Here is a 57671-nt window from a genome sequence, read left to right on the forward strand (position 1 = left end):
TCAACGATTGTTGCGTAAATTGGCTGGTCATTGAAGAAAGGAACCCCCTGTGAATATACATCTGACTCTGCAGCTGCTGCACATGTTCCGATTACACCACCATTTACAAGAGCTTCATCGTATGTGATTGACTGTCCGTCTGCTGCTGACTCACCACCAAATGTGTATGAAAGGAACTGAAGTGCAAGATCCTTCTTCTGGCAATTTGCTGTGATATAAAGTGATGAACCACCATTTGATGCATAGCCTGGCTTACCTGTAAGTGTAGGAGCTGTTGTAATCTCCCACTTTCCTGAGTTGTCAGCTACCTGCTCGATTGTAGGAATAATCCAGTTACCATTGTAAACACCTGCTACTAAGTCACCCTGGATAGCCTGATCTGTGTAGTCTGACCAGTCATTTGCAAGGTAGAGAACATTGTCCTGAGCAAGCTTTACAACTACATTAAATACTTCTACAAGTGTCTCATTATCCTTGAAGTATGGCTCGCCATCTTTGAACTGAGAAACACCCTCTGCCTGAAGCATCATGTAGAATAAGTCGTTTCCATCACCATCCATGCAAAGTAGATATTTACCTGTCTTTTCGTATACCTTTTTACCGATTTCATCGAACTCATCCCATGTGATGCCTGTTACATCATCAATTGTGTAACCTGCTTCAGCAAGGAGATCTGTTCTATATGCAAAAATAGCTGTTCCCGCATCTACTGGGAATCCATAGTGAACTCCATTGATTGTTGAGTATGAAAGCTTCTCAGCTCCAAGTCCTGACCAATCACAAGTTGCATCCTCTGCTGACTGCCATGCATCAGGATAGTTTGTTACATACTGCTGAATATAATGATCCTGGAAAAGCACGATATCTGGTAATGTGCTATAGTCTCCAGCTTCTGCTGCATTTGTGATTTTTGTCTCTACATCTGATGATTGAGACTGTGTAATAATCTCAAGATGGAAATCTGGATTAACCTCCTGGAAATCCTTCTCTGCTGCCTTAAGTGCTGGAATATTAAAGTTTTCATCCCAAGCATACACTGTTAAAGTGTTTTCATCTTCTGACTGTACATTTTCCTCTGCACCGTCAGCACCTGCTGCTCCCCCTTCTGCGCCAGTTCCGTCAGAACCTCCACATGCTACTAGCGAAGAAACCATTGCTCCTGCGAGCATTACTGATAGTAATTTTTTCTTCATCTCTCTCCATTCTCCTTCTCTCTTAGATATTTGGCGCTTTCTTGTACACAATGCACAATTCCTTTCCCAATATGCGCCCCTCATATGGTCATAATACTAATTAATTATTGTTATTTGTTAAATATAATTGCTCTAAAAAATTGCATATTCGCTCATTTAAATCTATGAGAATAATTATTTTTCACTGTTATTGTGTCTAAAATATGTAAAAAAAGAATGACCTGTGGCCATTCTTTTTCCTTTACCAGCCCTTTTTTGCGCTGATTTTATAATTCTTTTTTGTAAGTCCTGTAGTGTTCTTGTCCTTTTTCCATTGATATGGTGTTTTGCTAGTTAGCTTTTTGAAATTGCGATTGAATGTAGATGGAGTCTGATAGCCTACTCTAAATCCTATCTCCTCCATGGCGTAATCTGTGGTCTGCATAAGCTCACAAGCCTTATCAATGCGAATCATATTCAGATAATCAAGAGGCTTCATACTCATGCTCTCTTCAAATATACGTCTGAAATGACTCTCAGATAATCCGCATTCGTCCGCCACATCCGACATTTTAATCTCCTCAGCAAAATGCTCCGCAATGTAATTAACACTTCGCTCGATATAGCTATTAAGTCGCTTCTCTTCAAGTGTAAGAGATGAGCTCATGTCTTCATTGAGCCTCAATAGCTCTGCAACAAATGCTCTAAGATAACCCTTAACAGCCTGTCTATAATAAGGCTTTTTCTCGCGATACTCCTCCATTACAGAACGAACTAAAGCTGTAAGATTTTTATTTTGGTTCCATTGAATGACGTACCCTTGGTTGTTAATACGCTTTATAACCTCCTCAGGTATCAATCTATGAAACTGCATTTCTTTTCGAATAAAATTATCAATATCGATAAACAGGTATTCCCATTTGCATATGCCATCATTAAGACTTTTGGTCTCATGAGGTATATTTTCCGGGATTATAGTGATTATTCCACCTTTATAATTAACGGTGGATTCCTCAATAGTAAGTTTGCCATTTCCCCAATAGCAATACCCTATTTCCATATAATTATGAAAATGTAAAAGGTTCTCTGTCTCCGCTCCGTAGCTTTGAACCCAGCTTTCCCCCAAAAGAGCAAGCACATATTCATCCGATGGAATCTCGTAATACCTGTATTCTATCTGACGTTTTTGCTTTGCCATTACCTATTTCCTAAACTAATACTTTGGTTCGGTCTCCTTTTTATATTCTGTCTCAGCTGTAGCTAGTGCCTCATCAATGTCAGTGCCATTTTCTATAATATCAAGCACTGCCTGTGACATGTATTTTCTACATACATAATGATAATCCGATTGTTCTACCGATGGAACAAGCTGAGAGTACTCTACTATTGTTGCGTAAATTGGCTGATTGTTAAAATACTCAACACCCTGAGTATATACATCAGAGCCTGCTGCTGCAACACAAGAACCTACAACTCCTGCATTAAGTAAAGCATCATCATAAGTGATTGAGCTGCCATCTATTGCTGAACCACCGCCAAATGTATATGCCAAAAAGTCCTTGGCTAACATAGAGTTCTTGCAATTAGAAGTCACACAAAGAGATGATCCACCATTTGATGCGTAGCCTGGAATGCCTGTAAATGTAGGTGCGTAGGTGATTTCCCATTTGCCTGAATTAGCCTTAACCTGCTGAATAGAACTTATAATCCAGTTGCCATCATAGACACCGGCAACCATGTCATTTCCAATAGCATTATCAACGTAATCGTCCCAATCCTCTGCAAGATAAAGGACGTTATCGTTAGCTAATTGTACAATTGTCTCTACTACCTCTTTTAGCTTCTCATTGCCTACAATAAAAGGACTACCGCTTCTGAACTGGGACTCACCCTCAGCCTGAAGCATCATGTAGATTAAATCATTATCCTTGCCAATGGCGCTAATTAGGTACTTTCCTGTCTTCTGATATACATCCTTGCCGATTTCATCGAACTCTTTCCATGTGATATCGGTAACATCCTCTAATGTATATCCACATTCTTTTAAAATATCTACTCTATATGCAAAAATTGTAGTACCTGAATCCACTGGAAAACCATAGTGAACTCCATTTACCACTGAATATGATACCTTGTCAGAGCCTAGATTATCCCAGTCTACAATGGCATCTTCAACCGACATAAAAGAACCGGAATATGCCTTAACATACTTCTGGATACTGTGATCCTGAAATAAAACTATATCTGGTAGTGAAGAAAAATCCTTTGCCTTATAGGCATCCTCAACAGCATCCTCTATGGCATCTGAATTTCCCATATTCACAATATTCAATTCAAAATTAGGATTAACCTGTTTGTAATCCTTTTCAGCTGCCTTAAGTGCTGGAATATTAAAATTGTCATCCCAAGCATACACTGTAAGAGTGTCATCAGAGCCAGCCATATCTGAAATGACTTCCTGACTTTTCTTAGCACAGCTTGAAAGTGATAACATCATTCCAGCTATTAATGCTGCAGATAATAATTTCTTTCTCAAATAAATCGCCTCCTGTATAAACTAGAGTCCGCACTCCTTAGCCAAAGCTTCAAATGCTGGTATTGAGCGCTTAATCATCTCATAGTCTACGCAATATGCCATTCTAATATATCCTGGGCAACCAAAGGACTTAGTGGAAACTAAAATTATGTGATGCTTCTTAGCAAGAGAAACAAACTCTTCCTCGTCCTCCATAGGTGCCTTTACAAGCAAATAAAATGCGCCCTGTGGCTTAACTACCTTGAAACCAAGGGCTGTAAGCTTGTCATATAATAGCTTTCTGTTTCTATCGTAGAAATCAAGATCTACTCCCTCATCCAAACATCTAGAAACAACCAACTGGAATAATGATGGTGCATTAACATAGCCTAAGCATCTATTTGCTACAGCCATTGCATTTATCATTTCGTCATAGCAATCCATTTTCTTAGAAAGAGCCATGTAACCAATTCTCTCACCTGGAAGAGAAAGTGTCTTAGAGAATGAATAGATATAAATACTGTTCTTGATAATTGAAGGAATATAAGGTACCACCTCATTATCATAAACAAGCTCTCTATATGGCTCATCCGCAAGTACGTAAATTGGATGACCTATTCTTTTTTCTGCTTTTTCAATTATAGCGCCAAGCTGCTTAATTGTCTCCTCTGGGAAAATTCTACCAGATGGATTGTTAGGATTATTGATAATAATGCACTTAGTCTTTGGATTGATAAGGGCATCTAATTCATTAATATTTAAATCAAAGTTCTCCATATCAGGTGGGACAACAACTAATTTGCCGCCATAGTTAGCTGCATAGTTGCGATACTCTCCAAAATATGGTGCAAATGCAATAACTTCATCATCTGTCTCGATAAGTGCTCTGAAGATGCAGTTCATGGCGCCTGCTGCACCAACTGTCATGACGATATCTCCTGCATCATAGCCCATGTCAAATCTCTTATTAAGATTTGCTGCTACATTAGCTCTAACCTCGTCAAATCCTGCATTTTTCATATATCCATGGACGTAAGAGTCTGGATTTTCAGCTAATATATCTTTGATTGACTCAGTAACTTTTGCCGGCACCGGTGACGCTGGATTTCCCAAACTGAAATCATAAACATTTTCTGCACCAACTTCTGCCGCTAATTGTAAGCCCTCTTCAAATAGCTTTCTGATAGTAGAACTTCCAGCAACTAGAGCTTCCATACTTTTTGAAATAACCATTTCTTCCGTCCTCTCTTTCACTTTAGTACGCTAAATTATTTTATTATATATCACTCCTTTCGTCTATCGTTTTTGCTATAAAACTCTGTTTTGTCAGCATACATATTTTTATCTGCTATATTAACTAGCTCCTCAACATCTAAGCATTTTTCGCTCCATACAGAACCTATCGCCATTGAAATCTTTTTACTCTTCTTTCGAAGTCTTTCTACATGCTGGGCAAAAGTCCCCTCACTAACCTGAGGCATCACTACTACAAATTCATCTCCACCAATTCGATAGCAATATTTCTTTTTAAAGATGGATGCTATTGCCTCAGAGGCCTCTTTTATTACATTATCACCTGCTTCATGTCCCATCTCATCATTTACCGACTTCAATCCATTTATATCCACAAAGCATATTCCAACGGAAATATCCATTCCCTCTAGCATTCCAATTTTTGAATTAAAAGCTTTTCTGTTTCCAACGTCTGTGAGAATATCGTGCTCACTCATATATAGCATTTCCGACTGAAGGATATAGTTCCTAACTTCTTCAGAGATAAAAATTGCTACAGATTCTACTACTTCTTTTATATTTACATCTGTTTCTCGACTGATATTATCAACCAGCAAATATCCAATAATCGTATTTTTATCTGTCAATTTAGCTAGCACGTAGTTTGAAACTTTTCCTGATAACATACCTGCATAGGCTTGTTGGTTTTTTACATTTACAAGCAATGTATCTTCAATAATTATTATATTCTCGCCATACATCTGCTTGTTCCACATTGTAAAAATGTCGTATTGCTCGAATTCTTTTCTAGATGGCAGTCCTGTTCCATTTACTCTGTCCGACCATTCGACGATTTCTCCTATTTCACCCTTGTTATTTTCTATAATCATAGCCCTGTCAGCTTTAAGGGTTGTTCCAAGAACTTTCAAAGCAGCCTTAATTCCTTTTTTGAAATCACCTGCAGACAATGCTTTAGCGCATTCAATAATTACGTTGTTGGATTTTGTAGTTATTTCCTTGGTATCTTCCTTGCGTTTTTCAGCTGTTACGTCATGGATAATAAAGGCACAAAATCCCTTTTTAAATACAGGCACAGCCCAGAATTCAAACCATTTATTAAATTGTGTATTATAGGTGCGATTAATTACAGACTGACGCATGATTGCGGCTTGATAACTAAGCCTAATCCAATCCTCGTCCCTATTAGATACCGTCGAGTAATAGGTTGCGCCTATTAACTCAGCGGAAGGTTTGCCAACTAATGAAGCGTATTTTTCATTGGCAAATAGAAACAGCATGTCTCGGACTGTACCAAATGGATCTGTAACCACCTGGAAAACACAGCATGCATCTGGCAAGTCCTTAAGCATCCTTAATATATCCCCATCAGAGTAGTCAATTGTAGACATTACTACTTCGTTTTTCTCACTCAAACTTCCCCTCCTAACGTCACGTAAAAACCAATATTTTCAATATCTATCCCCAAAATATTACACACTTTCCGTTTATTATACCATCTATTCTATTCTCCCTCAATCATTGCAAGGGCTAGAATTCCGGCAATTACTAAAAACAAGAAGAAATACTGAAGCTTAGTAAGCTTCTCTTTTAAAACAATTCTAGACAGAATAAGTGATACTACACATACCGATGAAATGATAGGTGCTGCAATTGCTCCATCTCCACTCATAGCATACACATATGTAAACTGACCTGCTGTCTCACAAACACCTGCTAAAATCTTATCCCTCTGTGTAGGAAGTTCAAATTTAACTCCCTTGATTTTCATAAATATCAAAAGAACTACTGCGCAAATAAAAAATGTAAGCTCATAGGATGTATTGGCAACATCCTCAATTGTAGCTTCTGTTATATTTGAAAGTGGGCTTGTTTCAATATCAAGGAAATATATATCAAGAAGACTTCCTATGGCGTCTATGATTGCGTAACAAAATGGCATTGCAAATGCTATAATTGCCATCTTCTTCCCAAGCTTTTTCTTTCTATCAGTGTCCCCCGTATTATCTAGAAATCCAATACCTAATATACCAATTACAATTACTACAATGGCTATCGCAGAACCTGCTGCAATAGTCTCACCTAGAACTACAACCGCTAAAAGGGAGCAAATAGCACCAGATGTGTTTTCGATTGGATCTGAGATGGACTCTTCTATAAATCTCATTCCGAAGAATGAAAATGCCATTGAAATAATATAACAAAGGGATACTGGAAGATAATTAATGAGATTCTTAGGGTCGTATCCAATATCTCCTGTTATAAGTGTAAATACGGCATGAATGCCCATAATGAAACCTACGCAGACGCATATTTTAAGATGAGCAAACTTCTCATCAGGCCTTGCACCTTTCTTATAAAATAGTTCTGCTAGACCCCATATAAAGGTAGTCACAAGAGCGAAAAATAACCACATAATATTACTCTCTTTCTTTTTTAAATTTGCCTCTAATAAAACATAAAGAAAAGACTGTTATAACAGCCTTTTCTATTTATTTGAGTCGGGTAAATCTATGTTTATACTAACATCGATATTTGCCTTATTAATTTTGTCCTTATTTATCCGCATTTGAGCATCATGCAAAATATCGCGAATCTTTTCCAAATCTTCATACGCATCATCAGATGAGTATGGCTTGTTTTCATCCTGAAAGTTAAAATCCATAAGCCAAGTCCCCATTTTTAATTACTTAGGAACTTCAGTTTATCAGATTATTTTGAAGAAATGATGTCCTCTATCTGGCCCTCGATAATTTTCATTAGACGCTGTCTTGCCTCTACAGCCGCCCATGCAATATGAGGTGTGATAATGAGCTTTGTGCTGTCCTTGATTCTAACAAGTGGATTGTCGCTAGACATAGGCTCCACATCAAGTACATCAAGACCTGCTGCTGCAATTTGTCCACACTCTAGTGCGTCAGCTAAGTCTTTTTCCACAATAATAGGACCTCTTCCCACATTTACCAGGATAGCTGTGTTTTTCATCTTCTCAAGAGCAGTCTTATCAATCAAATGAAGTGTATTTTCATCCAGTGGTGCGTGGATAGTGATGATATCCGATGTGGATAAAAGTGTATCAAAATCCACTTCCTTGTAGATATCTGAGTGATTGCGTCCTGTAGTAGAAAAATAAACTACATTGGCTCCAAGGCATGTTGCAATCTCTGCCACTCTGCTTCCAATTGCGCCCAAGCCGATTATGCCCCATGTTTTACCGCTAATCTCATTGAAATGCTTTTCAAAATGAGTGAACATCCTATCATTAACATAGCGCTCACTTTTTACATACTCATCATAGTAGCTTAGGTGCTCATAAAGGTGAAGTGCAAGTGCAAGTGTATGCTGGGCAACTGCCTCTGTAGAATAGCCAGCTACATTTCTCCATTCTATGCCTCTGCTGGCAAGATAATCCTTGTCCAGGTTGTTGGTACCTGTAGCTGTGACACACACAAGCTTCAAGGATTTTGCCTGACCAATTGTTGACTCGTTAACTAGCACCTTATTGAGTACGATAATATCTGCATCTTTTACTCTCTCAGGGACTTCCTCAGAAGTAGAATAGTCGTAGATAACCACCTCTCCAAATCTCTCAAACCCAGAGAGATCAATATCTTCTCCAATTGTTTTTCTGTCTAGAAATACTATCTTCATTTTGCTTCTCTTTTCGTATTACTTATTATCTATACCTCAAAATCAAGGCACACTCTTGATGCTGTGTATGGACGTACCTTGCCGTCTGCTACAGCAACATGCTCTGGATGAACTGCGTATCCCTTAAGGGATGCCTCATCCTCAAATGAAGAATCAAGCATCAAATCTGCATTAGAGCTTGGCAATCCTTCTGTGTAAACCTTTATATCAATTAATCCAGGAATCTTGCCCTGAAGTGCCTCAAGACCCTCTTTGATACCAGCCTTGATTTTAGCCTTTTCCTCTGGGGAAAACTCTTCCTTTAAAGTCCATAAAATAACGTGCTTTACCATAAACTATCCTCCTAAAAAAATTCTTATAAAATCAGGGCCATGCTGAGCTCGTCAACATTGACCCTGAAAACAAATCCATAGTGTTAAGAATTAATAATTCTCTTCTCTAACCTCGAAGTATGCCTTTGGATGCTTGCAAACTGGGCAAACCTCTGGAGCCTCTGTTCCAACTACAATGTGACCACAGTTGCGGCACTCCCACATAGTTACGCCACTCTTTTTGAATACTTCCATAGCCTCTACGTTGTTAAGAAGCTTGCGATAACGCTCCTCGTGAGCCTTCTCGATAGCTGCTACACCTCTGAACTGTGCTGCAAGCTCTGGGAATCCCTCTTCATCTGCTTCCTTAGCCATGCGATCATACATGTCTGTCCACTCAGCATTCTCACCCTCTGCTGCATGGAGAAGATTCTCTGGAGTAGTTCCAACTCCGCCTAAAGCCTTGAACCAAAGCTTAGCGTGCTCCTTTTCATTGTCAGCTGTCTTTAAAAATAAAGCTGCAATCTGCTCGTATCCAGCTTTCTTAGCAACTGAAGCGAAATATGTATATTTGTTGCGAGCCATTGATTCGCCAGCAAATGCCTCCCAAAGGTTCTTCTCTGTCTTAGTGCCTGCGTATTTGTTCTCTGCCATTTTTTATCCTCCTTTTACACCAAAAAACTCTCCTCCCCTTTAAGATTGATTATCGCTAATCTATGCACTTTTTGCAAGTGTGTTTTGCGCAATTAATTGAGACACAATCCCTTTTATAGTGGTGCACATGGCATTAGGATTCATACGGCTAGATATCATAAATCCATTCCACATGCCCTTTGTCGCATTAATCCCATTTAGATATTTGATTCCATAGCAATTCTTAGCTAAAATCCACTCCTCCAAATTCTTAGAGTAGTCGTCAATTAAAATGGATGTAAATTCCTGATCTATATACTTTTGCTTGGGCTGGCCATAAGGAACAAATATCCTCTGTAAATGTCCTAAACCGTTGTTATTAAGCCACGTTATTTTGTCATCCATGGAATGATTATCCTGATAAACAGCTGATAAAATACTGACATCATATTCCTCTGAAAGCATCTTAACCGCATCTATCAATCTCTCATCCGGCTCCAACGCTGCAAAATATCCTGGCTAAAATGTGTCTTCTATTGATGCATCCATGTTCCACTTGGCAATGCAACCATCCATGTCTATGTATATTTTAATCTTCTCCATACCAGCACCTCCTACGTTTGTTAATTAATCTCGCCATTCCTGGGCAGGTTATCTGCTGATATTATTGTAAAAAAAAGAAGTGCCCCTTTATAAGGACACTCCGAAATGCTTTTCAAAATTTATTTAGTCGACATATCCGCTCTTTAAATACTCAACGAATGTCATTAATGTGCCGTTTTCGCTGTCAAATAACTCTCTAAATAAGCCCATCGTCTAACCTCCTATTAAGCTGATTCCTAATTACACCATTAGAATACCATCTTTTTTAGAAAGTTCCATTGGGCAAATATACAAATTAAACAAATTCCAATACCTAAAACTGTGCACTATGTATAAATCAATAGGGTTTTACCCCCTTTTTGGCAGTAAAACCAAAAAATGCTGATAGTACAAAACGCATACAGCAATGAGCCAAATATAGCCGAATATCATTATTACAGTGTTAAGCGCTGACTTGGACTTGCATATTTTAAGGCTTACTCCCTTTTCTCTAGGATAAAACAACTGGACAGGACGATATGTTATAACGTCCAGCAATAAATGGGATGCAAATCCTATAATGAAGCCTAAAAGCACTGGCTTTGAAAATAAAAATATACCTATTCCATATAGTCCAAATGCCATCAGCGAATGAGAAAAGCCTCTGTGTTCCGATTCTCTAGCAAAATACCCGGTAATCAATATTATCAAAAGCCCAAGCACCAAAGAAATAATGTGGGTCTGCATAAAGTATTCAAACATGCTGCCATGAGCAACAATATCTATATATAAGGCTGCCACTGATAGTATGGTGGCTATAGTCCTGCCTAATACTGCATCCTTTGATACACCGATCTTACAGTCTATGTCACATAAAATACTTCCTACTGATGCCCCTATAACAATAGGACACAGTTCTTGTATAGTCTCTGGCGCCAGAATTGTTAGAGAGCTGGCCACTCCTATTGCAATGTGTGTCTTACTAAGCATAACATTTCTCCCATTTTCCTAATCCCTCCTTATATGATAAATCTTTTTTTATTTTAGACAAATAGTTTGCATCTTTTATTTTAGATTTTTTATAATAGACTCATACTATTTGCTAGGGAGATTTTTTATGAAAGATATTATTATTTCTTATTTAGTGATGATGAATGCACTAGGACTTGCCGTCATGGGACTTGATAAAAAGAAGGCTATTTCAAATCAATGGCGCATCCCAGAAAAAACTCTATTTTTAGTCAGCGCCATCGGTGGAAGTATCGGCACTCTTTTAGGCATGTATCTATTCCGCCACAAGACAAAGCACTGGTATTTCGTCATTGGAATGCCTTTAATTCTTGCAATTCATTTAGTTTTAGGGTGGCTAATATATACAAAAAGCTTCTAAATCATCATGATTTAGAAGCTTTTATTGTAAGCTCATCCTTTTTCACATTACACTCTAAGTTAAGCACCTCTACCCCTGCATTCTTAGCCTCAGTTAGAGCTACCCCAAACTCTGGGTGGGTCTCTATGTTTGGTCTTACCTCACTGACGCCCTCCACTTGAATTACAAAAGCTGCCATGGCTTTGTATCCTTTGTCTATGGCTGCAGTAAGTTCTCTAAGGTGCTTCACTCCTCGCTCGGTAGGTGCATCTGGGAAGTAGCCTATCCCATCTTTTATCAGGGTGCAGCCCTTTACCTCAAGAAGATATTTATCCTCTCCTTTTGCCATGTAAAAATCAATTCTAGAATTCCCGTATTTGTACTCAGGCACAACCAGATCATAGTCCTGCTTCATAAGCCACTCTTTTACTACAGCGTTTGGTGCCTGAGAATCTATATTTACAATCCCAATAGGTGTCTCTACTGCCACCAAATCAAAAGGTGTTTTTCTATCAGGGTTACTTGCTTTTTCCAAGTACACAGTCCTTCCTGGAATTAACAATTCCTTACAACGTCCCGTGTTTTTTACATGGACTTTTATTTCTTCTCCATGGACCTCTACATGAGCTATAAATCTGTTGGGTCTAGATATAAATTTTGCTTCTACGATGCATTCATATTTCATGGAAAAGATAATAGCATAATTCTATCTCTCATAACATATTATTCTTTCATTTTTCATGTCATTGCATAAGTAAATATCCTTTTCGGAAACATCATACACTTTTACTATTTCTTCTATCTCCCTATAATTGCTATCCATCTCTACCAAAATATTCTTATATCCCTTCAACAATCCCATATTAAAGACCTTCGTCTTTTCATTTTCAAAAATGGCATTATATAGTATTCCTGATTCCACTAGATCTTGGAAGAAATGGCTTCCATAAGAAAGCTCTGGATTGTATCCCGCCTCAGAATTTGCAATCTCGCAAATTGCTTCAAACTCACTTATATCCGCAAATGCTGTAGGTACTCCAAGCTCAGGAGATGTTGTTCCAATGCGCCCTGGTACCATGAGAAGCATCTTTTTTCCCTGATTACGCATCTTCCAATTTATCCTTCCGATGGCATTAGCAATAATGTACTTATCCTTGTAACCCATGTTGTAATATTTAACAGCATCAACGTAGACTATTAAATCCATCTTTTCCACTCTGGATAATCCCATTGAAGACTTTTCGCATTCAAATAAAACCTTATTTTCATCTATATTTTCCGGCATTTCAAAATCCATTGAATCCTCAAAAATCTGAAGAGGTCGGCACTGTAGAATGTTAATTACATAATCTCCATTCTCAGCAAAATTGATAGTAAACTCTGTGTCCACAGGATATTCATATGTTTCTTGAATAGTTCTCAAAATGTCTTTCATCTGAGCCATTAATTCATCCTTTGCAACTATTCCATAGCAAGAAATAAACTGTATATCTCTAGGATGTCCCTGTTCACGATAGATGCTTTCTGCCTCATAATCATGTTCTAAAAGCAGGCCCTGCAAATAAAATGGCATAAATGGTTTTATTGTATCCAGCTCTACCTGCTGCAACTTCCCTTCAGCTCGATTAATAAGTTCCAGTTTCTTCTGCGAATATCTATGTTTTTCGATGCTATTTTTCGCTGTTGAGGCCTTTGGCTTATCAAGGCTTACAAGTCTTGGATATGAGCCCTCCGTTCTATCCACTGCTGACGTTCCAAGTCCCATTACAAGACGAAGCATTCCTGCCGTTGGCTGCAGACTTTCCATAAATCGATATGGGCTGTATGAATAACCAACGCCTGCTGCACAAGGCATATAATAATCCCCATAATATGAACCCGAAACTCTCTGAATCAAAAGAGCCATCTGCTCATCTCTTGCCTGCAGTCCACGACGATTTCTATAATCTAAGGCTGACTTACTCATCGTGCTAGCATAAACTGTACGAATCGCATCCTCAAGTTCCAAAAGTCTTTGTTCCATATCCCCTGCATTCGGGCAAAATACTGATTCATACTTTCCTGCAAACGCATTGCCAAATCCGTCTTCTAAAATAGAGCTAGACCTTACAATAATTGGATCTTGACCGTAATACTCAAGAAGCTTAACCAACTCTTCTTCCATATCTCGCGAAAACTTTCCCGTTTTTAGACGATTTGCAAACTCCTCCGCCAAACTAAAATATTCTTTTGGCTTTCGCTGTCTTACCCTAATATCCCAAAAGTGGTTCTCCACAATAAATGTATAAAATACATCAGAGCCCACATAAAAGGAATCATGGGGCTCAAACTTATCAAATATATCAGGCCTACTGTTCTCAATAATCTTTCTGGCAAGGAGCATTCCGCAGGATTTTCCACCTATCATGCCCGTTCCAATCATCCTATTTTTCACATTAAGATAATCCTCGGCCCTAAAGTTTTCTTTTATCATGATGCGCATCCTTTCATCTCTGCTCATCATGATATTGCACATTCTATTACACTGCTCAGTGACGTCAATGCCATTTTCGTGCATGGTCTTTGTCATATCAAAAAATCTATCCCAGCTATCCTTGTTTCCACGGTCTGCATTTGATGTTTCAGTTTCAAGTAACTGATAAAAATGGCTAGCCATTACACCATCAAGCATCGGCTTAAATGTACCATTTTCAGGCTCATAAATATGAGGCAAAAACATTGTCTCAGAATACCTATTCCAAACCTTATCTGGCCTTACATATACATGCTTTGAATCTGAATAAACATCTAGAAATAGCTGTGTTGTATCACGAATTTTAGCTATTGCTTTAAATGAATGCTTACCTCTAATCAATGGGAAGAAGGCCACAGTATCAAGTGAAAAAAGATATGGGCAGGTTACTTGAAAAAAATTACCCATCATAAGGTCTGTAGCCCAGGCAGTCTGAAGTTCTGACAGACAATCAAATACAAAGAAGGCATCAACACCTTCCCTTTCAATTATTTCATGAATAGCAACTGTAAAAGTCTCAAATCTGTGGGACAGTTCCACATTAACAATCTTCAAACCTTCCTGTGGTTCAAAGAGTGGCTCGTGAGATGCAAATCTAACATAAATTAGATTTCTCCCATCCACTATTGCCTGCTTCACGTATGGACCTGCAAAAAGCATAAAATCCTCTAGCTTATCCACCCTCCAGACAACATTATCCCCAAATCTAATGTTGTCAAACTGCTCATCCATTTGCGGAATACCAGAACATACTCTATCAAATGCTGCCATTGTAAATTCCCCCAAGTTATTAATCTACTTTTTTAATCCACCAATCCATTTTGAAATCTTGATAAATGTTCAAACGGCAAAATCTGTCTACCCCTAAATAGTCCACATCCATCATTAATCAGGCTGTTATTTTCCGCTGTAAACATATTTACATCTATCTTTGATAAATCTATATCTTCAAGAGCTACCACTCGCTCATACGCCTCATCGAAGTATAAACATTCTCCTACAGGTATTTCATTTCTTCTACTATGCTGCTGTTCTTGAGCCTTCACATATCTTAAATGGTTTGAATTTCCTATTTCTGCGCTGTCATCCATGGCCTTTGTTCTAAGCTGAACTTCTACATAACATCTTGCCATCTCATCAAACAGTGTTAGATGCAACGATCTATAGCCAGCACTGGTTGGCTCATGAACATAATCTCTATAAATATCTCTCAAGTTCTCATCCAACAAGTCAGAGCATTCCCTACCCTCAAGATTTGATTTCACAACAGCAAATCCCTGTTCTGATAAAAAAGAGGGAAGTGCATTTGCTATTTCGTATAATAGCTTTATCTCTTCTTCCTCTCTGTCCTGGCCCTCTTTAAGGTGACACTTAGGCAAGGATATTACTATCCTATAAGCAATCAAATCCCTGAAGCAGCTTAACTTTTCTTTTACTTCCTGTATAGCAGGAAAATGATGATACTGCTGATAATACTCATATATATAATCCACTATATATCTATTAAATTTTTCCTCTGATCTGATAATGGATTTAATTCTCCCTTTAAAAGTAAATGCAAGATAATAATACTTCTCCACCATGTATTTATAAAACTCTCTTATTCGCTGGGACTGAGACGTCAAGAACTCATTATGCTCCAATAACTCGTATATTGTTTCAAGAAATGAACAATGAACTATATCTATTTGATTATGGGAATCCATCGCGCTTGCCTCTAAATCATCCATATACTTTTGCAGTATTCTAAAAATCGTCTCACCATCATACAAATAATCGTTAAGTTTTATCATATTACCTTCCTTCCCATTTTTTAATTCACTATTCCACCGTAGTTCCAAGAATTGTTCTTGATTTACCATCTCCGTTTTGCTTTTTTAGCATAAAAAAAGGCGACGCAAATAAATGCGACGCCTTTGTCGAAAACAAAATATTTTTTTTAATTATAATTAGTTATCTTTTCCCATGTCAATACGCAATAGTCTATCCACTAAAACTTTGCCGCATTACAAATGATATTTACACAATTATCTATTCCAAGTGTTGAACTCTTTACTGATAAATCATAGAATTCTGCATTACCAAATTCTGTGTGTGTATAATATTTACAATATTTCTTACGAGCCTTATCAACAGAATGTAATCTCTCAAGGACCTTAGCTTCCGGCACATCTGGCATTTTACCCATCATTCTCTTTAATCTGAAGCGCTCGCTTGCAGAAATGAAAACATGAAGACTCTTATCATATTCCTTAAGAATAATGTTTGCGTTTCGTCCTACGATTACACAATTACCCTTTTCAGCAACCTTTCTAATAGCTTCTCTTTGGGCATTAAAAAGACGCTCATCTAATGGCTTGTTGTAAAAATCAAATAGGCTTTGTCCAAATCCAAATTCCTTTGGAACTTTTTCATCATAGTAGCGAATCTCCTCAGGTGAAAGATTTCCGCTTTCTATGGCAGTCCTTACAATCATATCTTTGTCGCAATAATAGTATCCAAGCCTCTCTGCCACTGCCTGGCCAATTGTGCTACCACCTGCTCCAAATTGTCTGCTAATTGTAATTATATTTTTCATATAGCCCCCACTATAATACTTTGTTTAAGAAATCTATTGTTCTTTCTTCCTTAGGATTGAGCAATACTTCCTGTGGAGTTCCCTCTTCCACAATGTATCCTCCATCCATGAAAATAACCCTATCTGCCACTTCTCTTGCGAATCCCATTTCGTGTGTGACTATCACCATTGTCATACCATCTGCTGCAAGTGACTTCATAACCTGAAGAACTTCTCCTACCATTTCTGGATCAAGTGCACTTGTTGGCTCATCGAAAAGCATAATGTCTGGCTCCATGCAAAGAGCTCTTGCAATGGCTACACGCTGCTTTTGTCCACCTGAAAGCTGGCTAGGAAAACTATTTGCCTTATCCTCAAGGCCTACTCGCTCAAGCATCTTTTTTGCTCGTTCTGTAGCCTCTTCCTTTGAGCATTTTCCTAATTCTACAGGAGCCAATGTAAGATTATCGATGATGTTAAGGTTGTTAAAAAGATTAAAATGCTGGAAAACCATTCCAATCTTTTCTCTCACATGATTAATATTTACCTGCTTGCTTAAAATCTCTTCGCCGTCTACTACTATTAATCCTGCACTTGCCTTCTCAAGTCTGTTAAGACATCTTAAGAATGTGGACTTTCCTGAGCCTGATGGTCCGATTACGCACACTACCTCGCCACCATACACTTCTGTAGAAATGTCCTTTAATACTTCAAGGCTTCCAAATTTTTTATTTAAATGTTCTACTTTGATTTTAACTGTACTCTTATCTACCAATGCTTAACCTCCTCTCAACCATCTTTGCACTACGTGAAAGGATAGTGATAACAATCAAATACATAATTCCTACAACAGCCCATGTTTGGAATGACATAAATGTATTAGCCTGAACATTTTTCGCTGTATTTACTAGTTCAGGGAATCCAATTACTGAAAGGATAGATGTATCCTTTAATGTAATAATAAACTGATTGATAAATGTAGGAATCATAGTACGTATTGCCTGAGGAAGCACTACCTTTCTCATGGCCATACCGTATGTAAGACCAAGTGAGCGAGCTGCCTCCATCTGTCCTGGATCAACGGACTGAATACCTGCTCTGACAATCTCTGCCATGTAGGCACCGCAGTTGAGAGCCAAACAGATAGTACCTGCCTGAAGAGCTGACAAGCTTATATTGAATCCACCTACCATTGTGTTAAATAAATAAGGGATTCCAAAATAGACAAAAAATGCCAATACAATCATTGGCACACCACGAATTACATCTACGAATATCTGTGAAATAACATTGCATGCTCTATTTTTAAGCACACCTAATATACCGAAAAATAAGCCTATAATACAGGCAAAAAATAATCCCAACAATGCCAAAAGAAGCGTTCTTCCTAGAGCGCCACATAGCATAGGTCCATATACTGTTATAATTTTAATCATATATTATCCTCAATAATCAGTGGGCAGTTTTAACTGCCCACATTAGTTTCTTATTCTCCAAGGTACTTGCTAATAATCTCATCGTATGTTCCGTTAGCCTTGATATTCTTAAGACCTGCATTGAACATATCTACAAGCTCCTGATTGTCAGCATTGAAAATTGCAAATCCGTACTGTGCTGGATCATTACCGGTTCCGTCTACAATCTTCATAGCAATGCCTGTCTCCTTGATGTTAGAAGCCATGATTGGTGTATCATCAAATACTGCTGCAACCTGTCCACCAACTACTGCCTGGTACATTGTTGGAGAATCCTCAAAATATGTAACAGTAAAACCGTATTCTGATGCTAATTCTTCAGCATATGTTGCACTCATACTAGCTGTCTTAACTGCAACTGACTTTCCTGCTAAATCATCAAAACCATCGATATCTGATGATGCCTCTACTGCCATACTCTGGTTAGCATCATAATATCCATCAGAGAAAATCCAACCAGATGCCTTACGCTCCTCTGTGATAGATGCACCAGCGATCATTCCATCTGCCTGACCAGCCTGACATGCTGCAATAGCTGCATCCCATCCAAGTACATCAACCTTGTACTCAAATCCCTGGTCCTTAGCAACTGCGTCTAAGATTTCCATATCAATACCAACAAAATCGCCATTATCATCTGTGTACTCAAATGGCTTAAAAGCTGTATCTGTAGCGATTACCCATACTTTTTCACCTGAACCCTCTGATGCCTCTGGCTTCTGCTCTGATGCTGTGTCGCCACATCCTACCATTGTTGCCATAGTAGCAACAGCCATTAAAACTGCTAGAACTCTTTTCTTCATAATTAATCTCCTTCCTTTATATACATTCTTTAATAAATGCCTTAATTAAATTCATGCTTTCCTCATTATTCTCATAGGAAAACTCTGGGTGCCACTGCACTCCTATTGCAAATCTGTGATTCTTCACGGCTATTGCCTCAACTAATCCATCCTCAGATTCAGCCATCTTCTCCACTTTCGGTGACAATGTTTTTATAGCCTGATGGTGATAACTGTTAACCTCGTGAATGCCACTTCCTATTATTTTTGCCAACCTAGTGCCTTCTAGCACCTGAACTTTATGGGCTGGCCTATTATAAGGAGGACTCATATGGTGTTCTACCCTGCAATTATATTCTGTAGGTAAATCCTGGTAAAGACTACCGCCAAGATATGCGTTTATAAATTGAAGCCCTCTGCATATACCCAAAAAAGGCTTATCGTCCACCAAACATCGGTCCAATATAAAGCTTTCCATAAAATCTCTTGATTTGCAAGGCTTTCCGCAGGTAGATTTTGCTTTTTCGCCATATACATCTGGCGATACGTCATGGCCTCCTGTAAAGAGAATGCCTGTACACAAGCTATATGCTTCTGATAATTCTTCTTCATCTTCTGTCAGAGGTAGCATTATTGGCAGTCCTCCTGCTTTTTCTATTGCCTTCATATACCCTGGCAACATCCAATAGCTTTCTCTTTCATCGTCATATAAAGGTATCAGTCCTATTATCGGTCTCAACTTTGCCTCCTATAAAGCAAAAAGGCGCCTGCTCATAGTGCAGACGCCCTTGTCTTTTTCATACTTTACAACTTTTATAATTATTGTGCAAGGCTTATTTCTAAGGAATTAATCCTCGCCTACTAGCTTAACTACCTCATAATCATGGGATACTGCTGGTAAAAATTTCTCCAATATGAAATTTGTCTTTATCTTAAGGCTGCTTGTGCATACACATGGGTGACAACCAATATAGTCACCTTTTATGACATCCTCATCAATTAAAAGCTTTACTGAACCGTCCTTGTCATTCATTAAACCCATGACACTGACCGCACCAGGCTCTATATCCAAGTATTTTAACATATCATCCGCATCTGCAAATGATAACCTGGCTGAATTTATCTGCTGAGACAATTCTTTTGTTTTAAACTTCTTATCACCTGGCATTAAAAGCAGGTAAAAATTTGTCTTTTGTCTGTTGCATAAAAACAGGTTTTTACACATTAGGGTGCCAAGCTTTTTATCTACTTCCTCACATGCCTCCATTGTTGTGGCTGGCTCATGATCCACTCTTTCATATTCAATCTGAAGCTCATCTAAAAAATCGTAAACTCGCACCTCTCGCTCTAGTCTTCCGGTCAAATCTGCAGGTCTTCCGGGCTGTAATTCTGTCATAATATTCTCCTCTTGATTCGATTTAAAGTTGTATTTATATGTTAAATCTGTTGTTTTAACTTTTCTATAAGGGTTATATCCGCTGGCAGCCAATCCACATCATCTATGGTTTCTTTTGTAAGCCATCTAGCTGCCTCATGTTCCTTTAAAACCAAATCACCCTCTACAATTTCGCTCCAAAAACAGTCCATGGATAAATGAAATGTTGGATAATCATACTCGATTGTATCTATTAAATCTCCTACTTGAACTATAGTATCAAGCTCTTCTTTTATCTCTCTTTTAAGCGCTTCTTTTGGAGTCTCTCCTGCTTCTATTTTCCCACCTGGAAATTCCCAACCATCTTTGTAATCTCCATAACCTCTTTGGGTGGCAAATATCATGGGCTGGCCTTTTTCATTTTTTGCTTTTATTACTGCTGCAACTACCCTAACTGTCTTCATTATTTCCCCTTATTCTGATACCTCAACTTTTCCATCATTACTTATCTCTACATTTACAGATATATCTTCAAGCCTGTCATATAATGCTCTTTGGTCCTTGCTATCTGCCACATAGGTGGTAGTACAATTTGCCTGCAATGCTGGTGTAATAAGCACTTCCATATGATCCTCATCATTGTCTCCGTAGCAATGAAGTGTCACAAGCATTGTATCTAGTGTCTTCTCGTTAAACCAGTAATTACCTAAACTATATACAATAGGCACTCCATCATAATACTCAAATCCCTGCAAACAGTGAGTATGGGCACCTATAATTACATCTGCTCCTGCATCAATATATTCATGGGCAGTCTGCACCTGTACTGGCTCTAATTCTGTAGAATACTCTGTACCCCAATGTGGTAAAGCCACAACTATATCCGCTTTTGCGTCTGCTTCTTCGATCTCCTTATCAAAAAGCTCAGTGTCATAGCATCTTAAGATACCTGGCTCGGTTTCTGTTGCCTGGGGTGTCATTCTATTTTTTTCCGCCCTAGAGGCTGCTACAAAAGCAATTGTTTTCCCTTCAACCTCCATATATACCGGTTGGCTAGCCTCAGCCAAATCATGGCCTGCTCCTACATAGGGGATTCCCTCCTGCTCTAATGTGGTAAATGTATCTAGCAACGCATCCTTTCCATAGTCATAAACATGATTATTAGCAAGGCCAACTATATCTACTCCCAGCTCCTTAAGATTCTCCACCCTATCTGGATTAGCTCTAAATGTGTAAGCCTTACCCTCTAGCGGATTTCCACGGTCACTGTAGGTAAACTCATTATTTATCCACATTATATCTGCCTGCTGCATAGTACTTATCAACTCAGGCGCTATACAGTCTTCTATACCATTTTCACAGGTATTCAAATACTGGGTTGTGACCCAATTTTCGTCAAAATTAATATCTCCAGCAAAACATAGGGTGAAGTCATATTCCCCGTTGTCCTGTATTTCTCCAACACTGGTCGCATCAGCTACTTGGGCTTTTGCCTCTATTTTTTCTTCTTTAGCTATGTTGGGTTTGCTGCCACAGCCTACAAAACAAACTGCTACACAAAGACCAACTGCTACCTGTTTTCTACTATTCATAATTATCCTTAAAATATGATTTTGAATATCATAAAAATTTTAACCGTTATGCTCCTTTATTTAAAGCACTAGGTATATTTTACCATTTTAAAAAAGTCTAGTAACTCCCCATTTTTCGCGCTTTTTCTAATCTAAACAGTTTAAATGTTGCAAATATGTTACGTTTTGGTCTATAATGTTACAAGTTTTTAAAGAAAGGAGTTATAAGTTATGAAAACTTCAAAGCCTACAAAAACAGAACTTGAGATAAATGATTATATTATGGCCAACAAGGGCATCTCTTATTATGATGTTCTTATTTTCGCCTATGACAACGACTTGGATAAATGGATTGACCTACTTAAACATACTAAATATAAAAAAGCCCTATCTGATACCCTGCGAGATATTCAGATAGAGCTAGGTATGTTTACTGTCAGATTAGATGAACAGCTAAAGCTGTGTCATGAGGCGGAGATTCGTTACTACCACCGACATAGCGCGAAGTTTGCTGAGCTTTATTCTTAGCAGGAAATAGCCTTATATTTTTCCTCTTGCATAAGCTTTTGTAGTTCCTGCTGGCCTACTTCCATTATTCTTTGATCTAGGACTGCAAAGGTAATGTCTATTTCTTCTTCTAAAAGAAAATCTAGACATGCCTGCAGTGCCACCTGCCTTTTTTACTACAATAATTTATACATTGAAATCTCACCTATGCTTGTGCCATCATCAAGCTTAAATCCACAAGGCAATTTTCCTGATTCTACAAATCCCATTTTCTTATATAAGCCAAGAGCTTTCGTGTTATCCTCTAGCACTTCTAATTCCATGCATGTATACCCTGCATTTTTTGCAAAATCAATTGCATGCTCCATTAAAATAGTTCCTAGACCAGCTCCGTGATATTCTTTTCTAACACCAAGTCCTATCTCACACCGATGCTTTGTTTTTCGACCTTTACCGATGCATCTAACAGCAATGTTTCCAACGATTTTTTCATTATCAAATATAGAAGTCATAGTCTGCCTCGAATCGTCATAAAGGCTCTGTAGTCTCTTTTCTTCTTCCTTTATATCTTTTTCACTTTGTCCCACTTCACCTCCATACCGAGACATAAAATGGGTATCATCAGATACTTGATACATGAAATCTAGGAATTGTTCTGCATTATCTGCGTTTATTGATTTCATAGTATATTTCTGCCCGTATTTACCTGTAATTTCTCTAGCCTGCTCCTTCAAAGCCTTCCCTCCTCATGTATCATAAACTGTATATTAAGGGATATTTTACTGTTTTTCTCAAAATAAATAAAGCCCACAAATGTGAGCTTTAGCTGTTAAAATATTATGTTTTCTCCATTTGGAGCTACTGTCCCTATCACTTTAAGGCCAGTAAGCTCTTCAATCATGTAGTAATTGTCTTTTTGCATCAAGTCTCCTGTGTAATTGTTAAGAAGTACTCCCTCTATTTCAATACCTAGGGTTTTAATATAAGCTGCTGTGGTTACCACATTGTGAATGGTTCCAAGACCTGCATCAGCCACTATAATTACCGATAATCCCAGTGCATTTACAATGTCAGGAAGCAGTATCTTTTTTGATTCATCATATCGGATAGGACACACGATTCCTCCGCTTCCCTCTACAACTGTAAACTGATGACTATCTCTTACAACTTGATAATCTCCAACTATTTTATCTAATTCTATAGGACGATTATTTATTTTTGCAGCTAAATGGGGAGATACAGCCTCACTAAACAGATATGAAACCATCGACTCATCAGACTGCTCTAGGCCTGCTATCTTTTTTACATATCCCGCATCACTTTCAGGAATTGTATCTGCACCTGAAATCGCAGCTTTATAATATGCTACATCTATGCCCTGTTCCCTATAATACTTAGCTAAAAGGGCCGTCACATATGTCTTTCCTATATCCGTGCCTGTTCCAGTGATAAATACACCCTTTTTACATTTTGCAAGTTCTAGTAATTTCGTCATTTGCATTCACCTACGCCCATTCTATTTTTCCCAAAGCTCTTCCTTATATCCCAGCTCGTGAATCATATTCATATCTGACTCAATTGTATAGCCTGCCGTTGTAAGCATATCACCAGAGATTACTGCATTGGCGCCTGACTTAAAGCATTCTCTACCATGTCCTGGCAACAGTCCTCTTCCTCCAGCTAATCTAATGGATGCATCTGGTAAAATAAATCGATATACCGCAACTATACGGCACATATCATCTATAGTAAGCTTTTCATTTTTTTCAAATGGAGTTCCAGGAATAGGATTAAGCATATTAACTGGCACGCTCTTTACATTAAGACTTCTAAGCTCTAGGGCCATGTCGATTCTGTCCTCTACGCTTTCTCCAAGTCCCATAATTCCGCCACTGCAAATGCTCATTCCGGCTTCCCTTGCATTTCTAACAGCCTGTAGCTTGTCCTCATGGGTATGTGTGGTGCACACTTTTGAAAAATAGCTTGCAGAAGTTTCAAGATTATTATGAATTCTAGTAACTCCAGCCTCTCTTAATCTCTTATATTGTTCAGTGTTTAATAGTCCAAATGAACCACATATTTCTATATCAATTGTTCTTTTAATCTCTCTTACTGCCTCGCAGACTTTGTCTACTTCAACATCTGTAAGAGCTCTTCCAGATGTCACAATAGAATACCTTAAAACACCACGATCCGCGTTGTATTTTGCCTGCTTTACTATTTCCTCCTTCTCTAGAAGTGGATACTGCTCAGAGCAGGTTTTATAATGCGCTGACTGTGAGCAGAACTTACAGTTTTCTGAACAACGCCCACTTTTTCCATTAATAATAGTGCACATATCAAATGCATTATTACAAAAATGCTCCCTCAACTCATCCGCAGCTTGGCAAAGCTCTTTTAAATCCTCCTCTGGCAGATTGTAAAGTGTCAAAGCCTCATCTTTTGTGACCTCATTTCCTGCCAGTACCTTCTCTTTTAACTCTTGAATTAAATTGCCCATCTTATTCTCCTTTTACATTATTTATGCCTACTCCATGATGCGAATAGCTGTTAATCTTGTTCCCACAAATGATGCTAAGCCGCAAAGCACAAGATCTCCAGGCATATCAAGTGGAAAGCAAGATAAAAGAATAACTCCAAGTGTCTCAGGAGTATTCAAGTAATATTTCAACATCAAATATTTATATACGATTCCAATTCCATAAGTTACAGCAAAGCCTCCCAGACAAGCCAAAAAATAGTGAAGGAAGCTTACACTCATTTTCCTGCTAAGAGTTCCTGTGACAAATGCTGCCACTATAAACCCTACCAAGTATCCAAAGCTAGGACGGAACACATAGCCTATTCCACCGCCTGCTGCAAATATTGGAAGTCCCACTATTCCAAGGAGCACATAGCATCCCACAGAAATTGCCCCCAGTTTTCCTCCAAGCAAAATGCCCGCCATCAATACAAAGAAAAACTGCAATGTGAAATAATCCATATAAGGTACCGGGATTTGAATGAACGCACCTATAGCAACTAGCGCTGCAAACAAGGCGCAAAGAACCTGATTTTTTACAGATAAAATAGATTTTGTCATGATTAGTTACACTCCAGTAAGTATTTGGCTCTAAAAGCCAGTCCCTTCTGAGTGTAAGAAAATAGATGTCGAGTGTCAACTATTATTTGTCCATAGGGTGACAATAGTAAAACATTATTTTAGTGCATAGAAAAAGGCTCTGGGAGCTCAAGCCGACCTGCTTAGAATGGTACAAAAATCTGTGTTATAATTTTATACATATTTATTTGAGGAGAATAACGACATGAATTCAAGATCAGACATATTAAAACAACAATATAACTTACAGCAGCACCCGGAAGGTGGTTGGTTTGCAGAAGTTTATACCGCACCATTTGAAATAGAGGGTCGTCCACTTGCTGGCAGTATTTACTTCTTGTTAGATAAAGACGAAATCTCACATTTTCATCAGATAGACTGCGATGAGATTTGGTACTATCACGAGGGCTGTGGTATGAAAGTTACTATTCTTGGCCCAAATGGAAAAGAAGAAATCTTCCTCGGAAATGAGGTAGAAAAAGATCAACGCGCAATGGTTGTTATCCCTAAAGGTGTTATCTTTGGTGCGGAAAATCTTTCTAATGAAGGCTTCACTTTCGTATCCTGTGCCACTACACCAAACTTCGCCTATGAAGGTTTTAGACTTGTATATAAAGATGAAATCAAAAACAACTGGGCCAGTTATTACGATGATGTGGAGTACTTAGCATATTAATATCTATCTGAGTAACACCATCTCACATATCTTATATTGGCTCATATGGTTGTCCTTTAAATATTTTATAAAACATTAAATACCATTAGAACGATAATAATGAACCATTATATAACAAAAGACACTATTTAGATTACTCTAAATAGTGTCTTTTAAATTCAAGAATTAATCCTGTACGTATGGCATAAGTGCAACGTGACGAGCACGCTTGATAGCTACTGTAAGAGCTCTCTGGTGCTTAGCACATGTACCTGTGATACGACGTGGAAGAATCTTTCCACGCTCAGAAATGTACTTCTTAAGCTTTGCTGTATCCTTGTAGTCGATTACGTTATCCTTACCACAGAAAACACAGACTTTCTTTCTTCTATGCATTGGTCTTCTTCTCTGCTGACCATCACCTGTCTTATTAAAAGCCATGATTTAACCTCCTATTGAAATCCGGTCGGAGCTTGGCTCCTTCCTAATTGAACGGTAATTCCTCGTCAATTCCATCAGGGATATTCATGAAGCCGTCGCCTGCATCTGAGCTAGGTGCGAAACCTGCGCCACCGTCAAAGCTGCTTCCGCCGCTCTGAGAATTCTTGCTCTCTGCGAACTCAACATTCTCACAGACTACATCGGTAGTGTAAACCTTCTGGCCGTCCTTGTTTGTGTAAGAGCCTGTCTGAATACGACCCTCTACAACGAACTTTGTGCCCTTGCGAGCATATTTCTCAAGGAACTCTGCTGTCTTACCGAAAGCAACGCAGTTAATAAAATCTGCTGTCTGCTCATCGCCATCTCTCTTAAATCTACGATCAACTGCAAGAGAGAATCTTGCAACAGCGCTGTTGTTTGCTCCACCATAACGAACTTCTGGGTCTCTTGTGAGACGTCCCATAAGAATTACTTTATTCATAATAATTAATCTCCTTGTCTTATACTATTAAGCCTCGTCAGCTCTAACGCATAAGAATCGAAGTACGTTGTCCATGATGCGAATATTCTCTTCGATCTGTGCAGGTACGCCTGCCTCAGCATCAAAGTGGATGAAGTAGTAGTAACCCTCATTCATCTTCTGAATCTCGTAAGCAAGTCTCTTCTTGCCCCAATCATCGACGTCAGAAATCTGTCCACCAAAGCGAGTGATGTACTCCTTTGCCTTTTCAACTGTGGCAGTTCTTGCATCGTCTTCGATCTTCGCATTAACAACGAGTGCTAATTCATACTTGTTCATGCTTTCTACCTCCTTTTGGTCTATTGGCCAAGCTACGTCATATAGCCTAGCAAGGATATAAATGTTTTATACCACGAATTAAGATAATAGCATGAACTTATGCGTTTTTCAAGGCTTTTTCCTATTTTCTCTTATTTTTATAGTTCTATTCCTTGTAACTTTGCTAGATTCGTAAATACCTGGCCGATTTTTTCCTTAATTACCAGCACATTTTCTCCAACTCGAATATTCAAAGGGTCACGATTTATGATTACTAAATTTTTCCCTTTAAAATAATTTACAAATGATGCTGCTGGATAAACGGTCAGCGAAGTTCCACCTATTATCATGGTATCTGCAGAGCTTATTGCTCTAATGGCGCCCTCTACCTGGTCCTCTGGAAGCCCCTCTTCATACAGGGTGATGTCTGCTCTGACAACTCCTCCGCAGTAGTCACATCTAGGTATCTCATCCTCTGAATCGAAAATGTAATCCACAGGATAAGTGGTGCCGCACTTCATGCAGTAGTTTCTAAGTGCACTTCCGTGAATCTCAAAAACTTTCTTGCTGCCGGCCTTCTGATGAAGACCATCAATATTTTGTGTAACCACGCCTATTAGCTTGCCCTGTTCCTCTAGCTTAGCTAGATATTTATGGGCATTGTTAGGCTCGATTTTTCTGGTATCCATCTTCTGTCTATGAAACTCAAAGTAAACCTTTGGCTCATTTATAAGACAACTGTGACTCAGTAAATACTCAGGCTGATACATGTCAAATCGAACATCATGCTGATTGTATAAGCCATCTTTACTTCGAAAATCTGGAATACCGCTCTCTGTACTAACCCCTGCGCCGCCAAAGAATACTATGCTATTTGAAGCATCAATTATCTCTTTTAGCTTTTCGATGTTATCCACCAAATTTCCCCCTCTCTTTAATTGTAATTATATTGGCAAATGGTAAACCACTATTGCACTAACTATTCCAATCAAACATCCCACAATAATCTCTATCATGTTATGTCCAAGCTTTTCCTTAAAACGGATTATATCAAGAGGCTGCTTGCCTTCTTCAAGTCTCTCATCATTGAGATTGTTAAGGGCCTTACCCTGACGCTGAGTCTCAAATCTAACTCCTGTAGCATCGAAAAGCACTATTGACCCAAAGAATAAAACTACAGCAAATTCAAAAGAGCCTGTACCCTTTAATAATCCTGTGATAATAATAAGCGCAGCAACTATCGCTCCATGGGAACTAGGCATTCCTGTATTGCTTTTGAAGCGCTCCTTGCTAAACCCACTTCTGAATGTATCAATAATCATCTTCAGAAGCTGCGCAACCGCCCATCCAATTGTTGGGGCTAAAAAATATTTACTTGTAAATAAAGCAACCAAATGACTCATCTTCTCCTCCTATAAAAGGGCGTTGTAAATATCTCGTTTGCTAACCCCTCGATCCTTTGCCACCGCCTTCATTGCCTCTTTTTTATCCATACCCTGAGCTAAATACAGATCCATATGCTCTTCTATGGTCATATCTTCAAATTGGGCTCGCGCCTCCTGAATAGCTTCTTCTTTGGACTTGCCTGCAATGACGAGAACATATTCTCCTCTAGGCTCCTTTGTCTCATATGATAAAAGCGCTCCGCCAATTGTTGTCTTCTCTTTTTCTTCGTGCTTTTTTGTAAGCTCTCTACAGAGAGTAATTCCTCTGTCTTCTCCAAGAACTTCTGCCAGTTCCTTTAAGGTGCCAATCAAATGATGTGGTGCCTCGTATATAATAATCGTTCTAGTTTCATTTTTTGTCTCTTCTAACACTCTACGACGCTCTTTTTTGTCTTTTGGTAAAAATGCCTCAAATGCAAAGCGTCTACAGGCCTGTCCGGACATTGTCACTGCTGTAATACAGGCAGCTGGACCAGGTACCGAAGTTACCTCTATGCCTGCCTCATAGCACATAGCTACCAGCTCCTCACCAGGATCTGAAATACCAGGAGTACCTGCATCTGTGACAACTGCAATGTTCTTACCCTCTTTTAACTTTTCAATAAGAGTAATTGCCTTATCCACCTTATTAAACTCATGATAGCTAGTCATAGGTGTATCTATTTCAAAATGATTAAGCAACTTTATTGAATTTCTCGTATCTTCTGCTGCAATCAGATCTACTTCCTTTAGAATTCGAACAGCTCTAAAGGTCATATCCTCTAGGTTTCCTATAGGGGTTGCAACTAAATATAATGTTCCTGACATATTATCTCCTGTATTTTGGACCAAAGTCTAGTTCATGCCGTAAATCTCATATATTTCTTTTGTGTATTCACCAGGATTCTCATACACAATAAGTGGTGCTTCAACAGTAAGCTGTGCTCCGCCACCTCTGACACCCTCAACTAATACCATATTTGGTTCCTTATCTACGTAAGGATACACAAGACGCATGCGCTTTGGCTCAATCCTATATTTTCTCATAGCCTCAAAAATTTCTACCAAACGCTTTGGTCTATGAACAAAATAGCATCTTCCTCTTGGTTTAAGCACTGCAGCGGTCTCTCTTACCACATCATCAAGTGAACATAAAAGCTCGTGTCTTGCAATTGCTTTTGCGTCATTTGGATTCTTAAGTCCGTGATGATTAGTCATATATGGTGGGTTGCTGGTAACCACATCTATTTTTCCTTTTCCAAAAATAGCTGAGGCTTCCTTGATATCACCCTCTATTATTTCTATCTTATCCTGCAGTCCATTAAGAAGAACTGATCTATTTGCCATTTCAGCACTCTCATGCTGAATCTCTAATCCGATAAAATGCTTACCCTCAGTCTTTGCCTCAAGAAGGATTGGCAAAATCCCTGTGCCAGTGCCTAAGTCTAGCGCCTTTTCCCCTTCTCTTGCTTTGGCAAAAGATGATAGCAAGACAGCATCCATGCCAAAACAAAATTTGTCAGGATGCTGAATTATTTTATATCCATTTATTTGTAGATCATCTATTCGCTCATCTGAACGCACAAGATTTTCCATTAATCCTTATCCTCCAAGTCGGCAAGCTCCTTTGCCTCCTCCTTAGATACCTGTACCTTTTTCTTGCGAGGCTTAAACTTAAGGTCTGTTGTAGGATAATCCTTAACTTCCTTAAGGTCGCCCTCTTCGAAAAGAACTCTAACTGTCTGTCGAAGTACATTTACAGACTGAACTGTTCCCTTGTATCCCTCTGGTGTAGTAACAGTGTCGTTAATTCCTGGAAGTCTGCTATTTAAATACTCGTATGTCTCCTGCTCATTCTTGAGGCAGCACATCAAGCGTCCACAAAGTCCAGAAATCTTGGTAGGGTTAAGTGAAAGGTTCTGCTCCTTAGCCATCTTAATAGATACTGGAACAAAATCTCCAAGCCAACTCTTGCAGCAAAGCTCTCTACCGCAAATACCGATGCCGCCCATAAGCTTTGTCTCATCTCTTACACCAATCTGTCTAAGCTCGATTCTAGTATGGAATACTGCTGCCAAATCCTTAACAAGCTCTCTAAAGTCGATACGACCGTCTGCTGTGAAATAGAAAATAAGCTTATTATTGTCAAATGTATATTCTGCGCCAACTAGCTTCATATCAAGCTCGCGCTTAGCGATTTTCTCCTCGCAAATCTTCATAGCCTCTTTTTCTTTTTCAAGATTCTTGGCTGCCTTTTTAACGTCGTCCTCTGTAGCCTTTCTCATAATCTTTTTGATTGGGCCTGGGACTTCATCATCTGAAATCTCCTTGTCTACTAACAAAACTGTTCCGATTTCAACACCACGAACTGTTTCAACGATTACCTGATCCTCTCGCTTGAGCTCCACCCCAGCTGGATCGAAATAATATACTTTTCCGCCGCCTCTAAAGCGTACGCCGATTACTTTTATCATCTAGTATTCTCCTTCATTGCATTTATGAGAAGCGTAATTGTCAATTCGAAATTGACATTAGCATTAAGTCTGGCTCTAGTCTCTGATATAGCATCAATTATGTTGTTAAGTCCCTCGTAGGAACAACTCTGAGCCTGATCGTGAATATCAAATAAATCCTCTTTGAAAAGAAGGATGTTATCATTCAATGTCGCTTTATATAATAGCACATCTCTATACCAAAGGGTTATTAAATCTAGCATTTGCTCTACAAAACCCTGAAATTTTTCATTTTCTGCTTCGTTGCTTTTTTTCTCCTGGTCGTTGGCTTCTTTGATTGATTTTACTTCGTTGGATACCTGAAGTGCATCCATTTTACCTGCTTTTTTACATAATGAAACCACCATATCCTTGGCTTCATTGAAGCTTGCATCCGTTGTCAAAGCTATTGCCTTGCCTATATTTCCCTGAGCAAAAGATGCTACCATCTCTGACTGATAGTCCACAGCATCGTACTTTGTCTGCAAGAGATTTTTGATACTGTCAGTATGCACAGGTTTCATTTGAATCAAAACGCATCTGGAAAGAATTGTCTGCAAGAACGCATTATGATTTGCTGTAAGCAGAATAATTACCGCATATTCAGGTGGCTCTTCAATGGTCTTAAGCATTGCATTTTGAGCCTGTGGGTTCATCTTTTCTGCTTCATCGATAATATAGATTTTGTATTTGCTACTATATGGCTTAATATCAACATCGTTGACCAGCTTTTCTCTAATCTGGTCAACGCTAATATTCTTTTTGAATTTCTTAGTCTTACTATCGTAGTCCCTAGAAATGTAAATGACATCTGGATTATTGTGGCTGGCTGTCTGTTTGCATGCATGGCACTCTCCACAGGCATCATCTGCTGGATTCTCACACTGAAGCATCATGGCAAAAGCTTCAGCCAACATCATTTTTCCAGAGCCCTTTTCTCCGCTGAAAATATAGGCATGACTATGCTTTCCTGTTTTTATCGCATTTTTAAGAAGGTCTTTTGCATCCTCCTGACCTATAATCTCTGCAAAGCTCATTAATTATCTCCCAAATTTAGGTGATGATATCTAAAAGCAATCCTCTAATCTCATCAACCTTATTTAATATATCAATATGGTCTCGCTCGTCCTGAACTAAAGCTGTTGCAAGCTCATCCATTCTCTCATCCACAAGCTTAATCATTCCATAAACTCTGTGTCGTCCACGTCTATCCAAAAAGTTCTCGCGGGAAAACTTGTGTGAACGGTTAACCACTTCATTGAGGAAATCCTTTACCAATCCACGATATCTCTTCATATCTCTGATATCCATATGTTCAGACAAAAGCTTTCCTTGTGTGGTTATATCATTAAGTAAATTTGTCAGCTTTTCCTGCAACTCTGCATCATCAACTGCTGCTGCAAGTGTAAATTTAAAAGTATCATCTACTGGAACCTTTGCTTGCGTAGCCTCCGGCTGCTGCACCTGACTTACTTCATTTACTCGAATATCCATAAGCTCACCTGCCATTAATAAATGCTGCTATCTTATCACATGTTTCTTTGCTGTCTTTGTTGTTATTGAAGACATTAGTGATTCTGGCATTTTTAATATTTTCCTCTGAGAAATCCTGCTGGTCTGCAAGAAATCTGCGGCACATTTCCTCGTACTTAGGATTCTCCTGCATCTTCTCTCTCTCAAGAGCTCTAGTTAGGCGAATGCCATCATCTACTTCTATATATATCGGCAAAACCTTGTCTTCTCCGTAGTAATCACGGATTTTCACAAAGCTCTCAACTGTCCCGATTATAAGGTAATCATGGTGCTCAAGATCTAGACTTCCGTCATCGACTGTAAAATAAAACCATGGGCCATGAACTGTATTGTATTCCCTAAGCTCAATGACCTTACCCTCTGCTACAAGTCTATCCTTTTCCTCTATGCTAACGAAATTGTATTCCTCACCTGGCTTCTCATGACTTCTGATTGGTCTAGTGGTGTATGAAACAATTGTCTTTAAATCAATATCTGTCCTATCTAGCAAAAGCTTGAAAATAGTGTCTTTTCCTGATGAGCTCTTGCCCATGATGCAATAAATGTTACCCATATAATCCTCTATACATATATTTTCTTACTTAGAAGTATAATTAAAAAATCCCTATTTTACAACGGAGATAGTGCCACTTATTAGCCCCGTAACTTGTATACTTTTTTCCAAAGCATCTTTTATTAATTTAATGTTTTGTTCTTTAATCTCTTCTCCTGGAACAATCACAGGAACTCCCGGTGGATATAAACACACCATAACATTTGAAATCCTGCCATTTGCTTCATCAAAAGCTATACTTTCAACAGATTTATTCTTTGCCTCAAATGGTTCCATTACCTTGTTTGATTCAAATGTTATTTCAGGCATCTCGATTTGCTCTTCTTTTAAAGTCCTGTCGATTTCTAGTAGCGCCTTTTTTAATCTATCAAATCCTTCTTTTGTATCCACTATGCTTGTCATTGCAAGCACATATGAAAAGCTAGAAAGCTCTGTTTCTATTTCATATTTTTCTCTAAGTAAATTGGCAAGCTCTACTCCTGTAATACCTGCATTTCTCGTAGATATGACAATCTTGCCCTTATCTTTTATTTCATTACTTTCATCAATTATATGAAGATGTCTTAGCTGTCCACCTACTTCATAAAAATCAGCTAACTTATCCACATATTCTCCAAAGATATCCTTCTTTTCTTCAAGAAAGTCCATACATCTACTTATTGAATCCATAAGCACATAGGATGGAGAACTTGTTTCAAATATCTCTAGAGCCTCTTTTATTTTTCTTGAATCCACAAGCTTCCCGCATATATGCATAAGTGCTGTCTGGGTCAAACAAGGAAGGGTCTTGTGAAGGCTCTGAATTGTTATATCTGCAAAACCTACTGCTGAATGTTTAAAATCAGTATGGAATCCAAGATGTGCTCCATGGGCCTGGTCAACTATAAGGATTACTCCCTTTTCATGGCAAATGTTTGAAATATCCTCGATGTTGCAATGGTAACCCTCGTAGCTTGGGGTAGTTAGTACTACTGCCTTTGGAGAATAATTTTCTATGGCAGCTTCTACCATTTCACTAGTCACTCCATGGAAAATTCCATCTGCATCCCAGCTAGGATTAATGTACTCTACTTTTAAATGCCTAATAATGGCTCCATTATATACGCTTTTGTGGGAATTTCTCTGGATTACTATTGTTTCTCCTTCATTGCAAGCTGCATATATAGCTGCTAAATTTCCTACAGTAGAGCCTCCCACTAGCATCAGACTTTCTTTAGAATTGTATATTTTAGCTATCCTTTGCTGTTCTAATGCTATGACACCAGTTGGATGATGGAGATTGTCAACTCCCTCCACCTCTGTCATGTCTATTTTATATGGTCCCTCAAACATCCTCTTATGACCTGGCATATGAAATGGGTACATATTTGATTTTGAGTATTCTTCCAACTTCTCTTTTAAACTCATAATTTACTTTGTGACTTTTATTTTTCCCTATTTATTTATATAATGAATTTGATTTCAGGAGGTGCTTATGGACAGAACTCTAGTTATTCTATGCGGTGGCGATAGCTCTCGCATGGGTACAACAAAAGCTCTTTTACCATTTGAAGATAAGACTATGGTTGAATATATCTACGATAAGTTCAGCCCTTATTTTAATAAAATCTATCTTTCAGTTAATGAACGTGGTGACTTTTCTCACCTTGATATTGACGCCCAAGAAATCCCTGACATTTCTAAAAATGGCGGACCTTATGCCGGCATTATGTCTTCTCTTACAATGATTTCTGGAGAAAAAGCATTTTTCATGTCAGTTGATACTCCATTTATGGATCCTCGCACAGCTGTATTTTTATATGACAACTCTGCAGACTATGACATTACTAGCTTTAAATTTTCTGGAAAATATCTTGATACTATCTGTGGTGTTTTCTCTAAAAAGTGTATTGGAACTCTTTTCAAAGGCCTCTTTTTCAATCGCACCACTTTTAGCTATATTTTGGATAAAGTCTACACCAACCTTTACGACACATCTGAAATCGAAGAGTTTTCTAAAATATCCGTAGATCAGCAGTTCTACAAGGTTAATGATAGACAGTCTTATTACTATGCAGTCTTTTCTATTCTTAAGAAAAACTTTACTTGCTAGTACTAGTCTAGGAATCTCTTAAGCTGAGGCATCCAGTCTCCCAAAAAGACTACATTGTCCTCGATTGCCTTCCATATTGGCTTTAAAAAATTAATAAGACATATATTTACGTCTTCCCATGCTGGTTCAGACTTCTTTACCTGCCTAAGCTCTACCTTCCATTTCTTTTTCATATAGGTATAGCTTCTATATCCTTCTAGCATATTTATTCTTTCATCATTTATCTCTATAGAACGCTCTGCTAGAAGCTCTGCTAGTCTCTCTTTTACTTTTCTTCCATTTACTGGACATTCCGTAAGAATCTTATATGCCAAATAGTAATGATCCATATCATTTATTAGCTCAAGCTTTTCTATGATTTCTATAAGATGCTTACTTAATTCTTCTTCCTTTGGATTTGTAAATACAACAACACTTCGATTTTCATAGGCAGTGAGCTTCAGTTCCATCTTTTCCGGCTCATGGGATGCTCTATGTTTATCAAAATAAATCTTAAGTGGGATGTACATTTCATCCACTATTATTTTTAGATGGATTGCTCCCTCTTCCACAGTTCCATTTACAATAAAAGCTTCTGAGGAACCCTTTGCCATAATATCCTTTAAAATATCCCTCATATAAAGGACGGCCATTTTCTCATCTATTTCTTTGATGTATTCAAAGTAAATGTTGCTGATACAGATGTCTTTATAAACTGCCTGGTTGAAATCTCCAATATTGCAAAGGTAAAGCTCATTACAATACTTTCCATCTGCAATAATTCCAATTATTATTTCAGCAACAGATGCAGATAATAAATTCTTAAAAGGAATATTTAATTGTTCTGACTTTTCCTTTATCGTAAATCTATTAATCATTACAGCCACACACCTACCATATTCTGGACTTTCTTAAGGACTTTTCGTTCTTTTGCATATTCCATAAGTTTTACTACATCTTTTTTCTCATCCATGATGTAGCCCCATACTCCTTTTTTGAAATCCTCTCTATCCATCTTTTCCTGGTACTTCAGTACATCGCAAATCAATCTTTCTTTTGTATAGATTTTCATCTTTGCACCAGCAAAATCCGTTTCAGTCACTCCGATTTCAAGGACTTCTGGTTCCGTATAAAATGGTTCTACTATTGGATAGTCTATATTAAAACGAGATTTGCTTGTGTTTTTATTGATAGCAATGCTCCATTTATACGGTCTATCTTTTAGATAGCCGTACATAAACAGTGCTGATTCCATTGTAAGAATTCCATCTTCTCCAAAGAGCTTTTGAATCCACTGATCCTCTGTGCACTCAAAATATTTTGTAGTATAGTATCCGCTTTTTACACGAATTAAATATCCTTCCTCTACAAAATGAAGAACTCGTCTGTAGTCCACTCCAAGTGCTTCTATTTCACTAGTACGAACTAATCCACCATTCTTCTCTACCAAATCATTAATCTGTTCTAATTGATATTGCTTCTTTTCATCTCTAGAAAATAAACTTTCCATTTTTTCCACTCCTACTCTTCCCAAGAGGTAATTATATTCTAATTATCACATTCTCTATATTTACTGTCAATAAATCACTAATACTTCCATAGGTTTTACCTGTTATTTTTCTTGATATTCTAGCCTGTTTTGCCTTCTATTTGTCGTTTTAAACAATTATTAGTCTTATTTTTAGTCTTTTTATCCCTTATTATTGTCGTTTATTTGTCTTATACTTTATTTATACCAAATAGATGTAATTATTGGAGGAATATATATGTCTGAACAAACCATCAATCTCAGAAAGAATCCTTCCCGTAAGGAATGTGAGAATGTTATTAAAAAAATTCTTATGACTGAAGTTTTGGAAAGAGGAACCAATGAACATTTTAAAAGTGCCTCTGATTTCATGAGCTATTTCCAGTCCCTTTATCCAGCTAGCGATAGCTTAACCAAGCAAGTTCAGCGCGCAGTTAAAAATCTTGGTATGCCAAAGGATGACAAAGGTTACTTTATTATCAATAAGACTGAGGCACAGTTGGAGCAGGATAAGGAAATCGCCTTTCTAATGAATAAAACCAATGCCAGCCTTGTTCCTTTTGAAGAATATGAAACTTTATTCTTAAAAGCAGATGGCAAACACAAAGATTATCTCTATCAACTTTTATCTGAATCAGATACTTTTTCTGACAAGGTTATAACTATGATTAACTCTTCAAACGGCATAATATTGTTTACAAACAATAAACATCAGCTGGAAATTATGATTAATAGTCTGATAAATAGATAATTTGTTTTTCTAGAAGTGAAAATTATTTTCAGGTCTCTAATAAAACAAAAGGACAGTTTATGAATTATAAACTGTCCTTAATTATTATATTTTGTCTTTTTCTTTTAATATTACGACATACACTGTCGTTTATCTGCGTCTTCTTCGCTTTTTTCCATTATTTCTAATGATTGTCATATTAGTTTTAGGCTGTCTATAGTGCTTTGCCTTGAATCTATGTCTAAATAACAGAATAGAGCTAGACTTACTTTTTATAAACATTACTACAGCCGCAACTGCAATTATTATAAGAATTATCAAGCCAATCTTAACGTAGTTTACCTGGATATAATCCTTTCCACTGCCTCCTTGCTCTACTGGCAAGTTGTCAAATGGATAGCTGCCTGTCTCTGCATTTGTAAATAGAAGATTTGCATATCCTACATTTCTTCCAGCATAGCTATACTGAAGCTGTCCAACTACAGCTTTGTTAGTATCATCCTTATATGGAACTACCGATGAAGTCACATCTAATATGCTAGCTGCCTTAGGAATTACAATTAATCCCTTTTTATCTATCTTTATTAACTCACTCTTTTCACTAAGCTTTCCAGTTATATCTGTATTATCCTCTGATATAGAAGCAAAATCAGATACATGGTATTTAGTGAAGTTGTCATAGCAATATTCAAATAAGTTGGTTGTGTCTACATATTGCTCGCCAGTCTGATCTTTAAGTACTACACATACTAAAGTCATACCGTCTTTTTTAGCGTATGTTACAAGTGTCGACCTTGCTACATCTGTATATCCTGTTTTACCACCAAGGCAATATTCATACAAATACTGATTAGTCTTGAAATAATGAAGCATACAATGATGATTGTTAAGCATTGTAGGCTCTGAATGCTTATTTGTAGGAGGAATGGTGTAATTCTTTGTTCCTACAATCTCTGCAAACTTTGGAATTTTATATGCTGCCCTTGCTATCAAGGCCATATCATAGGCACTTGTGTAGTGTTCATCATCTGGAAGTCCATTTGAATTATTAAAATGGGTATTCTTGCAGCCCAACTCCTTTGCCTTTGCATTCATCATATCAACAAAAGAGTTAATATCTCCAGCTACATGTTCTCCAAGAGCATAAGCACATTCATTTGCAGATTCAAGCATCATACCATAGAGAGTCTGTTCTACAGTCATCTCTTCATTAACATCTCTGGCAATACTTGATGAACCAAGCTCTGTTCCATAGACAGCTTCTGCTGAAAATGTAACTGTTTCATCCAAATCACAGTTTTCAAGAACTACAAGAGCTGTCATTATCTTTGTGATACTGGCTGGATAATGAACATCATCCATATTCTTTGAATATAGGATGGCTCCCGTCTCCTCTTCCATCACTATGGCCGCCTCTGCTGTAACATCTACACTGCTAGGCCAATAATCCTGTGCCTGAACTTCTATTTTCGTGACTGTTAATATTAGATTAAAAATAAAAATAAGGCTTAATGCCTTCAATAGTTTCTTTTTCATTTTGTACCTCATCTCACTAGTATAACTTTTTAATTCTCTCAAGCCAACCTCTTCTTTTGTTTTTTTGCTAAAGATGGTATGATAGCTATGTTTTAATTTTTCAAACGGAGGTAATAATGAGATTAAGAAATATTCCAGGCGCGGATGAGGTTGTTGCAAACAGTCCTTATTGTATTTCCCAGCCTGCTAAATTCAAGGGCTCATTTAAATCAGAGCTTTTTAACAATGACAATCCCCTACATATTGAGATTGGTATGGGAAAAGGTCAATTTATCACAACACTTGCGAAACAAAACCCTGACATAAATTATATTGGCATTGAAAGATATACTAGCGTACTTCTTAGAGCTATTCAAAAGGTACAGGAGGAGGAGATTCCTAATCTTAGATTTATCTGTTTTGATGCCGCTGATATACTTGATATATTTGCTTGTAGAGAAGTAGATAGAATTTATCTCAATTTTAGCGATCCATGGCCAAAGGATAGACACAGCAAGCGTAGACTTACTTCTTCTACTTTCCTTAATAGATATAATTCTATTCTTGCAACTGAAGGACATATTGAGTTTAAGACAGATAATAGTGATTTATTTGATTTTTCAGTTGAAGAAATCAATAACCACCCTCTTTGGAAGTTGGATGCAGTTACTTATGATTTACATAACGATTCAACTATGAATGAAGGTAATATTATGACTGAGTATGAAGAGAAGTTTTCTAGCCTCGGTAATCCAATATTTAAGTTAATAGCTAGTCGATAGAAAAAAGCATGCTAGGCATGCTTTTTTTTATTTACAGATTCTTATTTTATAAATAAAAAATCGTCGAGAATCATCTCGACAATCTGTAGTGCGCGATCAGGGGTTCGAACCCTGGACACCCTGATTAAGAGTCAGGTGCTCTGCCAGCTGAGCTAATCGCGCTCATTTATTTACTTTATTGCCTCAGCAACGAAAATAAGTATATAGCCTTTTTGCATATTTTGCAAGCCTTTTTTTAAATTTTTTTCTGTTTTTCAAAACTTTTTTTACTGGAGTTTTCTGAAAAGTCCTCACAATTTTTCTAGTGATTATTTAATTGCGTGTTTATAAAACAACACCTGCCTCAAATATGAGACAGGTGTTAAAAATCTAAATACTTGCGAATAATTTTTCTATTTCCTCCGCGCTCATTACACGGTTAGGATCAGTTAAATCAACTCCTACATCTGGAATAACTATTTCTTCACTTGCAGGTTTTTCTTCAGGTACATCTGGTACCTCTGGCTCTGGAGCAGCAGGAGCTTCTGCCTCAGCTTCAGCTGCTGGCGCGTCTAGCGTGTCTTCCTCAAGAGGCTCTCCTATTTCTTGTAGGAGTGCATCTAAACTAGCTCCTAAGTCTTCTTCCTCTGGTTCGCTTGCCACTATCTCTTCTACAGGAGCCTCTGCTTCAGCTACTGGCTCCTCTGCCGGTGCTTCTATATCTAAATCAAGTGGGGCTTCCTCAGCCGCTGGCTCTTCTACTACTGCATCTAAATCTAAACCTAAGTCCTCTACTGATGCCTCTTCTGCCACCGGCTCCTCTGCCGGTATTTCTACATCTAAATCAAGTGGAGCTTCCTCAGCCGCTGGCTCTTCTACTACCGCATCTAAATCTAATCCAAGGTCCTCTACCGGTGCCTCTTCTGCCACTGGCTCCTCTGCTGGTATCTCTATATCTAAATCAAGTGGTACTTCCTCAGCCGCTGGCTCTTCTACTACTGCATCTAAATCTAATCCAAGGTCCTCTACTGGTACCTCTTCTGCTACAGGTTCCTCTGCTGGTACCTCTATATCTAAATCAAGTGGTACTTCCTCAGCTACTGGCTCTTCCACTACTACATCTAAATCTAATCCAAAGTCCTCTACTGGTGCCTCTTCTGCTACAGGTTCCTCTGCCGATACTTCTATATCCATATCAAGAGGAATATCCTCTGCTATAGCTTCTTCCATTACAGGCATATCTGCTGTCTGCACAGGTTCTTGCACCTCTGGCATAACAGGTGCTGCCATTTGTACTGGTTGAGCTACCATTGCTGACATTCCACCCTGGATTCTTCCCTCTAAACTTGAAAGCTGATTTGTAATAGCTGCTATTTTCTGCTGAATATCAAAATTATTTTCCTTAAGTAAGCTCTGCTGCTTTTCAAGAATCTGTGTGTTATTAGATTCTAGCTTTTCCTGAATACTAACAAGCTGATTAATAAGCTCATCATTTGAGTTCATTAAAGCATCTGTATTTTCTTTACTTCTTGAAATTGTTACCTTAGCAACAGCTTTTTGAGCATTAATAATATCTTCTGCTGGAAGTGAGCTATTCTCTTCTATAGCACGAAGTCTCTGCTCCATTTCATCGAAGCTCTTTTTAATGACGAGGTATGATGCTTTCTGCGCATTATATATATCCTCATACTTCTGTGTTTCCATATCTTTTTGCTTAAGAGATATGTCCATAACACCGCTAATAAGGAAAAACAATACAACAATCATCAAAAGCACGCCAATTGCCATAGCCATAAAATTGCTCTTGAAATTTATCATGATATAAAACTCCATGATAATTAAAATAGCAAGCGCAATACTAGCTAGAATGATTTGAATTTTGTCTTTGGCTATTTCTCTTTGAATTTTCTTAGCGTTCTCGTCCATGTGGCCCCCTAGTTTTCGTCTTTTTTATCAAATAGATGTACCATGTCTAGTGCAAACGAAATAGGATACAGCTGTACCATCACTGAATCAACTACTGTACCTATCTTGAGATTAAATGTTATCTTCACAAAATCAATTTCTGGAGATTCAAATAGTCTCTCAAATATCTTTACACTTTCCACATCTATGTTATCGGTCTTTGGTGGCGAAATATCAACTACCCTATTAAGTAATTGTGACATAGAACTTGCTGCAGAACCCATCATTTGATTCATTGCCTCAGATACTGCTGACAACTGAAGCTCTCCAATAGGCTCTGGGCTAGCAACACCCTGTCCACCCATCATTAGATCTGCGATTATCTTAACATCATTTTCTTTTAAAATTAAAACATTGCTTCCAGTAAGTCCCTTAACATAATTTATATGTACAAGTACACAGACATTATGATAATCGTCCAGTGACTCACTTTTTCTAATCAATTCAATCTTTGGTGTTGTAATATCAACCTTTAGATTATTTAAAAGGGCACTCAGAGATGTAGCTGATGAACCCATACTAATATTTGCAATTTCCCCAAGTGTATCCTGCTGCTCTTTAGTCAAATTCAAATCTGCCATACATTTTTGTCCTCCTCTTATTCCTTCCCCCTTTGAAATGAATTAGAGTCTTTTAAACTTAGTTTGATTATACATTATTTAATTTTATTCGACTACTTACCAGATAAAAGTATTTTACCCCAATATTGCGAAAAAAATGTGGATTTATTGTTATTAAACGAAATAAAAATAAGGCCTAGCATTCACTAGGCCCATGATTATATAAACATTGTAACTATTGGAATTGTGATTATTGAAAGCAAAGTAGTTATGATAACTGTCTTGCTACATAGTGTTTCATCGCCGCCGTATTCTTTTATAAGCATTGAAACTATGCTTCCTACAGGCATTGCAAACAACAAAATAAAAATGCCAAATACCATCTCGTCGTTTTTCATTCCTTTAAAGATAAAGGATGCAGCTATTGGAATAAGTAAAAGGGTAATAAAAGCAAATACGTATAAACGAATTCCTTTGAATACTTCCCTAAAAGGAATCTTTGCAACTGATGCTCCAATTACAATCATTGAAAGAGGAATTGTTGCATTTCCTACATAGTTAAAGAAAGACATTACTGAGTCATTAAATTTAATTCCACTAAAATATAGAATAATAGCAAGTACTGAACATATCATTCCTATATTTAGAAGTCCTGATAGACTGCTTTTTCTCTCTTCTTTTGGGATATTCCTTTGAGCAATAAAAACTCCAAGAGTATAAAGAATTACATTGTAGGCTAAAATATAAAATGTAATGAAAATTACAGCATGGCTTCCATATATACTTGATAATACAGGTATGCCCATGAAACCTACATTTGAAAATATTGTCATTAGCATAAACATGCTTTTTTGACTATCTTTTGCACTGACAATTTTTGCCACTGGATAGCTAATAACAATGCAAATTCCATAATATATTAACACAAATATAAGGTTTTCTTTTATAAGAGACAGATTAGAGCCTCCAGCTGCTGTTGCTGTTATTGCTCCATTAATTACTAGTGCTGGATTGAAAATATTTACTACCATTTCGGACAACTTTTTATGTCCACCTTCATCAAGCCAGTTTCTTTTGTAGCTTATATAGCCTAGTGCCATCATAGCAAGCAACATAAGCATTCTTTGAAAAATAACAAACACTTCCATTATTCGTCCCTCTTATTTTTCTAATAATAAAAGGAGCCCTCAGGCTCCCCAATAACGTTCCTAGCGCGATTCGAACGCGCGGCCTTCCGCTTAGGAGGCGGACGCTCTATCCAGCTGAGCTATAGGAACATAGCAACTACTAGATTTTAATCTAATAATTACGAAAAATCAACAGTTCCCTGTAGCCATATTGTGCCTTTAAAACGTCTGCCAACAGCAGGCTCTCCAAATAAATTTTTCTTATTAATGCATACTTCGAAAACTACATCATTACTCTCAATAATCATGACGTAGAGTTCTTCCATTGTAAGGTGATTTACAAGTGACTTAACATCCAAAATATCACCAAGAATATCATACTTGTCATTTTCAATACCAAAAGGCATAAAATAACTTGTGACCACACTTAAAATATCTTCTCTGGTCACACGTCTAGATATTCTCTGATAAAGATCAATCTCATCCATTGTAAGACTTTCGAGAGCTTCTTCATTTCCCTCTCTAGCCTGTTCAAATAAATCAATTCGCTTTTTATTATTCATCTTCTCCTTTATACGACTCTTTTCATTGTCATATAAAGGAAGAATGATTTTGGCATCTAGTGATAGAGCTGCAAGTCTAATAGTCCTGTCTCCACTCTTTCCTGCCATTATATTGTTTCTAAGGAATTCACCCATGTTCTGAAGCTGAAAAATCAAATTAACACCTAATCTGATTTCATCACACATTACAAGGTAATTATCCTTATCCGATTGCTTTATTACTTCAACATCATTTTTCGAAGAAATTGACTCACCAAAATAAGTAGGATAATAGTAATCTAAGATAAACTCATCATCCTCATTGTAAATACCTCTAAGAACAAGTCCTACATTATCAGCAACCATATATCTAAGCTCAACAAACTGATTGCCTTCGAAATCAATGGCAGATTCCTGATAATCCGGTCTAAGAGTAATCTCTTGTAAAAGATTCTCCAGTTCTCTTTTTTTAATTTTGCTAAATCCAATTGCTGGCAAATATTGATGCACGTTAGATACCACCTATAGCTTGTTGTAATGCCTGCTCTTCTTCATCAGCAAGCTGGATTATAGAATTTCCATCTATAATCTCCTTAACATAAGTATAACATCCTTCGCGAGAATGCATAGCATTAATTATAAATCCATTGTTCTTTTCATTTAAAAGGCAAAGAGAAAAGCTAAGCTTACCACCCATCTCATTGAATGCATCGTACTTAACAAGACCAATCTTCTGGAAGCAATCCTTCATGTTCTTGAAAATCATATCGATGTTTCTCTCGTTACTTGCATTTGCCTCAATAAGCTCATCAACCTGCTCTAATCTATATACAAGAGTGTCTTCTAATGATTTAGCATCATTTCCCTGCATAAATATCTTGTATCTCTTTTTTAATTTTGCCATCTGTACAATAAAAACGATTAAAAGAATCATTGTTAAAAGTACAAGACCAGCAAGACCTATAATCACATAATCAGAGCTTATTCCTAAGTATTTTTCAATCATTAATCTCTCTCCTAAGAACATTTGTTCTATTTAATATTTTCTAGTAATTCAACGATTCTATTTAACTCATCCTGAGAATAGTACTCGATTTCAAGCTTTCCAGATTTATTATCCTTAGCATTGATGAAGACCTTTGTACCAAGCACACCCTTAAGTCTTTCCTGTGTCTCCTGGTAAACAGCTGCAAGCTGTGAATCAATCTCAGATGCCTTTGATTTCTTATCACTCTTCTTGTCATTTAAAAGCTTTTTAACTTCACGCTCAACATCACGTACTGACATCTTTTCATCGAATGCTCTCTCAGCAAACTCATACTGTTTGTCTGGATCAGCAATCGCAAGCATAGCGCGGGCATGACCAGTTGAAAGTTTGTCATCAACAATCATATCCTGTACTCGCTTATCAAGCTTTAATAATCTAAGAGCATTAGTAATTGTAGTTCTACTCTTTGATACTCTCTCAGCAACTTCATCCTGCTTAAGATTAAACTCATCGATAAGACGGGCAAAAGCCATAGCCTCTTCGATTGGATTCAATTGCTCACGCTGAATATTATCAATAAGAGAAATCTCAACGAACTCTTGCTCGCTAAGATTCATAATGATAACTGGAACTTTTTTGAAACCAGCAATTCTTGCTGCTCTCCATCTACGCTCGCCACCAATTATCTCATAGTAGCCCTTACGGTCCTGAACAATAATCGGATTAACGATACCATGTATTTTAATATTATCTGCTAACTCTTGAAGCTTATCTTCATCAAAGTTTTTTCTTGGCTGAAGCTTATTAGGCTCAACCTTATTAATATCTACTTCAACAGGAGCGCCGTGCTGTTCTGGATTAACTGCAACAACACCCTCTTCTTTCTTAACAATAAGAGAATCTAATCCCTTACCTAAACCTCCCTTTTTTGCTGCCATGATTATATATCCTTTCTTCCAATAATTTCTTTTGCAAGATTTCTATAGCTCTCTGCACCAGCAGACTTCTCATCATAGAGATTAATTGGAAGTCCATGAGATGGAGCCTCTGCAAGACGAACATTTCTAGGAATAATAGTCTGATATACTGTTGCATTAAGATTATTCTTAACTGTATCTACAACATCAGAAGAAAGATTTGTTCTCTTGTCATACATAGTGAATACTACACCATCAATCTTAAGCTTTGGATTAAGTCTCTGCTGAACAAGATCAATTGTATGGATCAACTGACTGATACCTTCAAGTGCGTAGTACTCACACTGAATAGGTACTAGAACTGAATCGGCAGTAGTCATCGCATTGATAGTTAACATATTAAGTGATGGAGGACAATCAAATATTACATAATCAAAATCATCCTTTACATAATCTACTGCATTTCTAAGAATATATTCCTTTTCATTAATACCAAGAAGCTCAATCTCAGCACCAGCTAAATCTACATTAGATGGAATAACTGTAAGGTTTGGAATATTATCAACCTTATACATACATTCCTTAATGCTGCACTGATCAAGAACTAAATCATAAACAGTATTCTCACATTCATCCTTATCCAAACCTAAACCACTTGTTGCATTTCCCTGTGGGTCAGTATCGATAACAAGAACTTTCTTTCCTGCCTCTGCTAAGCAAGCTGATAAATTAATACTAGTAGTAGTTTTACCAACTCCACCTTTTTGATTGGCAATAGCAATTACTCTCTTCATCTATTTTCTCCCTTTTTAATTTATGTTTGTACTGAATAGTTAACATTATATCATTACGATATATTCAATTCTACTCAGAAAGACTGTTTGCTTTGATATATTTTTCTATATTACTTACTATATATAGTACATATTTTTTAATTAATAATGTTTCACGTGAAACATTATTATATCTAAATAGCAATATCTTGCAGTTGATTAAAATTTCAAAACACTATATTTTGTGTTTAGATCATAAATCATATATAAATGTTTCACGTGAAACATTTCTATATATAGTTTATATATCTTTTTCAATATCAGATATTATATTTTCCAAATCGATTTTTGCTTTATAAGGATCTAAAACTATAACATTCTTTAGATTATTTAACCTATTAATTAAGTCAGAGGAATTATTTCTCACTGGATTAACAGTTTTATTAGTAGAAGATGGCTTATTAATAGCAACTGAATTAGTAAGTAAAGCATTTAATTCTACTAATCTACCATCAAAAAATCTCATTTTCTTTATTTTTTCATCCATCTGAGAATTCAAATCCTTGAGATTTAATCTAACTTCTTCTGCTTTTTTATTATTCTTTTCATTAATATCTCTAGGCGTAAACTCTACAAAGTAAGATTCATTAGACTCTTCTAAAAGATTTAGAAATTTAGTTTCTTCTTTTATTTTAGTCTCAAGTAAATCCATATCTTCTTTTAATTGAATCTTCTGTGTAATAAGTTCTTCCTGATATTTTCTAAGGAAGTCATTAACCATACATAAATCCCCCAATTATTTTTACTTAAGTGGTTCCTTACTAGGAGTTCCAGCTTTTCTTGGATATGCCTTAGGCGTATTTTTTTCTTTATTAATAATCAAAAAAGATCTACTAATGTCAGTTTCAGGAATAGTAAAATACACAGGCTCTGTCATAGTACCACCAAGTTTCTTAACAGCAGAACCAGATGCTTCAATCTCATCTTTTATATCACCTGACTTAAAGCTAATAAAGTATCCATTAATCTTAACTAAAGGTAAACAATACTCAGATAAAGTAGCAATATTAGCAACTGCACGTGAAACAACTAAATCAAAATGCTCTCTATAGTTTTTTCCACGACCGGCCTCTTCTGCTCTAGCATGAACTAAATTAACATTAGTAAGTCCTAAAGCATCTACAACTTCCTGTAAAAATTTAATACGCTTATTCAAAGAATCAATAAGAGTAAATGAAATATCAGGATAAGCTATAGCCATAGGTATACCAGGAAAACCTGCACCTGTTCCTAAATCACAAACTGTTTTAACATCAGATGGTAAAACAGTACATATAGATAAACTATCAGCAAAATGTTTTACTAATACATCATCAAACTCTGTAATAGCAGTAAGATTCATTACCTTATTTTTTTCTACTAATAATTCATAAAACAAATCAAGCTGCTGAATCTGTTTATCAGATAAACTAAAATTCCAACTTGAAAGTGTATTAACTAGATAAGAATAATCTCTATTCATCTTTCTCCTTAAAAAGTGATTGTTGAGAGGGTATATAGAAGTACCCTTTAAACTAACCCTTATATGTTTCCAAATAAACTAAAAGAACAGAAATATCTGCTGGACTAACACCAGATATTCTAGACGCCTGTCCAATATTAGCTGGTCTTAATTTAGTAAGCTTCTGACGGGCCTCAAGTCTTAAACTAGAAACATCCTCATAATTAATATTTTGAGGTATAACTTTAGATTCTAATTTTTTAAACTGTGCAACCTGTTTAGCTTGTCTTGTAAGATAACCTTCATACTTGATATAGATATTAACCTCTTCTCTAACCTCATCAGAAAGATCTGGTCTATCTGGGTCTATAGGTGCAAGCTTATCATAATCAAGTTCAGGACGTCTAATTAAATCAACAAGCTTGATACCATTTGAAAGAGGAATACTACCATAAGATTCAAGTAACTCTTGAACTTCTTTTCTTGCTCCAATATTAATTTCCTTAATACGAGCAACCTCTTCTTCTATTAAACGTTCCTTTTCAACTACATGATCATAGCGTTCTTTAGAAAGAAGACCAACCTCGTACCCAATTTTAGAGAGGCGAATATCTGCATTATCTTGTCTAAGTAAAAGCCTATACTCTGCTCTTGATGTCATCATACGATAAGGTTCTTTTGTTTCCTTTGTAACAAGATCATCTATTAAAACACCAATATAAGAATTTGATCTATCAAGAATCATTGGCTCTTTACCAAGAAGTTTTAATGCAGCATTTATACCAGCAACCAAACCCTGAGCAGCTGCTTCTTCGTAACCACTACTTCCATTAAACTGACCAGCAGCAAAAAGACCATCAATCTCTTTAAATTCCAAAGAAGCTTTTAACTGTGTTGCATTAATACAATCGTACTCAATGGCATAAGCATTACGAACAATCTTAGCATTTTCAAGACCAGGAACTGTTCTATACATTTCATACTGAACATCCTCAGGCATTGAAGAACTCATACCACCAATGTACATTTCATTAGTATTAAGACCTTCTGGCTCAACAAAAAGCTGATGTCTATTCTTATCAGAAAAACGAACAACCTTGTCTTCTATACTAGGACAATATCTAGGACCTGTTCCTTCAATAACACCAGAGTACATTGGAGATCTATCAAGATTAGCTCTAATAATCTCATGAGTTTTTTCATTTGTATAAGTCAAATAGCAAGGAACCTGCTCAATCTGAACATCTTCTCTATTAGTACTAAAAGAAAATGGAATAACTGGATCATCGCCATATTGTGGCTCCATCTTAGAATAATCGATAGAATTACCATCAATTCTTGCAGGTGTACCAGTTTTAAATCGGTTCATTTCTACATTATTATCCAATAATGATTGGGTTAAATGGTTAGCAGCTTTTAAACCATTAGGACCAGTATGTTCTATTACATCACCATATAAACATCTAGCTCTAAGATATGTACCAGTACAAATAACTATAGCCTTACAATGATAAGTAGCACCAGATAAAGTCTTAACTCCACAAACTTTATTATTTTCAATAATAAGTTCAGTAACTTCAGCCTGTCTCAAAGTAAGATTTTCAGTTTCTTGCATTGTCCTTCTCATTCTAAGAGAATAAGCAGCTTTATCTGCTTGGGCTCTAAGAGAATGAACAGCTGGACCCTTTGAACTATTAAGCATCTTGGACTGGATAAAAGTATGATCAATATTAATACCCATCTGTCCACCAAGTGCATCAAGCTCACGAACTAAGTGACCCTTTGAACTACCGCCTATATTAGGATTACATGGCATCAAAGCTACAGAATCCATACTTACTGTAAAACAAATTGTATTAAGGCCCATGCGTGCTGCAGCCAAAGCAGCCTCACAACCAGCGTGACCAGCACCTACAACAACAATGTCATAGGATTCTTCAACGTGTGACATAATTGCTCCTTAAAAAATAAATTTCATTTGCTCCTGATACGATATTTTCTTCATTTCATTCGAAAAATCGTATCATTTTCCCATACAAAATTCACTAAAGATTTTGTTTGCTAAATCATCTTCTATAGTTTCACCAGTTATTTCACCTAAAAAATTATATGCATCCATTAAATCAATGGAAAAGAAATCTTCTGGCATCATATTATCAATACTCATTAATACATTAGATAAACTATTTTTAGCATTAACAAGACAAGAAGCCTGACGAGAGTTAGTAATGTATAAAGTCTCATCAGATTTAACCTGACCAGAGAAAAACATATCAGTGATAGTTGATTCTAAGGTCTTAAGTCCATCTAAACTAACAGACGAAAAAGAAATAACAGGTTTATTATATTTTTTGCATATATCTTCCTCTGTAATAACAGATAAGAGGTCAGATTTATTAAGCAAAATAATTACTTTTTTATCTATAATCTTACTAATAATAAACTCATCATCCCCATCTAAAGGTCTAGATGAATCAATCACAAATAAAATTAAATCAGCATCATCAATAGAATCAAGTGCTTTATCAACACCTATTTTTTCAACGATATCATCAGTCTCTCTAATACCAGCAGTATCAATAATATTAAGAGAAACACCATTAATTGTAATCTGCTCTTCAAGAGTATCACGAGTAGTACCAGGTATATCCGTTACAATAGCTCGCTCTCTTCTACTAAGTGTATTTAAAAGAGAAGACTTACCAGCATTAGGTTTGCCAAGAATTAAAGTATTAATACCTTCTTTTAAAATATGACCGGAATTAAATGAATTAATTAAATCATCAATTCTACTAATCATCAAATCAACTTTATTTTTCAAATCATCTGGATATCCAGTCAAATCATAATGTTCTGGATCGTCTAAAGCAGATTCTATATATGCAGTTTCATATAAAATCTTATCACGTAAATCTACAATAATATCTCTTAAAGAACCAGAAAGCTGCTTTACTGAATTTTTCATAGCAAGCTCTGAATTAGAGGAAATCAAATCCATAATAGATTCAGCTTCTGATAAATCAATACGACCATTTAAAAAGGCTCTTTTAGTAAACTCTCCAGGTTCAGCAATTCTACAACCAACTGAAACTAATAAAGAAAGAACCTTTTTTAATACAAGAATACCACCATGACAATGAATCTCAATAACATCTTCTGTTGTATAACTTCTAGGTCCTCTCATAATAAGAACTAATACTTCATCAACAAGTTCTTCATTATCATAAATGTGACCGTATTGAATAGTATGAGTCTCACAATCTGCAAGTTTATTTTTACCACGAAAAATAGAATCCGCAAAAGAAATAGCATCTTCTCCGCTAATTCTAATTATGCCGATTCCTGAACTATTAAGTGATGTAGCAATAGCACAAATTGTATCAGACTGGTACAAAATAAACCTCCAAAATGTAACCAAGAAAATCTCAAAAGAGATTCATTAAATACAATAGAAAATGATACTAACAATAATATTAATTTCTATTATATTTAATTAAGTCTAAAAGCAAATAATAGGGTTAGTCTAATAATAAAAAGACTAACCCTAAAAAATCAATAATTATTTCTTAAGAGTAATAACAACGTAGCGATATGGCTCCTCACCCTCTGAATGAGTTGTAACATTATTATCATTCTGAAGAGCAGAATGAATAATACGTCTCTCATAAGGATTCATTGCCTCAAGAGTAACAGCCTTCTTTGTTCTCTTAACCTTAGATGCCATGTTTTTAGCAAGGTTCTCTAAAGTTTCTTTTCTACGACGTCTATAATCTTCAGTGTCAATCTTAACTCTAGTATAATTCTCAGCTGAACGATTAACAGCAAGATTTGTAAGATACTGTAAAGAATCAAGTGTCTGACCACGCTTACCAATGAGTACACCCATCTCTGGACCAGCTAAATCAATAGAAAGAGTATTATCAGCTTCCTCTAAGTCCATTGAAATATTAACCTCAAGCTGCATAGCCTCGAAAACACCATTAAGAAAATCCTTAGCAACTTCCTTTGGATCTTCGTTTCCAGAAATAACAACTTTAATTACTGCATCTTTTGAACCAATACCAAGGAAACCATTACTTCCTTCTTCAATAACTTCATATTTAATCTCACTAGAAGTAACACCAAGTGAAACTGTTGCATTAGTAAGAGCATCATCAACAGTCTTACCTGTAAACTCTTTAAATTCCATTACGTCAATCCCCCTTTATTTATTATTCTGTTCGTTAAACTGTTTAACAAGATTTGCTTTTGATGCAAGAGAACCATCAGAAGCATTAGATCTGAATTCTTCAGCTTTCTTTAAAACATCATCTGATGCATTAACAAGATTAGCCTTTTCAGACATAGTCTTCTTTGTGTTCATGTTAGCTGCATTATAAATCTGAGCCTGACGAATACCACGCTTTTCAGCTTTCTTAGCGGCTTTTTCTTTATTAGCCTCAATAATACTTTCAAGATCAATCTTCTCAAAGTGCTTATTAAGGAAGTACTGCTGAATTACACGAACAACAGCACCGGCAATCCAGTAAAGACCAAGACCTACAGGAACAGAGAATGCAATGAAAAATGACATAAGTGGCATCATAATATTCATTGTCTTCATCTGCTGAGCCATTGCATCATTCTGATCTGATGAAGCAGTCTGTGCAAGTTTGATATTTAACATCTGTGATAAATAAGAAACAATAGGAACAAGCAAAGCACAAACAATAAGACCAAAATTCTTATGAGATGCAAACCATCCATCCTTAATTAAATTCAAAGGAGTATCTGAAATATTAAGAACAAATAAGTAATTAATCTTATCAAGAGCTTCATGAGTACTCTGAACTAAATCAGAAAGACCAGAGAACTTTGATGCAACCATATCCCATCCATCATTTGGTAACTTATAAAGTGTATCAACAATGAAATCAGAAACTACAGTCTTATCTGAAGCACCAAAATCTGGTGTAATCTGAAGACGAAGCTTAGCTGCATCATAAATTTTCTGCATGCTATCTGCATAACCATCTGTAGCCATAATACCAGTAACAAGTTTACTGAAAATGCCCTTAACAGAAGAAATGTAAGCAGGTACATTATAAAAAACTCTGTAAAGTGCAAAAAGAATAGGCATCTGGATAAGCATATATCCACAGCTACCTGCCATAGAAACACCGTACTTGTCGTAAAGTGCCTGAGTCTCATTTTGCTGAGCCTGCATTGAAGCCTGATCTTTTTTACCCTTATACTTTTCCTGAATAGCCTTCATCTCAGGCTGCATCTTACGCTGCAAAACAGAAAACTTCTGCTGCTTATATGTAAGAGGAAACATTAAAAGGTAAATAACAACAGTAAAAACAACAATTGTAAGAGCTATGTTCTCAAGACCAATAGCAGCAAGAAGAACATAAATCCTGTCCATAATCCATCCAAGACCCTTAGCGATAGGTCCTAAAATGGAACCGTTATAAGCGGTTAAAAATAGTTCGCTCAATGTAAATAAACCTCCAGTTTACTAAGGAACCGGATCAAATCCACCACGTGAAAAAGGATTACATCTTATTAATCTCCATGCAGTTAAAGCACCACCTTTAATTGCCCCATGTTTTTTAATTGCTTCTAAACCATAAGCAGAACATGTAGGACAATATGGGCACTTAGTTCTCTTCATTGGAGAAATATATTTTTGATAAAACTTGATTAAAAATATAAAAAGCTTCTTCAACATAATAGAAACGATGATTCCAATTATTTTCGAGTTACCTTGTGAAGATTTGCAAGATGAAGCAAAGATTTTTGAATCTCATCGAAATTAGCAGAAGCCGAAGCCTCTCTTGCAACGACTACAATGTCCAAACCACTATTGAACATCTCTTCATTTAGTCTATAACTTTCTCTTATCAGTCTCGTCAAATGATGTCTAACTACTGAATTTCCAACCTTTTTACTAACAGAAATTCCAATTCGATTTCGATCTGTATTATTATGGTAGATATACATAACAAGCTGTCTATTAGCTTTTGACACACCTCTTCTGTACACAACAGTGAAGTCCTTATTCTTTTTTAAAGATTCACTAAATTCCATAACAATTATTTTCTCCTAAATAGAAAGAAAGACCACATGGTCTGTGGCCTAAGCTGATAATTTCTTTCTTCCTTTTGCACGTCTAGCTGCAAGAACCTTACGTCCGCCTGCTGTGCTCATTCTAGATCTAAATCCATGTACTTTGGATCTCTGTCTCTTTTTTGGTTGATATGTCATCTTCATAATATATCCACCTCCTCTTTATGAGAAAACATCAGTTGAAATTATATAAGGAAAACCCTATAAAGTCAATAAAAAAAGCATTAATTAAAAGTAAACATACATGTGGATAACTAAAAAACACAATATCTTAATAGGATTAATAAAAATAAATACAAAATGTTGTGTTAAAACCATTAAAAAAAATTAATTGTTATCTACAACCTGTGGATAACATTGTGGATAAAGTCAAATTAAATCAAAAATTTCAACAATTTAGTCAAAAAACATATTAAAACTAAGCTCTAATCCTGTGGATAACTCAATTATTTCATAGTGGATAACTCAAAAATCAATTTCATAGGCTCAAATTTAAAAAATAAGCCACTTTTCACATTAAACAACCCCCTACACCTTTTAGGGTAAAATATTGCTAAAAAGCCTTATATAGGTTAGAATGGAAATAATTAAACTGTGGATAAAAGGGATATTAGATGGAAGAAATTGTTAAAAAATGGGATGAGATTCTCGCTTATGTAAAAACAGAGTATGTTGTAGCAGAAGTATCTTATGAATCTTGGCTTAAGCCTCTTGAATTATTTCAAATAGAAGATAATAAATTATATATCATATTCAACGGTGATCAAAGCAGCATGACTATAGGATATGTAACCAGAAAATTTGGTACTCCTATCAAAGTCTCTATTGCTGAGCTCACAGGTAATTCATTTGAAGAAATTGTAATCATTTCTCAAGAAGAAGCAAACAAGCTTAAAGCAGATAATGATACACAGCATATTAAAATAGAAGAAACACCTCTATTTAATAATAAAAAAATAGGAAATTCTACAATTAATCCTAAATTTACATTCGATAATTTTGTCGTTGGTCGCAACAACAGATTTGCTCAGACTGCAGCTCTTGCAGTAGCAGAATCACCAGGTGAATTTTACAATCCCCTCTATATATATGGAGGACCTGGACTTGGTAAGACTCACTTGATGCAGGCCATCGGTAACTACATCGAAAATCAAAATCCTAGTACACATATCTTATATGTAACTTCAGAAGAATTCACTAACGAAGTTATTGAGAACATGAGAACTAATAACAACGCTACAGCTATGCAGCGTTTTAGAGATAAGTATCGTACAGTTGATGTTCTCATGGTTGATGATATTCAGTTTATTATAGGAAAAGAAGCAACGCAGGAAGAATTTTTCCACACATTTAATGCACTTCATGCAATGGGTAAACAGATTGTTATTTCATCTGATAAGCCACCAAAAGATATGGAGACATTAGATGACCGTTTCAAATCAAGATTCGATATGGGTCTTATGGCTGATATTGGATATCCAGATTATGAAACACGTATGGCAATCTTAAATAAAAAGATTGAAGAAAAGAATTTTAATCTTGATGAATCAATTAGAAAATACATTGCTGAAAATATTCAATCAAACATTCGTGAAATCGAAGGAGCTTTAAATAAACTTATTGCTTTTTCTAGACTTGAAAAGATTGATATCACAATGGATATTGCAGAAAGAGAGCTTCAGAATTTTATCTCACCTAATATATCAAGAGAGATTACTCCACAGCTCATCATTGAAGTAGTATCAGAACATTTTGGAATTACAGTTGATCAGATGGCATCTAAAAATAGATCAAGCAATGTAGTTAGACCTAGACAGATTGCTATGTACTTATGTAATACAATGACAGATTCTTCACTTCAGGCAATAGGAGTACTTCTTGGAGGTAGAGATCACTCTACTATTATCCATGGTGCTAATAAAATAGAAGAAGAAATCAACAAAGACGATAGTACAAAATCACTTGTTGAAACTATCAAGAAAAAAATCAATCCAAACTAATTGTTAATAACATGTTGATAAACATATGGATAAGCTGTTATTAGCCTGTTTATTAAATGCGGATAATAAACAAAAACAAATTTTAAACAAATTTTGTTCACATTTTATCCATAGATTATCAATAATAAATTCACAAATTTTTAAGCACTTATCCTTCACGTTTTACGTGTAAATACTGCTGTTTCACACTTATATACATATCAACAGCCTATAAGAATAGTACTTAGAAAATAAATTATATTTTTTTATGTTAAGAAAGGGAGCAATCAAATGAAAATCAGATGTCAAAAAGCAGACCTTTTAAAAGGAGTTAATTTTGTTTCAAAAGCAGTTCCTACCAAAACTACAATGGCTATTCTTGAATGCATTCTTATAGATGCATCTTCTGGAGAAATTAAGCTTACTGCTAATAATATGGAACTTGGAATTGAAACAATTATAAATGGAACTATTGAAGAAAGAGGAATTGTAGCACTTGATGCAAAGATTTTCTCTGATATTGTAAGAAAGCTTCCTGATAATGAAGTTACTATAGAAACAGATGCTTCATTTAATACAAAGATTACTTGTGAAAAAGCAAAGTTCTTCAATGTAGGTAAGTCAGGAGAAGATTTCTCATACATTCCAGTTGTTACTAGAAATCAACCAATCATTATTTCTCAATATACTTTAAGAGAGATTATTAGAAAAACTATCTTTACTGTTCCTGATAAAGATAACAATAAGATGATGACAGGTGAGCTTTTAGAAATAAAAGATGGCAAGCTAAAAGCAGTTGCACTTGATGGTCATAGAGTTTCTATTAGATATGTTGATCTTAAGGATGCAACAAATGATGTTAATGTTGTTGTTCCAAAAAATACTCTTAATGAAATTATTAAAATCATTGACGGTGGTGTTGATGATTTTGTAAATATTTTCGTTACTGATAATCACATTGTATTTGAATTTGATCAGACTACTGTTGTATCTCGTATTATTCAGGGTGAGTTCTTTAAAATTGAGCAGATGCTTTCAGCTGATTACGAGACAAAAGTTAAAATCAATAAAAAAGATTTACTTGATTGTATTGATAGAGCAAATACTATCGTTAACGAAGGTGATAAGAAACCAATCATTGTTAACGTTTCTGATAATGTAATGTCACTTTCAGTTACTTCATTTATTGGATCAATGAATGAAGATATTGATATTGTTAAAGAAGGTAAGGACATCATGATTGGCTTTAATCCAAAATTTGTGATGGATGCACTTAAGGCTATTGATGATGAAGAAATAAATCTTTACATGCTTAATGCAAAGAGTCCATGTTTCATTAAAGATGATGAAGGTACATATATTTA

Annotated in this window: 67 protein-coding genes and 2 tRNA genes (2 of these 69 running past the window's edge); 8 read left to right on the top strand and 61 right to left on the bottom strand. The window is 36.6% G+C overall.

The genetic code is table 11. The annotated features are described in order from the left end of the window. The 12 genes from BLP50_RS07150 to BLP50_RS07200 all read right to left on the bottom strand — a co-directional run. On the bottom strand, positions 1–1193 hold the 5' portion of the coding sequence (locus BLP50_RS07150) for an ABC transporter substrate-binding protein (RefSeq protein WP_090153137.1). Its footprint begins 163 nt before the window's first position; the window shows 1193 of its 1356 coding nt (coding positions 1–1193); it begins with the start codon at positions 1191–1193; its stop codon lies off the left edge, out of view. A 241-nt stretch (positions 1194–1434) separates the two neighbouring features. Further along, complete coding sequence (locus BLP50_RS07155; protein ID WP_090153139.1) at positions 1435–2370, bottom strand: AraC family transcriptional regulator; 936 nt, start codon at positions 2368–2370, stop codon at positions 1435–1437. A gap of 15 nt (positions 2371–2385) precedes the next feature. Then, positions 2386–3708, bottom strand: a complete 1323-nt coding sequence (locus tag BLP50_RS07160; protein ID WP_090153142.1) for an ABC transporter substrate-binding protein — start codon at positions 3706–3708, stop codon at positions 2386–2388. 21 nt (positions 3709–3729) lie between these two features. After that, on the bottom strand, positions 3730–4920 hold the full coding sequence (locus BLP50_RS07165; RefSeq protein WP_090153145.1) for a pyridoxal phosphate-dependent aminotransferase: 1191 nt from the start codon (positions 4918–4920) through the stop codon (positions 3730–3732). 50 nt (positions 4921–4970) lie between these two features. Further along, positions 4971–6353, bottom strand: coding sequence for a sensor domain-containing diguanylate cyclase (locus tag BLP50_RS07170; RefSeq protein ID WP_242869237.1), 1383 nt, complete (start codon positions 6351–6353; stop codon positions 4971–4973). A gap of 89 nt (positions 6354–6442) precedes the next feature. Continuing rightward, on the bottom strand, positions 6443–7354 hold the full coding sequence (locus tag BLP50_RS07175; RefSeq protein ID WP_090153147.1) for a DMT family transporter: 912 nt from the start codon (positions 7352–7354) through the stop codon (positions 6443–6445). A 72-nt stretch (positions 7355–7426) separates the two neighbouring features. Beyond that, positions 7427–7603, bottom strand: coding sequence for a hypothetical protein (locus tag BLP50_RS14310; protein ID WP_163927207.1), 177 nt, complete (start codon positions 7601–7603; stop codon positions 7427–7429). Between the two features lie 47 nt (positions 7604–7650). Continuing rightward, positions 7651–8589, bottom strand: coding sequence for a D-2-hydroxyacid dehydrogenase (locus BLP50_RS07180; protein WP_090153150.1), 939 nt, complete (start codon positions 8587–8589; stop codon positions 7651–7653). A 29-nt stretch (positions 8590–8618) separates the two neighbouring features. Next, positions 8619–8921 carry a Dabb family protein gene (locus BLP50_RS07185; RefSeq protein ID WP_090153152.1) on the bottom strand — a complete coding sequence of 101 codons (303 nt, stop codon included), beginning with the start codon at positions 8919–8921 and terminating at the stop codon, positions 8619–8621. 90 nt (positions 8922–9011) lie between these two features. Beyond that, a complete protein-coding gene (gene rbr, locus BLP50_RS07190) occupies positions 9012–9554 on the bottom strand; it encodes a rubrerythrin (protein ID WP_090153155.1) in 543 nt (180 codons plus the stop codon). A gap of 60 nt (positions 9555–9614) precedes the next feature. Continuing rightward, positions 9615–10016: a hypothetical protein gene (locus BLP50_RS07195; protein ID WP_143001131.1), complete on the bottom strand. Its 402-nt coding sequence runs from the start codon at positions 10014–10016 to the stop codon at positions 9615–9617. A gap of 468 nt (positions 10017–10484) precedes the next feature. Then, positions 10485–11105 (bottom strand): metal-dependent hydrolase, encoded by a 621-nt coding sequence (locus tag BLP50_RS07200; RefSeq protein ID WP_090153161.1) that lies wholly within the window; start codon positions 11103–11105, stop codon positions 10485–10487. Positions 11106–11232: 127 nt separating this feature from the next. Here BLP50_RS07200 and BLP50_RS07205 point away from each other — a divergent pair, with 127 nt between their 5' ends. Next, the gene (locus BLP50_RS07205; RefSeq protein WP_090153164.1) at positions 11233–11505 is read left to right on the top strand and encodes a DUF1294 domain-containing protein; all 273 of its coding nucleotides are present in this window, start codon (positions 11233–11235) and stop codon (positions 11503–11505) included. 4 nt (positions 11506–11509) lie between these two features. Here the strand turns inward: BLP50_RS07205 and sfsA are convergent, their stop codons facing one another. From sfsA to BLP50_RS07260, 11 genes are all read right to left on the bottom strand, one after another. Further along, positions 11510–12169: a DNA/RNA nuclease SfsA gene (sfsA, locus tag BLP50_RS07210; RefSeq protein WP_090153167.1), complete on the bottom strand. Its 660-nt coding sequence runs from the start codon at positions 12167–12169 to the stop codon at positions 11510–11512. A 21-nt stretch (positions 12170–12190) separates the two neighbouring features. Further along, positions 12191–14767 (bottom strand): PEP/pyruvate-binding domain-containing protein, encoded by a 2577-nt coding sequence (locus BLP50_RS07215; protein ID WP_090153170.1) that lies wholly within the window; start codon positions 14765–14767, stop codon positions 12191–12193. A 32-nt stretch (positions 14768–14799) separates the two neighbouring features. Further along, entirely contained in the window at positions 14800–15789 is a 990-nt protein-coding gene (locus tag BLP50_RS07220) for a nucleotidyltransferase family protein (RefSeq protein WP_090153174.1), read from the bottom strand. A gap of 197 nt (positions 15790–15986) precedes the next feature. Next, on the bottom strand, positions 15987–16574 hold the full coding sequence (locus BLP50_RS07225) for a cytidylate kinase-like family protein (RefSeq protein WP_090153177.1): 588 nt from the start codon (positions 16572–16574) through the stop codon (positions 15987–15989). Between the two features lie 10 nt (positions 16575–16584). Continuing rightward, positions 16585–17328, bottom strand: a complete 744-nt coding sequence (locus tag BLP50_RS07230; protein ID WP_090153179.1) for an amino acid ABC transporter ATP-binding protein — start codon at positions 17326–17328, stop codon at positions 16585–16587. Further along, positions 17318–17989, bottom strand: a complete 672-nt coding sequence (locus tag BLP50_RS07235) for an amino acid ABC transporter permease (protein ID WP_090153182.1) — start codon at positions 17987–17989, stop codon at positions 17318–17320. The genes BLP50_RS07230 and BLP50_RS07235 overlap by 11 nt, the downstream gene beginning before the upstream one ends. A gap of 50 nt (positions 17990–18039) precedes the next feature. Further along, positions 18040–18831 carry a transporter substrate-binding domain-containing protein gene (locus BLP50_RS07240; protein ID WP_090153185.1) on the bottom strand — a complete coding sequence of 264 codons (792 nt, stop codon included), beginning with the start codon at positions 18829–18831 and terminating at the stop codon, positions 18040–18042. A 16-nt stretch (positions 18832–18847) separates the two neighbouring features. Beyond that, entirely contained in the window at positions 18848–19549 is a 702-nt protein-coding gene (locus BLP50_RS07245) for a gamma-glutamyl-gamma-aminobutyrate hydrolase family protein (protein ID WP_330386067.1), read from the bottom strand. Between the two features lie 108 nt (positions 19550–19657). Then, complete coding sequence (locus BLP50_RS07250) at positions 19658–20206, bottom strand: prolyl-tRNA synthetase associated domain-containing protein (RefSeq protein ID WP_090153187.1); 549 nt, start codon at positions 20204–20206, stop codon at positions 19658–19660. Between the two features lie 41 nt (positions 20207–20247). After that, positions 20248–20649, bottom strand: a complete 402-nt coding sequence (locus BLP50_RS07255; RefSeq protein ID WP_090153190.1) for a (deoxy)nucleoside triphosphate pyrophosphohydrolase — start codon at positions 20647–20649, stop codon at positions 20248–20250. Positions 20650–20658: 9 nt separating this feature from the next. Beyond that, on the bottom strand, positions 20659–21777 hold the full coding sequence (locus tag BLP50_RS07260; RefSeq protein ID WP_090153194.1) for a CapA family protein: 1119 nt from the start codon (positions 21775–21777) through the stop codon (positions 20659–20661). 210 nt (positions 21778–21987) lie between these two features. Between BLP50_RS07260 and BLP50_RS07265 the strand changes: the two genes are divergently transcribed. Continuing rightward, complete coding sequence (locus BLP50_RS07265; RefSeq protein ID WP_090153197.1) at positions 21988–22284, top strand: hypothetical protein; 297 nt, start codon at positions 21988–21990, stop codon at positions 22282–22284. Here the strand turns inward: BLP50_RS07265 and BLP50_RS14315 are convergent. The 5 genes from BLP50_RS14315 to BLP50_RS07285 form a co-directional block, all read right to left on the bottom strand. After that, positions 22281–22427: a hypothetical protein gene (locus BLP50_RS14315; RefSeq protein WP_176753720.1), complete on the bottom strand. Its 147-nt coding sequence runs from the start codon at positions 22425–22427 to the stop codon at positions 22281–22283. The genes BLP50_RS07265 and BLP50_RS14315 overlap by 4 nt on opposite strands. A gap of 12 nt (positions 22428–22439) precedes the next feature. Continuing rightward, positions 22440–22997 (bottom strand): GNAT family N-acetyltransferase, encoded by a 558-nt coding sequence (locus tag BLP50_RS07270; RefSeq protein WP_090153199.1) that lies wholly within the window; start codon positions 22995–22997, stop codon positions 22440–22442. A gap of 95 nt (positions 22998–23092) precedes the next feature. Then, a complete protein-coding gene (gene bioD / locus BLP50_RS07275; RefSeq protein WP_090153200.1) occupies positions 23093–23758 on the bottom strand; it encodes a dethiobiotin synthase in 666 nt (221 codons plus the stop codon). A gap of 21 nt (positions 23759–23779) precedes the next feature. After that, on the bottom strand, positions 23780–24763 hold the full coding sequence (bioB, locus tag BLP50_RS07280) for a biotin synthase BioB (protein ID WP_090153203.1): 984 nt from the start codon (positions 24761–24763) through the stop codon (positions 23780–23782). A 27-nt stretch (positions 24764–24790) separates the two neighbouring features. Continuing rightward, positions 24791–25345 carry a biotin transporter BioY gene (locus BLP50_RS07285; protein ID WP_090153206.1) on the bottom strand — a complete coding sequence of 185 codons (555 nt, stop codon included), beginning with the start codon at positions 25343–25345 and terminating at the stop codon, positions 24791–24793. A 223-nt stretch (positions 25346–25568) separates the two neighbouring features. On the opposite strand from BLP50_RS07285, the gene BLP50_RS07290 reads away from it, so the two are divergent. Then, positions 25569–26039: a cupin domain-containing protein gene (locus BLP50_RS07290; RefSeq protein WP_090153208.1), complete on the top strand. Its 471-nt coding sequence runs from the start codon at positions 25569–25571 to the stop codon at positions 26037–26039. Between the two features lie 165 nt (positions 26040–26204). Here the strand turns inward: BLP50_RS07290 and rpsR are convergent, their stop codons facing one another. The 12 genes from rpsR to BLP50_RS07350 form a co-directional block, all read right to left on the bottom strand. After that, entirely contained in the window at positions 26205–26459 is a 255-nt protein-coding gene (rpsR, locus tag BLP50_RS07295) for a 30S ribosomal protein S18 (RefSeq protein WP_028234190.1), read from the bottom strand. A gap of 43 nt (positions 26460–26502) precedes the next feature. Next, a complete protein-coding gene (locus BLP50_RS07300) occupies positions 26503–26940 on the bottom strand; it encodes a single-stranded DNA-binding protein (protein ID WP_090153211.1) in 438 nt (145 codons plus the stop codon). Between the two features lie 27 nt (positions 26941–26967). Next, entirely contained in the window at positions 26968–27258 is a 291-nt protein-coding gene (gene rpsF / locus BLP50_RS07305; RefSeq protein ID WP_028247183.1) for a 30S ribosomal protein S6, read from the bottom strand. Positions 27259–27395: 137 nt separating this feature from the next. Beyond that, positions 27396–28154 carry an NAD-dependent protein deacylase gene (locus tag BLP50_RS07310; RefSeq protein WP_090153213.1) on the bottom strand — a complete coding sequence of 253 codons (759 nt, stop codon included), beginning with the start codon at positions 28152–28154 and terminating at the stop codon, positions 27396–27398. A 27-nt stretch (positions 28155–28181) separates the two neighbouring features. Continuing rightward, a complete protein-coding gene (locus tag BLP50_RS07315; RefSeq protein ID WP_090153216.1) occupies positions 28182–28640 on the bottom strand; it encodes a divergent PAP2 family protein in 459 nt (152 codons plus the stop codon). Between the two features lie 9 nt (positions 28641–28649). Beyond that, entirely contained in the window at positions 28650–29489 is an 840-nt protein-coding gene (gene rsmI, locus BLP50_RS07320) for a 16S rRNA (cytidine(1402)-2'-O)-methyltransferase (RefSeq protein ID WP_090153219.1), read from the bottom strand. Between the two features lie 27 nt (positions 29490–29516). Then, entirely contained in the window at positions 29517–30257 is a 741-nt protein-coding gene (locus BLP50_RS07325) for a tRNA1(Val) (adenine(37)-N6)-methyltransferase (RefSeq protein WP_090153221.1), read from the bottom strand. Next, a complete protein-coding gene (locus BLP50_RS07330; protein WP_090153224.1) occupies positions 30257–31135 on the bottom strand; it encodes a PSP1 domain-containing protein in 879 nt (292 codons plus the stop codon). Before BLP50_RS07330 ends, BLP50_RS07325 begins: the two co-directional genes overlap by 1 nt. After that, complete coding sequence (holB, locus tag BLP50_RS07335) at positions 31132–32190, bottom strand: DNA polymerase III subunit delta' (RefSeq protein ID WP_090153226.1); 1059 nt, start codon at positions 32188–32190, stop codon at positions 31132–31134. Before holB ends, BLP50_RS07330 begins: the two co-directional genes overlap by 4 nt. A 16-nt stretch (positions 32191–32206) precedes the next feature. Further along, positions 32207–32647, bottom strand: a complete 441-nt coding sequence (locus BLP50_RS07340; RefSeq protein ID WP_090153377.1) for a YaaR family protein — start codon at positions 32645–32647, stop codon at positions 32207–32209. 4 nt (positions 32648–32651) lie between these two features. Then, positions 32652–33239: a nucleoside/nucleotide kinase family protein gene (locus BLP50_RS07345; protein WP_090153229.1), complete on the bottom strand. Its 588-nt coding sequence runs from the start codon at positions 33237–33239 to the stop codon at positions 32652–32654. Between the two features lie 51 nt (positions 33240–33290). Then, positions 33291–34646 (bottom strand): aminotransferase class I/II-fold pyridoxal phosphate-dependent enzyme, encoded by a 1356-nt coding sequence (locus BLP50_RS07350; protein ID WP_090153230.1) that lies wholly within the window; start codon positions 34644–34646, stop codon positions 33291–33293. A gap of 67 nt (positions 34647–34713) precedes the next feature. On the opposite strand from BLP50_RS07350, the gene mobA reads away from it, so the two are divergent. Beyond that, positions 34714–35331 carry a molybdenum cofactor guanylyltransferase gene (gene mobA, locus BLP50_RS07355; protein WP_090153232.1) on the top strand — a complete coding sequence of 206 codons (618 nt, stop codon included), beginning with the start codon at positions 34714–34716 and terminating at the stop codon, positions 35329–35331. A gap of 2 nt (positions 35332–35333) precedes the next feature. Here the strand turns inward: mobA and BLP50_RS07360 are convergent, their stop codons facing one another. Further along, complete coding sequence (locus BLP50_RS07360; RefSeq protein ID WP_090153235.1) at positions 35334–36188, bottom strand: hypothetical protein; 855 nt, start codon at positions 36186–36188, stop codon at positions 35334–35336. Continuing rightward, positions 36188–36820, bottom strand: coding sequence for a type IV toxin-antitoxin system AbiEi family antitoxin domain-containing protein (locus BLP50_RS07365; RefSeq protein WP_090153237.1), 633 nt, complete (start codon positions 36818–36820; stop codon positions 36188–36190). Before BLP50_RS07365 ends, BLP50_RS07360 begins: the two co-directional genes overlap by 1 nt. Before the next feature lie 256 nt (positions 36821–37076). Between BLP50_RS07365 and BLP50_RS07370 the strand changes: the two genes are divergently transcribed. Then, positions 37077–37589 (top strand): hypothetical protein, encoded by a 513-nt coding sequence (locus BLP50_RS07370; protein WP_090153240.1) that lies wholly within the window; start codon positions 37077–37079, stop codon positions 37587–37589. A 129-nt stretch (positions 37590–37718) separates the two neighbouring features. On the opposite strand, the gene BLP50_RS07375 is transcribed toward BLP50_RS07370, so the two are convergent. Continuing rightward, positions 37719–39104, bottom strand: coding sequence for a D-alanyl-D-alanine carboxypeptidase family protein (locus BLP50_RS07375; protein WP_090153243.1), 1386 nt, complete (start codon positions 39102–39104; stop codon positions 37719–37721). Positions 39105–39220: 116 nt separating this feature from the next. Between BLP50_RS07375 and trmB the strand changes: the two genes are divergently transcribed. Then, a complete protein-coding gene (gene trmB / locus BLP50_RS07380) occupies positions 39221–39865 on the top strand; it encodes a tRNA (guanosine(46)-N7)-methyltransferase TrmB (protein ID WP_090153246.1) in 645 nt (214 codons plus the stop codon). 89 nt (positions 39866–39954) lie between these two features. Here the strand turns inward: trmB and BLP50_RS07385 are convergent. The 18 genes from BLP50_RS07385 to rpmH all read right to left on the bottom strand — a co-directional run bounded on the left by BLP50_RS07385 (position 39955) and on the right by rpmH (position 54472). Beyond that, positions 39955–40027, bottom strand: a tRNA-Lys gene (locus BLP50_RS07385). Positions 40028–40234: 207 nt separating this feature from the next. Continuing rightward, a complete protein-coding gene (locus tag BLP50_RS07390; RefSeq protein WP_090153249.1) occupies positions 40235–41770 on the bottom strand; it encodes a hypothetical protein in 1536 nt (511 codons plus the stop codon). Between the two features lie 8 nt (positions 41771–41778). Further along, positions 41779–42390, bottom strand: a complete 612-nt coding sequence (gene fliY, locus BLP50_RS07395; RefSeq protein WP_090153253.1) for a flagellar motor switch phosphatase FliY — start codon at positions 42388–42390, stop codon at positions 41779–41781. A gap of 197 nt (positions 42391–42587) precedes the next feature. Beyond that, a complete protein-coding gene (locus BLP50_RS07400) occupies positions 42588–43517 on the bottom strand; it encodes an AEC family transporter (protein WP_090153255.1) in 930 nt (309 codons plus the stop codon). Between the two features lie 55 nt (positions 43518–43572). Then, a tRNA-Arg gene (locus BLP50_RS07405) sits at positions 43573–43646 on the bottom strand. Positions 43647–43675: 29 nt separating this feature from the next. Next, complete coding sequence (locus tag BLP50_RS07410) at positions 43676–44548, bottom strand: DUF3881 family protein (protein WP_176753721.1); 873 nt, start codon at positions 44546–44548, stop codon at positions 43676–43678. A gap of 1 nt (position 44549) precedes the next feature. Next, entirely contained in the window at positions 44550–45044 is a 495-nt protein-coding gene (locus tag BLP50_RS07415) for a DUF4446 family protein (protein ID WP_090153259.1), read from the bottom strand. 26 nt (positions 45045–45070) lie between these two features. Continuing rightward, positions 45071–45964, bottom strand: a complete 894-nt coding sequence (locus BLP50_RS07420; RefSeq protein ID WP_090153261.1) for a ParB/RepB/Spo0J family partition protein — start codon at positions 45962–45964, stop codon at positions 45071–45073. 2 nt (positions 45965–45966) lie between these two features. After that, positions 45967–46737 (bottom strand): ParA family protein, encoded by a 771-nt coding sequence (locus tag BLP50_RS07425; RefSeq protein ID WP_090153263.1) that lies wholly within the window; start codon positions 46735–46737, stop codon positions 45967–45969. Positions 46738–47017: 280 nt separating this feature from the next. Further along, a complete protein-coding gene (locus BLP50_RS07430) occupies positions 47018–47497 on the bottom strand; it encodes a hypothetical protein (protein WP_090153265.1) in 480 nt (159 codons plus the stop codon). 21 nt (positions 47498–47518) lie between these two features. After that, on the bottom strand, positions 47519–48238 hold the full coding sequence (rsmG, locus tag BLP50_RS07435; RefSeq protein ID WP_090153267.1) for a 16S rRNA (guanine(527)-N(7))-methyltransferase RsmG: 720 nt from the start codon (positions 48236–48238) through the stop codon (positions 47519–47521). Between the two features lie 52 nt (positions 48239–48290). Further along, positions 48291–50168, bottom strand: coding sequence for a tRNA uridine-5-carboxymethylaminomethyl(34) synthesis enzyme MnmG (mnmG, locus tag BLP50_RS07440; RefSeq protein WP_090153269.1), 1878 nt, complete (start codon positions 50166–50168; stop codon positions 48291–48293). 72 nt (positions 50169–50240) lie between these two features. Next, positions 50241–51611 carry a tRNA uridine-5-carboxymethylaminomethyl(34) synthesis GTPase MnmE gene (gene mnmE, locus BLP50_RS07445; protein WP_090153270.1) on the bottom strand — a complete coding sequence of 457 codons (1371 nt, stop codon included), beginning with the start codon at positions 51609–51611 and terminating at the stop codon, positions 50241–50243. 165 nt (positions 51612–51776) lie between these two features. Then, positions 51777–52406: an RNA-binding cell elongation regulator Jag/EloR gene (gene jag, locus BLP50_RS07450; protein WP_090153272.1), complete on the bottom strand. Its 630-nt coding sequence runs from the start codon at positions 52404–52406 to the stop codon at positions 51777–51779. Positions 52407–52421: 15 nt separating this feature from the next. Then, on the bottom strand, positions 52422–53696 hold the full coding sequence (locus BLP50_RS07455; RefSeq protein WP_242869239.1) for a YidC/Oxa1 family membrane protein insertase: 1275 nt from the start codon (positions 53694–53696) through the stop codon (positions 52422–52424). 21 nt (positions 53697–53717) lie between these two features. Further along, positions 53718–53930: a membrane protein insertion efficiency factor YidD gene (gene yidD / locus BLP50_RS07460; RefSeq protein WP_090153274.1), complete on the bottom strand. Its 213-nt coding sequence runs from the start codon at positions 53928–53930 to the stop codon at positions 53718–53720. Between the two features lie 20 nt (positions 53931–53950). Beyond that, a complete protein-coding gene (gene rnpA, locus BLP50_RS07465) occupies positions 53951–54289 on the bottom strand; it encodes a ribonuclease P protein component (protein WP_090153276.1) in 339 nt (112 codons plus the stop codon). Positions 54290–54337: 48 nt separating this feature from the next. Next, the gene (gene rpmH, locus BLP50_RS07470) at positions 54338–54472 is read right to left on the bottom strand and encodes a 50S ribosomal protein L34 (protein WP_015550658.1); all 135 of its coding nucleotides are present in this window, start codon (positions 54470–54472) and stop codon (positions 54338–54340) included. Positions 54473–54942: 470 nt separating this feature from the next. Here rpmH and dnaA point away from each other — a divergent pair, with 470 nt between their 5' ends. Both dnaA and dnaN read left to right on the top strand, forming a co-directional pair. Beyond that, the gene (gene dnaA, locus BLP50_RS07475; protein ID WP_090153278.1) at positions 54943–56328 is read left to right on the top strand and encodes a chromosomal replication initiator protein DnaA; all 1386 of its coding nucleotides are present in this window, start codon (positions 54943–54945) and stop codon (positions 56326–56328) included. A gap of 270 nt (positions 56329–56598) precedes the next feature. Continuing rightward, positions 56599–57671, top strand: the 5' portion of a protein-coding gene (gene dnaN / locus BLP50_RS07480) for a DNA polymerase III subunit beta (protein WP_090153280.1). 43 nt of this gene lie beyond the right edge of the window; only the first 1073 of its 1116 coding nucleotides appear in the window; its start codon is at positions 56599–56601; its stop codon lies beyond the right edge, outside the window.

This window comes from Pseudobutyrivibrio sp. AR14 (genome assembly GCF_900101325.1).
In the GTDB taxonomy this organism is placed as follows: domain Bacteria; phylum Bacillota; class Clostridia; order Lachnospirales; family Lachnospiraceae; genus Pseudobutyrivibrio.

Coding starts and splice junctions, on each gene's coding strand:
- BLP50_RS07175 (WP_090153147.1), bottom strand. CDS start 7,354: ATGTGGTTATTTTTCGCTCTTGTGACTACCTTTATATGGGGTCTAGCA.
- BLP50_RS07255 (WP_090153190.1), bottom strand. CDS start 20,649: ATGAAGACAGTTAGGGTAGTTGCAGCAGTAATAAAAGCAAAAAATGAA.
- BLP50_RS07345 (WP_090153229.1), bottom strand. CDS start 33,239: ATGGGTAACATTTATTGCATCATGGGCAAGAGCTCATCAGGAAAAGAC.
- bioD (WP_090153200.1), bottom strand. CDS start 23,758: ATGACGAAATTACTAGAACTTGCAAAATGTAAAAAGGGTGTATTTATC.
- BLP50_RS07340 (WP_090153377.1), bottom strand. CDS start 32,647: ATGGATATTCGAGTAAATGAAGTAAGTCAGGTGCAGCAGCCGGAGGCT.
- BLP50_RS07155 (WP_090153139.1), bottom strand. CDS start 2,370: ATGGCAAAGCAAAAACGTCAGATAGAATACAGGTATTACGAGATTCCA.
- BLP50_RS07265 (WP_090153197.1), top strand. CDS start 21,988: ATGAAAACTTCAAAGCCTACAAAAACAGAACTTGAGATAAATGATTAT.
- BLP50_RS07415 (WP_090153259.1), bottom strand. CDS start 45,044: ATGATTGAAAAATACTTAGGAATAAGCTCTGATTATGTGATTATAGGT.
- BLP50_RS07225 (WP_090153177.1), bottom strand. CDS start 16,574: ATGAAAAATATAATTACAATTAGCAGACAATTTGGAGCAGGTGGTAGC.
- BLP50_RS07205 (WP_090153164.1), top strand. CDS start 11,233: ATGAAAGATATTATTATTTCTTATTTAGTGATGATGAATGCACTAGGA.
- BLP50_RS07330 (WP_090153224.1), bottom strand. CDS start 31,135: ATGATAAAAGTAATCGGCGTACGCTTTAGAGGCGGCGGAAAAGTATAT.
- mnmG (WP_090153269.1), bottom strand. CDS start 50,168: ATGTCACACGTTGAAGAATCCTATGACATTGTTGTTGTAGGTGCTGGT.
- BLP50_RS07290 (WP_090153208.1), top strand. CDS start 25,569: ATGAATTCAAGATCAGACATATTAAAACAACAATATAACTTACAGCAG.
- BLP50_RS07180 (WP_090153150.1), bottom strand. CDS start 8,589: ATGAAGATAGTATTTCTAGACAGAAAAACAATTGGAGAAGATATTGAT.
- BLP50_RS07420 (WP_090153261.1), bottom strand. CDS start 45,964: ATGGCAGCAAAAAAGGGAGGTTTAGGTAAGGGATTAGATTCTCTTATT.
- mobA (WP_090153232.1), top strand. CDS start 34,714: ATGGACAGAACTCTAGTTATTCTATGCGGTGGCGATAGCTCTCGCATG.
- BLP50_RS07300 (WP_090153211.1), bottom strand. CDS start 26,940: ATGAATAAAGTAATTCTTATGGGACGTCTCACAAGAGACCCAGAAGTT.
- fliY (WP_090153253.1), bottom strand. CDS start 42,390: ATGGCAGATTTGAATTTGACTAAAGAGCAGCAGGATACACTTGGGGAA.
- jag (WP_090153272.1), bottom strand. CDS start 52,406: ATGGAATTTAAAGAGTTTACAGGTAAGACTGTTGATGATGCTCTTACT.
- BLP50_RS07215 (WP_090153170.1), bottom strand. CDS start 14,767: ATGGCAGCATTTGATAGAGTATGTTCTGGTATTCCGCAAATGGATGAG.
- dnaA (WP_090153278.1), top strand. CDS start 54,943: ATGGAAGAAATTGTTAAAAAATGGGATGAGATTCTCGCTTATGTAAAA.
- bioB (WP_090153203.1), bottom strand. CDS start 24,763: ATGGGCAATTTAATTCAAGAGTTAAAAGAGAAGGTACTGGCAGGAAAT.
- BLP50_RS07365 (WP_090153237.1), bottom strand. CDS start 36,820: ATGGAAAGTTTATTTTCTAGAGATGAAAAGAAGCAATATCAATTAGAA.
- BLP50_RS07350 (WP_090153230.1), bottom strand. CDS start 34,646: ATGAGTTTAAAAGAGAAGTTGGAAGAATACTCAAAATCAAATATGTAC.
- BLP50_RS07250 (WP_090153187.1), bottom strand. CDS start 20,206: ATGACAGAATTACAGCCCGGAAGACCTGCAGATTTGACCGGAAGACTA.
- trmB (WP_090153246.1), top strand. CDS start 39,221: ATGAGATTAAGAAATATTCCAGGCGCGGATGAGGTTGTTGCAAACAGT.
- BLP50_RS07325 (WP_090153221.1), bottom strand. CDS start 30,257: ATGGAAAATCTTGTGCGTTCAGATGAGCGAATAGATGATCTACAAATA.
- rpsF (WP_028247183.1), bottom strand. CDS start 27,258: ATGAACAAGTATGAATTAGCACTCGTTGTTAATGCGAAGATCGAAGAC.
- BLP50_RS07200 (WP_090153161.1), bottom strand. CDS start 11,105: ATGCTTAGTAAGACACACATTGCAATAGGAGTGGCCAGCTCTCTAACA.
- BLP50_RS07360 (WP_090153235.1), bottom strand. CDS start 36,188: ATGATTAATAGATTTACGATAAAGGAAAAGTCAGAACAATTAAATATT.
- BLP50_RS07285 (WP_090153206.1), bottom strand. CDS start 25,345: ATGACAAAATCTATTTTATCTGTAAAAAATCAGGTTCTTTGCGCCTTG.
- holB (WP_090153226.1), bottom strand. CDS start 32,190: ATGAGCTTTGCAGAGATTATAGGTCAGGAGGATGCAAAAGACCTTCTT.
- BLP50_RS07370 (WP_090153240.1), top strand. CDS start 37,077: ATGTCTGAACAAACCATCAATCTCAGAAAGAATCCTTCCCGTAAGGAA.
- BLP50_RS07260 (WP_090153194.1), bottom strand. CDS start 21,777: ATGAATAGTAGAAAACAGGTAGCAGTTGGTCTTTGTGTAGCAGTTTGT.
- BLP50_RS07425 (WP_090153263.1), bottom strand. CDS start 46,737: ATGAAGAGAGTAATTGCTATTGCCAATCAAAAAGGTGGAGTTGGTAAA.
- BLP50_RS07430 (WP_090153265.1), bottom strand. CDS start 47,497: ATGGTTAATGACTTCCTTAGAAAATATCAGGAAGAACTTATTACACAG.
- sfsA (WP_090153167.1), bottom strand. CDS start 12,169: ATGAAATATGAATGCATCGTAGAAGCAAAATTTATATCTAGACCCAAC.
- BLP50_RS07185 (WP_090153152.1), bottom strand. CDS start 8,921: ATGGTAAAGCACGTTATTTTATGGACTTTAAAGGAAGAGTTTTCCCCA.
- rsmG (WP_090153267.1), bottom strand. CDS start 48,238: ATGAATAGAGATTATTCTTATCTAGTTAATACACTTTCAAGTTGGAAT.
- BLP50_RS07165 (WP_090153145.1), bottom strand. CDS start 4,920: ATGGTTATTTCAAAAAGTATGGAAGCTCTAGTTGCTGGAAGTTCTACT.
- rsmI (WP_090153219.1), bottom strand. CDS start 29,489: ATGTCAGGAACATTATATTTAGTTGCAACCCCTATAGGAAACCTAGAG.
- rbr (WP_090153155.1), bottom strand. CDS start 9,554: ATGGCAGAGAACAAATACGCAGGCACTAAGACAGAGAAGAACCTTTGG.
- BLP50_RS07375 (WP_090153243.1), bottom strand. CDS start 39,104: ATGAAAAAGAAACTATTGAAGGCATTAAGCCTTATTTTTATTTTTAAT.
- BLP50_RS07235 (WP_090153182.1), bottom strand. CDS start 17,989: ATGATTAAAATTATAACAGTATATGGACCTATGCTATGTGGCGCTCTA.
- BLP50_RS07400 (WP_090153255.1), bottom strand. CDS start 43,517: ATGGAAGTGTTTGTTATTTTTCAAAGAATGCTTATGTTGCTTGCTATG.
- BLP50_RS07315 (WP_090153216.1), bottom strand. CDS start 28,640: ATGAGTCATTTGGTTGCTTTATTTACAAGTAAATATTTTTTAGCCCCA.
- BLP50_RS07220 (WP_090153174.1), bottom strand. CDS start 15,789: ATGATAAAACTTAACGATTATTTGTATGATGGTGAGACGATTTTTAGA.
- BLP50_RS07390 (WP_090153249.1), bottom strand. CDS start 41,770: ATGGACGAGAACGCTAAGAAAATTCAAAGAGAAATAGCCAAAGACAAA.
- yidD (WP_090153274.1), bottom strand. CDS start 53,930: ATGTTGAAGAAGCTTTTTATATTTTTAATCAAGTTTTATCAAAAATAT.
- rpmH (WP_015550658.1), bottom strand. CDS start 54,472: ATGAAGATGACATATCAACCAAAAAAGAGACAGAGATCCAAAGTACAT.
- BLP50_RS14310 (WP_163927207.1), bottom strand. CDS start 7,603: ATGGATTTTAACTTTCAGGATGAAAACAAGCCATACTCATCTGATGAT.
- rnpA (WP_090153276.1), bottom strand. CDS start 54,289: ATGGAATTTAGTGAATCTTTAAAAAAGAATAAGGACTTCACTGTTGTG.
- rpsR (WP_028234190.1), bottom strand. CDS start 26,459: ATGGCTTTTAATAAGACAGGTGATGGTCAGCAGAGAAGAAGACCAATG.
- BLP50_RS07240 (WP_090153185.1), bottom strand. CDS start 18,831: ATGAAGAAAAGAGTTCTAGCAGTTTTAATGGCTGTTGCTACTATGGCA.